This window comes from Micromonospora cremea (assembly GCF_900143515.1).
In the GTDB taxonomy this organism is placed as follows: domain Bacteria; phylum Actinomycetota; class Actinomycetes; order Mycobacteriales; family Micromonosporaceae; genus Micromonospora; species Micromonospora cremea.
In genome coordinates, this window is record NZ_FSQT01000002.1 from 1319911 (window position 1) to 1377111 (window position 57201).

51 protein-coding genes, 2 pseudogenes and 1 riboswitch (2 of these 54 cut by a window edge) are annotated in these 57201 nt (G+C 73.3%); of the genes and pseudogenes, 15 read left to right on the top strand and 38 right to left on the bottom strand.

Going from position 1 to position 57201, the window contains the following annotated elements:
- From BUS84_RS19410 to tsaB, 6 genes are all read right to left on the bottom strand, one after another.
- Positions 1 to 687, bottom strand: partial view of an ABC transporter ATP-binding protein gene (locus BUS84_RS19410; protein ID WP_074314495.1) — the start only. It extends 1119 nt beyond the left edge of the window; the window shows 687 of its 1806 coding nt (coding positions 1–687); the start codon lies at positions 685 to 687; its stop codon lies beyond the left edge, outside the window.
- A complete protein-coding gene (locus tag BUS84_RS19415; protein ID WP_074314497.1) occupies positions 687 to 2387 on the bottom strand; it encodes an ABC transporter ATP-binding protein in 1701 nt (566 codons plus the stop codon). The genes BUS84_RS19410 and BUS84_RS19415 overlap by 1 nt, the downstream gene beginning before the upstream one ends.
- Positions 2388 to 2480: 93 nt before the next feature.
- A complete protein-coding gene (locus BUS84_RS19420) occupies positions 2481 to 2735 on the bottom strand; it encodes a hypothetical protein (RefSeq protein WP_074314499.1) in 255 nt (84 codons plus the stop codon).
- A 14-nt stretch (positions 2736 to 2749) separates the two neighbouring features.
- A complete protein-coding gene (gene tsaD / locus BUS84_RS19425) occupies positions 2750 to 3796 on the bottom strand; it encodes a tRNA (adenosine(37)-N6)-threonylcarbamoyltransferase complex transferase subunit TsaD (RefSeq protein WP_074314501.1) in 1047 nt (348 codons plus the stop codon).
- Positions 3789 to 4262: a ribosomal protein S18-alanine N-acetyltransferase gene (gene rimI / locus BUS84_RS19430; protein ID WP_074314503.1), complete on the bottom strand. Its 474-nt coding sequence runs from the start codon at positions 4260 to 4262 to the stop codon at positions 3789 to 3791. The genes tsaD and rimI overlap by 8 nt, the downstream gene beginning before the upstream one ends.
- A gap of 61 nt (positions 4263 to 4323) precedes the next feature.
- Positions 4324 to 5001 carry a tRNA (adenosine(37)-N6)-threonylcarbamoyltransferase complex dimerization subunit type 1 TsaB gene (gene tsaB, locus BUS84_RS19435; protein WP_074314505.1) on the bottom strand — a complete coding sequence of 226 codons (678 nt, stop codon included), beginning with the start codon at positions 4999 to 5001 and terminating at the stop codon, positions 4324 to 4326.
- A 577-nt stretch (positions 5002 to 5578) separates the two neighbouring features.
- On the opposite strand from tsaB, the gene BUS84_RS19440 reads away from it, so the two are divergent.
- On the top strand, positions 5579 to 6253 hold the full coding sequence (locus BUS84_RS19440; protein ID WP_074314507.1) for a helix-turn-helix domain-containing protein: 675 nt from the start codon (positions 5579 to 5581) through the stop codon (positions 6251 to 6253).
- Between the two features lie 125 nt (positions 6254 to 6378).
- Here the strand turns inward: BUS84_RS19440 and ung are convergent, their stop codons facing one another.
- The 6 genes from ung to BUS84_RS19470 all read right to left on the bottom strand — a co-directional run bounded on the left by ung (position 6379) and on the right by BUS84_RS19470 (position 11832).
- Entirely contained in the window at positions 6379 to 7080 is a 702-nt protein-coding gene (ung, locus tag BUS84_RS19445; RefSeq protein WP_074314509.1) for a uracil-DNA glycosylase, read from the bottom strand.
- A 69-nt stretch (positions 7081 to 7149) separates the two neighbouring features.
- Positions 7150 to 7632: a tRNA (adenosine(37)-N6)-threonylcarbamoyltransferase complex ATPase subunit type 1 TsaE gene (gene tsaE, locus BUS84_RS19450; RefSeq protein WP_074314511.1), complete on the bottom strand. Its 483-nt coding sequence runs from the start codon at positions 7630 to 7632 to the stop codon at positions 7150 to 7152.
- Positions 7629 to 8735 (bottom strand): alpha/beta fold hydrolase, encoded by a 1107-nt coding sequence (locus tag BUS84_RS19455; protein ID WP_074314513.1) that lies wholly within the window; start codon positions 8733 to 8735, stop codon positions 7629 to 7631. The genes tsaE and BUS84_RS19455 overlap by 4 nt, the downstream gene beginning before the upstream one ends.
- Entirely contained in the window at positions 8732 to 9850 is a 1119-nt protein-coding gene (alr, locus tag BUS84_RS19460) for an alanine racemase (protein WP_074314515.1), read from the bottom strand. The genes BUS84_RS19455 and alr overlap by 4 nt, the downstream gene beginning before the upstream one ends.
- An 89-nt stretch (positions 9851 to 9939) precedes the next feature.
- Complete coding sequence (locus tag BUS84_RS19465) at positions 9940 to 11409, bottom strand: NAD(P)H-hydrate dehydratase (protein WP_074314517.1); 1470 nt, start codon at positions 11407 to 11409, stop codon at positions 9940 to 9942.
- A gap of 54 nt (positions 11410 to 11463) precedes the next feature.
- Positions 11464 to 11832 (bottom strand): holo-ACP synthase, encoded by a 369-nt coding sequence (locus BUS84_RS19470; RefSeq protein ID WP_074314519.1) that lies wholly within the window; start codon positions 11830 to 11832, stop codon positions 11464 to 11466.
- 173 nt (positions 11833 to 12005) lie between these two features.
- Between BUS84_RS19470 and BUS84_RS40045 the strand changes: the two genes are divergently transcribed.
- Together BUS84_RS40045 and BUS84_RS19480 are read left to right on the top strand one after the other, a co-directional pair.
- A complete protein-coding gene (locus BUS84_RS40045) occupies positions 12006 to 12302 on the top strand; it encodes a hypothetical protein (RefSeq protein WP_074314521.1) in 297 nt (98 codons plus the stop codon).
- Entirely contained in the window at positions 12299 to 14077 is a 1779-nt protein-coding gene (locus tag BUS84_RS19480; RefSeq protein WP_074314523.1) for an alpha/beta hydrolase, read from the top strand. Before BUS84_RS40045 ends, BUS84_RS19480 begins: the two co-directional genes overlap by 4 nt.
- On the opposite strand, the gene glmS is transcribed toward BUS84_RS19480, so the two are convergent.
- The gene (gene glmS, locus BUS84_RS19485) at positions 14064 to 15977 is read right to left on the bottom strand and encodes a glutamine--fructose-6-phosphate transaminase (isomerizing) (RefSeq protein ID WP_074314524.1); all 1914 of its coding nucleotides are present in this window, start codon (positions 15975 to 15977) and stop codon (positions 14064 to 14066) included. The genes BUS84_RS19480 and glmS overlap by 14 nt on opposite strands.
- A gap of 307 nt (positions 15978 to 16284) precedes the next feature.
- Between glmS and BUS84_RS19490 the strand changes: the two genes are divergently transcribed.
- Together BUS84_RS19490 and BUS84_RS19495 are read left to right on the top strand one after the other, a co-directional pair.
- Entirely contained in the window at positions 16285 to 16887 is a 603-nt protein-coding gene (locus tag BUS84_RS19490; protein ID WP_084757528.1) for an MmpS family transport accessory protein, read from the top strand.
- Between the two features lie 44 nt (positions 16888 to 16931).
- Complete coding sequence (locus BUS84_RS19495; protein ID WP_074318939.1) at positions 16932 to 18116, top strand: pyridoxal phosphate-dependent aminotransferase; 1185 nt, start codon at positions 16932 to 16934, stop codon at positions 18114 to 18116.
- Between the two features lie 128 nt (positions 18117 to 18244).
- Here BUS84_RS19495 and glmM read toward each other — a convergent pair whose 3' ends face one another.
- The 7 genes and pseudogenes from glmM to BUS84_RS19530 form a co-directional block, all read right to left on the bottom strand.
- Entirely contained in the window at positions 18245 to 19600 is a 1356-nt protein-coding gene (gene glmM / locus BUS84_RS19500; RefSeq protein ID WP_074314526.1) for a phosphoglucosamine mutase, read from the bottom strand.
- A 117-nt stretch (positions 19601 to 19717) separates the two neighbouring features.
- Positions 19718 to 20191 (bottom strand): 30S ribosomal protein S9, encoded by a 474-nt coding sequence (gene rpsI, locus BUS84_RS19505; RefSeq protein ID WP_074314527.1) that lies wholly within the window; start codon positions 20189 to 20191, stop codon positions 19718 to 19720.
- 20 nt (positions 20192 to 20211) lie between these two features.
- Entirely contained in the window at positions 20212 to 20655 is a 444-nt protein-coding gene (gene rplM, locus BUS84_RS19510) for a 50S ribosomal protein L13 (protein ID WP_074314528.1), read from the bottom strand.
- Between the two features lie 180 nt (positions 20656 to 20835).
- Positions 20836 to 22229: pseudogene (locus BUS84_RS19515) on the bottom strand (MFS transporter).
- Positions 22230 to 22395: 166 nt separating this feature from the next.
- Complete coding sequence (locus BUS84_RS19520; protein WP_074314529.1) at positions 22396 to 22689, bottom strand: hypothetical protein; 294 nt, start codon at positions 22687 to 22689, stop codon at positions 22396 to 22398.
- Positions 22673 to 22966 (bottom strand): DUF6364 family protein, encoded by a 294-nt coding sequence (locus tag BUS84_RS19525; protein WP_074314530.1) that lies wholly within the window; start codon positions 22964 to 22966, stop codon positions 22673 to 22675. The genes BUS84_RS19520 and BUS84_RS19525 overlap by 17 nt, the downstream gene beginning before the upstream one ends.
- On the bottom strand, positions 22966 to 23523 hold the full coding sequence (locus BUS84_RS19530; protein ID WP_244298647.1) for a methyltransferase domain-containing protein: 558 nt from the start codon (positions 23521 to 23523) through the stop codon (positions 22966 to 22968). Before BUS84_RS19530 ends, BUS84_RS19525 begins: the two co-directional genes overlap by 1 nt.
- Between BUS84_RS19530 and BUS84_RS40050 the strand changes: the two are divergent.
- Both BUS84_RS40050 and BUS84_RS19540 read left to right on the top strand, forming a co-directional pair.
- Positions 23498 to 23689, top strand: a pseudogene (locus tag BUS84_RS40050) (nitrite reductase (NAD(P)H) small subunit); the annotation flags it as partial. The gene BUS84_RS19530 and the pseudogene BUS84_RS40050 sit on opposite strands and share 26 nt — an antisense overlap.
- Positions 23689 to 24777, top strand: a complete 1089-nt coding sequence (locus tag BUS84_RS19540; protein ID WP_074314531.1) for a uroporphyrinogen-III synthase — start codon at positions 23689 to 23691, stop codon at positions 24775 to 24777. The pseudogene BUS84_RS40050 and the gene BUS84_RS19540, both read left to right, overlap by 1 nt.
- A gap of 42 nt (positions 24778 to 24819) precedes the next feature.
- Here the strand turns inward: BUS84_RS19540 and BUS84_RS19545 are convergent, their stop codons facing one another.
- From BUS84_RS19545 to BUS84_RS19560, 4 genes are all read right to left on the bottom strand, one after another.
- On the bottom strand, positions 24820 to 25443 hold the full coding sequence (locus BUS84_RS19545) for a GTP-binding protein (protein WP_074314532.1): 624 nt from the start codon (positions 25441 to 25443) through the stop codon (positions 24820 to 24822).
- Positions 25424 to 25789 (bottom strand): DUF742 domain-containing protein, encoded by a 366-nt coding sequence (locus BUS84_RS19550; protein ID WP_007465174.1) that lies wholly within the window; start codon positions 25787 to 25789, stop codon positions 25424 to 25426. Before BUS84_RS19550 ends, BUS84_RS19545 begins: the two co-directional genes overlap by 20 nt.
- Before the next feature lie 90 nt (positions 25790 to 25879).
- Positions 25880 to 26287, bottom strand: a complete 408-nt coding sequence (locus BUS84_RS19555; RefSeq protein WP_007465177.1) for a roadblock/LC7 domain-containing protein — start codon at positions 26285 to 26287, stop codon at positions 25880 to 25882.
- Complete coding sequence (locus BUS84_RS19560; RefSeq protein WP_074314533.1) at positions 26284 to 29424, bottom strand: sensor histidine kinase; 3141 nt, start codon at positions 29422 to 29424, stop codon at positions 26284 to 26286. The genes BUS84_RS19555 and BUS84_RS19560 overlap by 4 nt, the downstream gene beginning before the upstream one ends.
- A gap of 444 nt (positions 29425 to 29868) precedes the next feature.
- On the opposite strand from BUS84_RS19560, the gene BUS84_RS19565 reads away from it, so the two are divergent.
- The gene (locus tag BUS84_RS19565) at positions 29869 to 31050 is read left to right on the top strand and encodes an ABC transporter substrate-binding protein (RefSeq protein ID WP_074314535.1); all 1182 of its coding nucleotides are present in this window, start codon (positions 29869 to 29871) and stop codon (positions 31048 to 31050) included.
- Between the two features lie 189 nt (positions 31051 to 31239).
- On the opposite strand, the gene BUS84_RS19570 is transcribed toward BUS84_RS19565, so the two are convergent.
- A complete protein-coding gene (locus BUS84_RS19570; protein ID WP_074314536.1) occupies positions 31240 to 32100 on the bottom strand; it encodes an ABC transporter permease in 861 nt (286 codons plus the stop codon).
- A 102-nt stretch (positions 32101 to 32202) separates the two neighbouring features.
- Positions 32203 to 33234: an ABC transporter substrate-binding protein gene (locus BUS84_RS19575; RefSeq protein ID WP_074314539.1), complete on the bottom strand. Its 1032-nt coding sequence runs from the start codon at positions 33232 to 33234 to the stop codon at positions 32203 to 32205.
- Between the two features lie 271 nt (positions 33235 to 33505).
- On the opposite strand from BUS84_RS19575, the gene BUS84_RS19580 reads away from it, so the two are divergent.
- The 4 genes from BUS84_RS19580 (at position 33506) to BUS84_RS19595 (ending at position 38632) form a co-directional block, all read left to right on the top strand.
- Entirely contained in the window at positions 33506 to 34291 is a 786-nt protein-coding gene (locus BUS84_RS19580) for an ABC transporter ATP-binding protein (protein WP_074314541.1), read from the top strand.
- Positions 34292 to 34293: 2 nt separating this feature from the next.
- Positions 34294 to 35244, top strand: coding sequence for an LLM class F420-dependent oxidoreductase (locus BUS84_RS19585; RefSeq protein ID WP_074314543.1), 951 nt, complete (start codon positions 34294 to 34296; stop codon positions 35242 to 35244).
- On the top strand, positions 35241 to 35549 hold the full coding sequence (locus tag BUS84_RS19590) for a cupin domain-containing protein (protein ID WP_074314545.1): 309 nt from the start codon (positions 35241 to 35243) through the stop codon (positions 35547 to 35549). The genes BUS84_RS19585 and BUS84_RS19590 overlap by 4 nt, the downstream gene beginning before the upstream one ends.
- A gap of 77 nt (positions 35550 to 35626) precedes the next feature.
- Positions 35627 to 38632: a hypothetical protein gene (locus BUS84_RS19595; RefSeq protein ID WP_074318940.1), complete on the top strand. Its 3006-nt coding sequence runs from the start codon at positions 35627 to 35629 to the stop codon at positions 38630 to 38632.
- 56 nt (positions 38633 to 38688) lie between these two features.
- Here the strand turns inward: BUS84_RS19595 and thiC are convergent, their stop codons facing one another.
- From thiC to thiE, 7 genes are all read right to left on the bottom strand, one after another.
- Positions 38689 to 40281 (bottom strand): phosphomethylpyrimidine synthase ThiC, encoded by a 1593-nt coding sequence (thiC, locus tag BUS84_RS19600; RefSeq protein WP_074314547.1) that lies wholly within the window; start codon positions 40279 to 40281, stop codon positions 38689 to 38691.
- Positions 40282 to 40298: 17 nt separating this feature from the next.
- The gene (thiD, locus tag BUS84_RS19605) at positions 40299 to 41084 is read right to left on the bottom strand and encodes a bifunctional hydroxymethylpyrimidine kinase/phosphomethylpyrimidine kinase (RefSeq protein WP_074314549.1); all 786 of its coding nucleotides are present in this window, start codon (positions 41082 to 41084) and stop codon (positions 40299 to 40301) included.
- Entirely contained in the window at positions 41081 to 41821 is a 741-nt protein-coding gene (locus BUS84_RS19610) for a thiamine phosphate synthase (RefSeq protein ID WP_074314551.1), read from the bottom strand. The genes thiD and BUS84_RS19610 overlap by 4 nt, the downstream gene beginning before the upstream one ends.
- Complete coding sequence (locus BUS84_RS19615; protein ID WP_074314553.1) at positions 41818 to 42597, bottom strand: thiazole synthase; 780 nt, start codon at positions 42595 to 42597, stop codon at positions 41818 to 41820. Before BUS84_RS19615 ends, BUS84_RS19610 begins: the two co-directional genes overlap by 4 nt.
- Positions 42594 to 42794 carry a sulfur carrier protein ThiS gene (gene thiS, locus BUS84_RS19620; RefSeq protein ID WP_074314555.1) on the bottom strand — a complete coding sequence of 67 codons (201 nt, stop codon included), beginning with the start codon at positions 42792 to 42794 and terminating at the stop codon, positions 42594 to 42596. The genes BUS84_RS19615 and thiS overlap by 4 nt, the downstream gene beginning before the upstream one ends.
- 13 nt (positions 42795 to 42807) lie before the next feature.
- Positions 42808 to 43950: a glycine oxidase ThiO gene (thiO, locus tag BUS84_RS19625; protein ID WP_143728645.1), complete on the bottom strand. Its 1143-nt coding sequence runs from the start codon at positions 43948 to 43950 to the stop codon at positions 42808 to 42810.
- On the bottom strand, positions 43947 to 44573 hold the full coding sequence (thiE, locus tag BUS84_RS19630) for a thiamine phosphate synthase (RefSeq protein WP_074318941.1): 627 nt from the start codon (positions 44571 to 44573) through the stop codon (positions 43947 to 43949). Before thiE ends, thiO begins: the two co-directional genes overlap by 4 nt.
- A riboswitch (TPP riboswitch) is annotated at positions 44568 to 44677 on the bottom strand. Its footprint overlaps the gene before it by 6 nt.
- 303 nt (positions 44678 to 44980) lie before the next feature.
- Here thiE and BUS84_RS19635 point away from each other — a divergent pair.
- Positions 44981 to 50836: a ThuA domain-containing protein gene (locus BUS84_RS19635; protein ID WP_074314559.1), complete on the top strand. Its 5856-nt coding sequence runs from the start codon at positions 44981 to 44983 to the stop codon at positions 50834 to 50836.
- A gap of 71 nt (positions 50837 to 50907) precedes the next feature.
- Positions 50908 to 51444, top strand: coding sequence for a hypothetical protein (locus tag BUS84_RS19640; protein WP_074314561.1), 537 nt, complete (start codon positions 50908 to 50910; stop codon positions 51442 to 51444).
- A gap of 101 nt (positions 51445 to 51545) precedes the next feature.
- On the opposite strand, the gene BUS84_RS19645 is transcribed toward BUS84_RS19640, so the two are convergent.
- From BUS84_RS19645 to BUS84_RS19655, 3 genes are all read right to left on the bottom strand, one after another.
- Positions 51546 to 52508: an aldo/keto reductase gene (locus tag BUS84_RS19645; protein WP_208869698.1), complete on the bottom strand. Its 963-nt coding sequence runs from the start codon at positions 52506 to 52508 to the stop codon at positions 51546 to 51548.
- Between the two features lie 66 nt (positions 52509 to 52574).
- Entirely contained in the window at positions 52575 to 54254 is a 1680-nt protein-coding gene (locus BUS84_RS19650; RefSeq protein WP_074314564.1) for an ABC-F family ATP-binding cassette domain-containing protein, read from the bottom strand.
- A gap of 41 nt (positions 54255 to 54295) precedes the next feature.
- The gene (locus tag BUS84_RS19655) at positions 54296 to 54898 is read right to left on the bottom strand and encodes a class I SAM-dependent methyltransferase (protein ID WP_074314566.1); all 603 of its coding nucleotides are present in this window, start codon (positions 54896 to 54898) and stop codon (positions 54296 to 54298) included.
- 102 nt (positions 54899 to 55000) lie between these two features.
- Between BUS84_RS19655 and BUS84_RS19660 the strand changes: the two genes are divergently transcribed.
- Positions 55001 to 56077: a hypothetical protein gene (locus tag BUS84_RS19660; RefSeq protein ID WP_244298648.1), complete on the top strand. Its 1077-nt coding sequence runs from the start codon at positions 55001 to 55003 to the stop codon at positions 56075 to 56077.
- A 54-nt stretch (positions 56078 to 56131) separates the two neighbouring features.
- On the opposite strand, the gene truA is transcribed toward BUS84_RS19660, so the two are convergent.
- Positions 56132 to 56962, bottom strand: coding sequence for a tRNA pseudouridine(38-40) synthase TruA (gene truA / locus BUS84_RS19665; protein WP_074314569.1), 831 nt, complete (start codon positions 56960 to 56962; stop codon positions 56132 to 56134).
- Between the two features lie 66 nt (positions 56963 to 57028).
- Positions 57029 to 57201 carry the 3' portion of a 50S ribosomal protein L17 gene (gene rplQ / locus BUS84_RS19670; protein WP_074314572.1) on the bottom strand. It continues 385 nt past the right edge of the window, so the window shows 173 of its 558 coding nt (coding positions 386–558); the start codon falls outside the window, past its right edge; its stop codon occupies positions 57029 to 57031.

A 57201-nucleotide genomic window follows, 5' to 3' on the forward strand; every position in this document is an offset into this window, starting at 1 on the left:
GGCCCGGCGGCGCGCCTGCTGCCGCAACGCCTCGGTGGTCCGCGAGCCCTCGACGGTCTCGCTGATCCCGTCGGTGATGTCCGAGTAGGCGGCGTTCTCCCGCAGGTAGCCAGCGGGGGCGCGGCGCAGGTACCAGCGGGTGCCGGCCCAGAGCAGCGGCACCGCCAGCAGGCAGGGCAGCGCGAGCAGCGGGCCGATCAGCAGCAGCGCGCCGATGACGAACCCGGTGGTGACCACCGCGATCAGTGTCTCGGGCACCGCCAGGCGGACGGTCCGCGACAGCGCGGAGACGTCCCGGGAGGTGCGGGTGAGCAGGTCCCCGGTGCCGGCCCGCTCGACGGTGGCCAGCGGCAGGTCGAGGATCCGGTCCACGAACTCCTCACGCAGCTCGGCGAGGACCCGCTCACCGAGCCGCGCCGAGGCCAGGTGGGCGAAGCGGACCAGCACCGACTGGGCCAGCACGAAACCGCCGATGAGCAGCGCGATCTGGTCCACGGTGGACTGGCCGACACCTCGGGAGATGCCCTCCACGAGGTCGCCGAGCAGCCGCGGCGCGGCCAGCCCGGCGGCGGCGGCCAGCGCGTGCAGGCCGAGGGCGGCGGCCAGCGCGCGCGGGTGCCGGCGGACCAGCGTGCGCGCGTACCGGCGGACCTGCCGCGCGTCGGCGACCGGCAGTGCGGTGGCCATCAGTCCTCCTCCCGGCTGACCGTCGCCCGGTAGCGCGGCTCGCCGTCCAGCAGCTCGGCGTGCGTCCCCTTGGCCACCACCTTGCCGTCCTCCACGAAGATCACCCGGTCGGCTCGGCTGAGCACCAGCGGGCTTGTGGTGCAGACCAGGGTGGTCCGGCCGGCACGCGCGTCACCCAGCCGCTGTGCGATCCGGGCCTCGGTGTGCGCGTCGACCGCGCTGGTCGGCTCGACCAGCAGCAACGTCTCCGGGTCGGCGACCAGCGCGCGGGCCAACCGCAACCGCTGCCGCTGCCCTCCGGAGAACTCCCGGCCGCGCTCGGCCACCGGGCTGTCCAGCCCGTCGGGCAGCGCCTCGACGATGTCCGTCGCGCTCGCCGCGACCAGCGCCGCGGCGAGTGCCGCGTCGTCGCCCCGGTCGTGCGGGTCCAGCTCCGTGCGGAGCCGGCCGGTGAACAGATGCGCGTCGTTGTCGGCCACCAGGATCCGCGCGCGCACCGTCGCCAGCGCCAGCGACCGCAGCGGTACGCCGTGCAGCGTGGCGTCCGAATCGGTGTACCGGCCGAGCCGGTCCACGATCTCGGCCGCGTCCTCGGGGGCGGTGGCGGCCAGCGCGGTGAACCGGCCGGGGTGCAGCACGACTCCGGAGCCGGGGTCGGCCAGCTCCCCCGGCCCGTCCGGCAGCGCCACCGGCTGCGCCGGATCGACCAGCTCCGGGGTCAGTTGCAGCAGCCGGACCACCCGGCGGGCCGACACGTGCCCACGGGTCAGCTTGTCGACCGCCTCGGTGAGGTTGCGCAGCGGGTTGACCAGGAACGCGGTGTAGCCGTAGAAGGCGACCAGTTGCCCGGCGCTGATCTGGTCGCGCAGCGCGAACCGGGCGCCCAGCCAGGTCACCAGCACCAGGAAGGCGCCGGGCAGCAGCACCTGCGCCGCCTCCAGCAGCGACTCGACCCGGGCCACCCGCAGGCCACGCGTACGCAGCTCCTGCGACCGGGCCCGGTAGCGGGCGGAGAGCACCGGCTCACCCCCGACGCCGCGCAGCACCCGCAGCCCGGAGACGATGTCACCGGCCCGGGTGGTCAGCGCTCCCTCCGCGTCCCGGTACGCCTGCTGCTGGCGGTGCAGCGGCCGGATGAGCAGAGCCACCACCGCCATCAGCAGCGGCACGCCGAGCACCACGACCAGCCCGAGTGGCACCGAGGCGTTCAGCAGGATCACCGCGACGGTGGCGATCGCGACCAGCGCGCCGGTGCCCCGGGCGGTGATGTCGATGGCGTGGCCAATCTGGCCGATGTCGGAGGTGCCGATGCTCACCACCTCCCCGGCGGCGACCCGGCGGGGCAGCGCGGCGCCGAGCCGGTTCGCCGCCTCCACCGTCAACTGCACCGTCCGGTACGCCGCGGCCAGCCAGTTGTGCACGGCGCAGCGGTGCCGCAGGATCCCCGCGACCGCCTGGAGCACGCCCAGCCCGAGCAGCACCACACCCCAGGTGAGCAGGGCGTCCTCGTCGCGGCGTGCCAACCCGTCGACGGCCCGGCCGACGGCGGCCGGCATCAGCGCCTGCGCCACCATCCACACCACGCCGAGCGCGATGCCGGCGGTGAACAGCCGCTTGTGCCGGCCGGCCAACCAGATCAGATAGCGGGTCGCCGACCGGGTATCGGGTACGCCGGGCTCGCCGGCCGGTGAGAAGCGCATAGCGGCTCGACGCTAGGCGGCGACACCGGCGCGGGCGAATCAATTACCGCCTGAAGGTGCCGCAGCTCACCATGAGGAGCGGGGTCGGCGGGGTCAGCGGTCGACCTGGGTGAAGTCCCAGGAGTGCGGGGCACGGGCCACCAGCAGCGCGGGCGGCTCGGGTAGCGGGCGTGGGTTGCTGCGCCACTTGGAGATGACCACCACCCGGTGGTCGGTGGAGGAGAAGACCTCGCTGGACACGTGCAGCGGGTCGTGCTCCAACTCGGGCAGGGCGGTGTCGCACACCCAGGTGATCAGGTCGGCGACGCCGTACGCCTCCGCACGCGCCTCCCACATCCGCACGATCATGTCCGCCGTCCCCGTCACACGCTGACCGTGGTCAACGGCAGCGCCGAGTCGGCCGGCAGGTCTAGCCGGCTGGGCGCGACCCCGGCGGCGACCAGGTGCGACCCGAGCGCGGCAACCATCGCCCCGTTGTCGGTGCAGAGCTTCGGCCGGGGCACCCGGACCCGGATGCCGTACTTCTCGGCCCGCTGCTCGGCCAACGCCCGCAGCCGGGAGTTGGCCGCCACGCCCCCACCGATCACCAGGGTCTCGATTCCGCTCGCCCGGCAGGCGGCGAGCGCCTTGGTGGTCAGCACGTCACAGACCGCCTCCTGGAAGGACGCGGCGACGTCGGCCACCGGCACGGGCTCACCGGCGCGCTGCCGCGCCTCGACCCAGCGGGCCACCGCCGTCTTCAGCCCAGAGAACGAGAAGTCGTACCGGTGTGCGGCGAGGTCCTTGGCGGCGGTCAGGCCGCGCGGGAACGCGATCGCGGCCGCATCGCCGGCCCGGGCCTCGCGGTCGATGGGCGGGCCGCCCGGGAACGGCAGCCCGAGCAGCCGGGCGACCTTGTCGAACGCCTCGCCGGCCGCGTCGTCGATCGTGGCGCCGAGCGGGGTGACGCCCCGGGCCAGGTCGTCGACCAGCAGGAGGGACGAGTGCCCGCCGGACACCAGCAGCGCGATGGCCGGTTCGGGCAGCGGACCGTGCTCGAGGGTGTCCACCGCGACGTGCGCGGCCAGATGGTTGACGCCGTACACCGGCTTTTCGGCGGCGAGCGCGTACCCCTTGGCGGCGGCGACGCCGACCAGCAGCGCGCCGGCCAGCCCGGGGCCGGAGGTGACCGCGATCGCGTCGATGTCGGCCAGGGTGACGCCGGCCTCGGCCAGCGCCCGGTCCATGGTCGGCACGATGGCCTCGAGGTGGGCCCGGCTGGCCACCTCGGGCACCACGCCCCCGAACCGGGCGTGCTCCTCGACGCTGGAGGCGAGCGCGTCGGCCAGCAGGGTGTGCCCCCGCACGATGCCGACGCCGGTCTCGTCGCAGGAGGTCTCGATGCCCAGGATCAGCGGTTCGTCAGCCATGGTCGTGTGGTCCGTCCCCGGTCGGCTCGGCGACGCGCTGCATGACCAGCGCGTCGGTATTGCTCGGTTGGTAGTAGCCGCGCCGTACCCCGATCGGCTCGAACCCGTACGTCGCGTAGAGCCGCTGGGCGGGGGCGTTGTCCACGGCGACCTCCAGCAGGGTGCTGCGGGCGCCCACCCGGGCCGCCTCGGCGAGCAACTCCTCCAGCAGGGCACGACCGACGCCGCGCCGCTGCGCGTCACGGCGGACCGCGATGTTCTGCACCCACACCTCGTCCGGCGGAGCCCCGGCGAGCCCGGCGTAGCCCAGCACCGTGCCGTCGTCGTCGGTGGCGACCCGGTAGTGGTGCCCGTTGGCTAGCTCGTTCCAGAACATCGCCGGCGACCACTGCTCGGCGCCGAAGAGGTCCGCCTCGATCGGCAGCACCTGGTCGATGTGCCACCAGCGGAACCGGTCCAGCCGCACACTCACGGTGCCGCCTCGGTTCGCGACTGCGGGGCTCGCAAACCCGACTCACTCCTCGCGCTCACGGAAGGACCGGTTTGCGGGCGGTCGCCACCACGGCGTCCGGGCGGCGCAGGTAGAGCGGGGTGAGCCGTTCACCGGGCGCGCCGGCCCGGATCCGCTCGGCGGCGAGCAGCGCCAGCACGGTGGCGTCCGGGTAGCGCGTCTCGACACGGACCGGCAGGCCGAGAGTTTCCGCGTACCGGTGGGCGCCGTCGCCGACCGCGACCGTCGCTCCCAGTTCCCCGGCACGGGCGGCGGCCACCGCGGGCGTGGACACCTCGGGCCCGACGATCCGCTGGCCGGCGCCGTCGTAGACGGCCCAGTAGAGCTCCTTGCGGCGAGCGTCACTGGCGGCCAGCACCGGCTCGCCGGCTGCCGCCGGGTAGCCGATGCCGTCCAGCGAGCAGACGCCGTACGTCGGGATGTTGAGCACCTGGCCCATGGTGGCGGCGGTGACCAGGCCGACCCGCAACCCGGTGAACGGCCCCGGCCCGAGCCCGGCGACGATGGCGCCTAGGTCCCGCGGGCGCGCGTCGGCGTCGGCGAGGACCGCGTCGACCTGAGGCGCCAGCAGTTCGCCGTGCGCGCGGGCGTCGACCGTGCACCGGTGCGCCCGGGACGCCACACCGTCCGCCGAGACCTCCACCAGCGCGGCGGTCACCGCGGGGGTCGAGCTGTCCACCACGAGTACGAGCACGGTTAGCCAGCCTAGCCGCCCCGCCGCGACCCCCCGATTACACCCCGCCACTCGCCATGCCGCCGCCGCAACCGGTCTGCCGCCCGCAACCTGGCCGCCGCCCGCAACCTGGCCGCCGCCCCAACCGGACCGCCACCCGCAGCGGACAGCCGCTCGCAACCGCGTTGCCGCCGCAACCGGGCCGCACCCCCAGCCACGCCGCCAGCCCCAGCCAGCCCCGGCATCGCAGTCGCCCTGCCCGGCCCGTTCGCCCAGTCCGACCGCCTACGCCAGGCCCGGCGTCCTTTTGCGGTCACCGGGCGACAGTTCGGCGACGGGGCGCCCCGACCGGGCGAGGCGCCTCGACCGGGCGAGCAAGTCCCCTACCGGCGAACAAGTCCCCGGCCGGGCGAACAAGTCCCCAACGAGCGCTATACCTGTGAGTCATAACTATGACTCACAGATATAGCGCTCATCAGGACATGACCAGCCGCAGAAGGCACGCCGTCCGCGCAGCGGATCTCGATACGAAAGCCAGCCAGTCGCCAATCCGCCTCAGCGGTATCCGCCACCGCCCGACCTGGTCCATCATCCCGGGATGCCATCCACGGGCCTCGTCACTCTGCTCGGCACCGCCATCCGACAGCAACGGCACCTGCGCGAGCTGAGCCAATGTGAGCTGGCCGAGTTGGCCGGCGTCAGCCAGGCGGCGGTGGCCCGGATCGAATGCGGTAACCGCGCGCCCAGCATCGCCGTGCTCGAGGCGTTGCTCGCCGCGATGGACGTGCAGTTGGTCGTCGGGGTCGAGCCGCTGGACGCACACCTCGACGCCCGGATCGACGACCTGGCCGCCCGGCCGATCGCCGAGCGGATCGACGAGCTGGGCCTGCACCGGATGTTGGACCAGCTCACCGACTTCCCACAGGTGATCACCGGAAGCACGGCGGCACTGTTGCAGGGCGCGCCGGTGCCCGTTAAGGCGCTGGAGATCGCCGTGCGCTGGCAAGACTCGAAACGGTTCACCCACTGGCTGGAGGCCGCCTACGGCCAGCGGTGGAACGCCCGCTGGGGTGAGTTCGGCGGGGTGTGGTTGGAGCCCGAGGAACAGGGCGAGCACCGCTGGACGACCCGCTACGGCGAGATCAGGGCCACCATGTGCGACGAACTGCCCGAAACGATCGAGGTACGCCACGCCGGGCGGGGTTATCAGGTCGTGCCGCTGGTCCAGCTGGAGCTGACCGAGCCACGGGCCGGCGACCTGCTGCGCCGCTAGCGGGCCCGGCAGCTGGTTAGCGGGACTGACCCGGCGGCCCAAGCCGGGGCAGACCAGCGTGGCAACAGGACTGGCCCGGCCGGGCAGTAGCCAACACGGGCGGTCGCCCAGCCGGACCGGGCAGGTCAGCCGGCGGTGCGGTCCCAGTCGATGGTGGGCAGGCCGGCGTCGGCCAGCGCCTTGTTGGCCGCGCTGAACGGCCGGCTGCCGAGGAAGCCGCGCGGGTTCATCGGGCTGGGGTGACCGGCCTCCAGCACCACATGCTGCGGATTGGTGACCAGGGCGGCCTTCTTGCGGGCGTACCCGCCCCAGAGCAGGAAGACCACCCGGTCCGCTGACCCGTCCAGTGCCCGGATCGTGGCGTCGGTGAACTCTTCCCAGCCGGAGTTGGCGTGCGAGCCCGGAGTGGCCTGACGGACCGTCAGTACCGCGTTGAGCAGCAGCACGCCCTGCGCCGCCCAGCCGTCGAGGTTGCCGCTGCGCGGCTTGGGCACGCCCAGGTCGTCGCCCAGCTCCTTGAAGACGTTGCGCAGCGACGGCGGCACCGTTACCCCGCCCCGGACGCTGAAGCTCAGCCCGTGCGCCTGGCCGGCCCGGTGATAGGGGTCCTGGCCCAGGATCAGCACCCGGGTGCCCTCCGGCGGGCAGAGCCGGTATGCGGAGAACAGATCCGTCAGCGGCGGGAAGACGGTCTGCGTCGCGTACTCCCGGGCGACGAACTCGGCCAGCGCGGCGGTGCGGGCCGGATCCAGATGAGGTGTGAGCACGGCACGCCACCGCTCCGGCAGCAGAGCCAGCAGATCCAGGGCGGGGGCATCGTCGGGCATCAGGAACCTCTCACAGCGCGGGTCGGTCCCCCGCACTCTAGGCATCCGGTACGACAGCGACCCGGCGGCCTAAGCCAGGTCGGCGAGCCGCCGCGCCCAGTCGCCACCGACCGGGTCGAGTTCGACGATCCGGGTGTCGTCGTCGCGGCGGTCGATGCGGACCCGCAGGTGCGCGTCCACCAACTGCTCCACCAGGCCCTCGCCCCACTCCACCACGGTCACCGACTCGTCCACCGAGGCGTCCAGGTCCAGGTCGTCGATCTCCGCGCGCGGGTCCGTGGCGTCACCCAGCCGGTACGCGTCGGCGTGCACCAGGGCCACCTGGCCGCCCCGGGCCGGGTCGGGCCGGTGCACCCGGGCGATCACGAACGTCGGCGAGGTGATGTCCCCGAGCACGCCGAGCCCGACGCCGATGCCCTGGGTGAGGGCGGTCTTGCCGGCACCCAACGGCCCGGTCAACAGCACCAGGTCACCGGCGCGCAGCAGCCCGGCCAACCGGCGGCCGAACTCCCGGGTGTCCTCGACGGTGGGCAGCTTGACCACGAAACTCACCGTTCCTCCACGCTCTCCAGTGACTCGAGGAACCGCGCCAGCGCGGCGTTGACCTCGTCCGCGTGCTCCAGCATCACCACGTGCCCGCTGTCCTGGATCTTCACGAACCCGGCGTGCGGCAACCGCCGGACGATCTCCTCCGAGTGGGTCACCGGAGTGATCATGTCCTTGTCGCCGACCACCACCAGCACCGGCGTGTCGGCCAGCGCCGCGAGCGCCGGGAAGCGCGAGTGGGTGGCCAGGGTCCGCAGGTAGCGGGTCACCGTGTCGGCCGACGTCCGGGAGTTCATCGTCTCGACGTAGGACACCAGCGCCGGGCTGGGCTTGCGGGTGCCGAAGCCGTACTTGCGGGTGAGCAGCCAGGCCACGTTCGAGGTCGACTTGCGGGCTTTGTCGATCACCGGCCCGCCGTACCGGGTGGCGTTGCTGACCATGAACAGCACCGGGCCGCCGACCCGGCCGAGCAGCGCCGGCGCGACCAGCTTGGTCTCCGCGATCAGCCCGCCCGAGGTGGCCATCAGCACGGTGCCCACCACCCGGTCACCGAACAGCTCCGGGAACAACTCGGCGAACGCCATGATGGTCATGCCGCCCATCGAGTGGCCGACCAGCACCAGCGGCCCCTCGGGCGTGGTCCGGTCGATCACCCGGCGCAGCGTCTGGCCGAGCGCGGCGAGGTCGTACTCGCCGGTCTCCAGCCGGCCGGACCGGCCGTGACCGGGCTGGTCGTACGCCACGATCCGGTAGTCGCCGCGCGCGGCGAGCATCTGGCGCTGGAAGTGGAACGTGCCCATGTCGAGGCAGAAGCCGTGCACCAGCACCACCGTCGGGCGCCCGGGCACCGGCCTGGTCGGCTCGACCACCTCGACGTGGATGTCGGTGCCGTCCGGCAACTCCAGCCGGAACGCGTCGTCGTACCGCTGCTCGCCGAACGTCTCGTGCGCGTAGCGGTCGGTCGGGTCGGCCTTGAGCCGGCGGACCAGCGTGCGCTCGGTCGCGACGCCGGCCGCCAGGCCGGCCGCGGCCACCCCGACCGCGGCGCCGACCAGCCCCGCGACCCGACCGGCCGCGGTCCGCGGTCGCGGGATGCGGTACGGACTCATGGCCGCTCGCCGTCATAGACCCGGGGCACCCGGGTGCCGCCGAACCGGGTGACGATCTCGTAGTTGATCGTGCCGGCGGCCTCGGCCCAGTCGTCGGCGGTCGGCTCGCCGTCGGCGCCGCTACCGAACAGCGTCGCGACGTCGCCGTCGGCCACCGGGTCGTCGCCGCAGTCCAGCACGAACTGGTCCATGCAGACCCGCCCGGAGATGGTCCGCCGCGCGCCGGCGAGCTGCACCGGCCCGCTGTTGGACGCGTGCCGGGGCACCCCGTCGGCGTACCCGAGCGGCACCACGGCCAGGTTCGCTTCGCTCTCGGTGGTGTAGGTGTGCCCGTAGGAGACGCCGGTGCCGGACGGCACCCGCTTGGTGAGCATCACGCGGGCCCGCGCGGTCATCGCGGGTCGCAGCCCGTACGTCTCGCCGGCCACCGGGGAAAGCCCGTACACGGCCAGCCCGGGGCGGACCAGGTCGAAGTGGGTGTCGGGCCGGGTCAGGGTGGCCGCCGAGTTGGCCAGGTGCCGCCAGCGCGGGCGCAGCCCGGCCCGCTCCACCATCGTCAGCCCCTCGTGGAAGACAGACAGCTGCCGGTCCGTGGTCGGGTGGCCGGGCATGTCCGCGTACACGAAGTGGCTCCACACACCAACCACCTCGACCAGGCCGTCGGCCTGCGCCTTGGCGGCGGCGTCCAGCAGCGCCGGCCAGTCGGCGACGGTCGCCCCACCCCGGGACAACCCCGTGTCGATCTTCAGGTGCAGCCGGGCCGGGCGCTCGGCGCGCCGGCTCGCCTCGATCATCTCGTCGAGTTGCGGCAGGCTGGCCGCCGCCAGGTCCACCCCGGCGCTGACGCCCTCGTGCAGCGGCAGCCCGGGCGCGAGCAGCCAGGCCAGCACCGGCACGGCCACCCCGGCCCGACGCAGGGTGAGCGCCTCGTCGAGGGTGCAGACACCGAGCCAGTCCGCCCCGGCGTCGATTGCCGCCCGGGCGGCCGGGATCATGCCGTGGCCGTACCCGTCGGCCTTCACCACCGCCATCAGCTCGGCGTTGGTGCCGGACCGGAGTCGGCTCACGTTCTCACGGATCGCGTCAAGATCGACGCGTACCTCGGCCTGCCACATACACCCAGCCTACTTTCCGCCGTGATCACCCCGGGCGGCGACGCACGTCCCGGGTCGGGGATCCGGCCATCCCACCCGGAACGCCGCGATCAGCCCAGCCGGGCGACGACCGGACGCAGTGCGGTGGCCACGTCAGGCGCGGTCACCGGCCCGCCTCGGGCCGCCTCCCGGCCGGCCAGCCCGTGCAGGTACGCGGCCGAGGCCGCCGCCCGGTCCGCAGGCACACCGGCAGCCAGCAGGGAGCCGAGCAGCCCGGCCAGGACGTCACCGGTGCCGCCGGTGGCCAGCGCCGGGGTGCCGGTGGGGTTGACGTACGCCCGACCGTCCGGCGTGCCGATCACCGTGCGGTCCCCCTTGAGCAGTACCACCGCGTTCATCCAGGCGGCCAGCCGCAGCGTGGCGGCGACCCGGTCGGCGCCGGGCTCCTCCCCGCAGAGCCGGGCGAACTCCCGGTCGTGCGGGGTGACCACGATCGGGGCGTCCCGGCCGCGTAGCTGGTCGGCGAGCGAGCCGTCGACCAGCAGGGTGAGGGCGTCGGCGTCGAGCACCACCGGCACCGGCGCGGCCAGCACGGCGCGCAACTCCACGGCCGCGTCCTCGCCGGTGCCCAGCCCGGAGCCGCAGACCCAGGCCTGCACCCGGCCGGCGTCGGCGACCCGGCCGGTGGCGATCACCGAGGGGTGCTGGTGCAGCACCTCGGCGCGGGCGCCGCCGGCGTAGCGGACCATGCCGGTCGGCCCGGCCAGCGCCCCGCCAACGGAGAGCACCGCCGCACCCGGGTACGTCGCCGAGCCGGTCGCCACGCCGACCACGCCCCTGCTGTACTTCTCCGACGCCGGGCCCAGCCGCGGCCACCCGTCGACCAGGTCGGACCACTCGGTGACCCGCAGCGCCGGCGTGCCCCGCAGCCACGGCCGCAGCCCGATGTCGACCAGCTCCACCTGGCCGGCCAGCGGGGCCGCCGGTCCGACGACCAGGGCGGGCTTCAACGCGCCGAAGGTGACCGTCACGTCGGCGCGGACCGCGGTGGGCCGGCCGGACGCGGACAGCGGCACGTGCCCGGTGTCCACCGCCACCCCGCTCGGCACGTCCACCGCCAGCACGGTGGCCCGGCCGCCGTCCCGCCCGCGCAGCTCGCCGAGGCGCTGGACCACCTCGTCCGCGTTCGTCCGCAGCCCCCCGGTGCCACCGATGCCGACGATGCCGTCGAGAACCAGGTCGACTGGACCGCTGGGCCGCTCCACCAGCCGGCCGCCGGCGGCCCGCAGCGCGGCCAGCCCGGCGGCGTGCGCCCGCCCGGGGGTGAGCAGCAGGGCGGACACAATGACGCCGCGGCAAGCCAGCCGCTCCCCGGCGTACAGCGCGTCGCCACCGTTGTCGCCGGAGCCGACCAGCAGCAGCACCCGCCCGCCGTACACCCCGCCCCGCTCGGCGAGCAGCAGCGCGGCCCGCCGGGCCAGCCCAGCGGCGGCCCGCTGCATCAGCGTGCCCTCCGGCAGCGTGCCCATCAGCCCCGCCTCGGCCGCCCGTACGTCGGCCACCCGCCACACCGATCTCATGCCACCGTCCCATTTTGCTCGCGGGTGGGCCCGTCCCGGCCCGCCCGGCCAACGTCAACGTTCCGCGACCACCATCGCCGACGCGATCCCGCCGTCGTGCGACAGCGAGAGATGCCAGCGGTTGACCCCACGCTCCACGGCCGCCGCCGCCACCGTGCCGGAGACCATGAGCCGGGGGCGGCCGTCCGGGTCGGGCACGATCTCGCAGTCGTGCCAGCTCAGCCCGGCCGGCGCGCCGAGCGCCTTGGCGACGGCCTCCTTGGCGGCGAAGCGGGCGGCGAGCGATTCCGGCGAGCGCGGGTTGCCGGAGCGGGTGTGCCGCTCGGCCCCGGTGAAGAGCCGGTCCGCGAGCAGCGGCGTCCGCGCGAGGGACCGGGCGAACCGGTCGACCAGGACGACATCGATGCCGACAGCGACGATCACCAACCCACCCTACCGGCGGTCGAGGCGGCAGATTAGCCGTCGACCCAGCGGTGGGCAACGCCTGTGGACAGGTCGGGGTACGGCCGTCGGCGGCCGTCCACAGGGCACTCCCGGCTGTTCGTACCCCACCTACCGTCGATCCGTCGATGCCGATCGCACGCGGGGGTGTCGGGATGACAAAGGAGCCGTTGACGGTTCGACCGGAGCTGTTGCGTGGAGTGGCCCGGCTGCTGGACGACGACGCGTACCGGCTGGCGCATGGGCTGGTCGGGGTGCCGGGGCTGGTGGTGTCGGCACCCGACTGGTCGGCCGGCGCGGCGCTGGTGGGGATGGAGTCGGCGGTGCACGGCTGGCTGGGCCGACTCAGCGGCCTGGTGGCGGTGACGGGCGGGGCGGTCCGGACGGCGGTGGAGTCCTACCGGGCGGTGGACGACCGCGCCGCCGGTCGGCTCGCCGCACTACCCCGGTGACCGCGCCGGCACGCCCACGCACGGACGCCGAGCCGGTGGGCGCCGGGGGACGCGTCGCGGCGGAGCGGGGCGGCCCGCCGGCGCCCGTGGTCGGCTACGCCCAGCTCTGGGCGGCCGATCCGGGGGCGTGGCAGGCCGCCGGAGCCGCGTGGTGCGGGCTGACCGCGCTGGTCGAGACGCGGGCCGGCGAGCTGAGCACGGACGCGAGGGCGCTGCGCGTCGCCTGGTCGGGCCGGGCGGCGACGGCGGCCGACGGGCGGCTCGCGGGGCTGCGCGGCGAGCTGACGTCGGTCGCACCTGCGCTGATCGAGGCCGATCAGGTGCTCGCCGAGTTCGCCGGTCGGCTCGCGGTGGCGAAGGGCCGGCTGGCCGCAGCCGTGGCGCTGGCGGAGGGAGCGGGGCTGCAGATCGACCGGCACGGGCGGGTCGCCGCCGATCCGGCCCGGTCGCAACCACCCAGTGAGCGGGACGGGCCGGCGGCAGCCCGGGTGGCGGCGGCGCTACGGGCCGCGCTGGAGCTGGCCGGGGCGGCGGACCGGGCCGCGACGGCGCGACTGGACGAGCTGGCCACGGCGGCCGTCGACGGCTGGCAGGCACCGCCGCCGCCCGGCCGGCCCGGGCCGGGTGCCGCCCCGGTCGAGGTCCGGGCGTGGTGGGCGGGGCTGACCCCGGCGCAGCGCCGGTGGCTGGTGGGGCACGAGCCGACTTTGGTCGGGCGGCTCGACGGCGTGCCCGTCGCCGCCCGGTACCAGGCCAACCGGTTGCTGCTCGGGGCCCGGCGGGAGGAGCTCGTCGCCGAGCGGCGGCGGCTGCTGTCCCGCGTGCCACCCGGGCCGGTCGACGCACTGCGGCTGCGCCGGGTCGAGGCGCGCCTGGCCGGTCTGGAGGCGCTCGCCGACCGCCTGGGCGGGCCGCAGGTCCCGCGGGCCTACCTGCTCGGGCTGGACCCGACCGGCGAGGGACGGGTGGTGGTCTCGCTCGGCGACCCGGACCACGCCGACCGGGTGGTGACCTACGTGCCGGGGATGACCGCCGGCCTCGACGACGCTCCGGGCGAGCTGGCTCGGGTGGCGCGGCAGGGCCGGTGCGCCACGCTCGACCCGGGCGAGCAGACCGCCGCGGTGCTCTGGCTGGACTACGACGCCCCGGACTTCCTGCACGAGGCGGCCACCGCCGGCCAGGCCCGGGACGCCGGCCCGGCGTTGCACCGCTTCCAGGAGGGGCTGCGGGCCAGCCACGAGGGGCCGCCGGCCCGGCAGACCGTGCTCGGGCACAGCTACGGGTCCCTGGTCGTGGGCATGGCCGCCCGGGACCACGGGCTGGCCGCCGACGCACTGGTCTTCGTCGGCTCACCCGGGGTCGGCGTCGCGCAGGCCGCCGAGTTGGGCGTGCCGCCCGGGCAGGTCTGGGCGAGCAGCGCACCGGACGACGTGATCCGGCTGACCCGTCCCCCGGCCGACCTGGCCCGGCAGATGCTGCTCGGCACCTCACCGCTGGCCGCCGTGCTCGGTCTGGGCGGGCAGGGCGAGCACGAGCTGTGGTTCGGCCGGGATCCGGCCGGAGGGGGCTTTGGTGGGCGCACCTTCCCCAGCGGGCGGCACGGACACGTGGGCTACTGGGATCCGGCCAACCCGGCGCTGGACGGCATGGCCCGCATCGTTCTGGGCCGCTATTCGGCCGACGGGCCGTGTCCGGGCACGACGAGGGCCCCGGTCGCCGCGTGGTGCGACGTCCGGGGCCCGGGTCGGTGGTCGGGGTCGGTTACTCGACGGTGACGGACTTGGCCAGGTTGCGCGGCTGGTCGACGTCGTGCCCCCGGGCGGCGGCGATCTCGGCGGCGAGCACCTGGAGCGGCACCGTGGTGACCAGCGGGGCCAGCAGGGTCGGCGTACGCGGCACGTAGATCAGGTGGTCGGCGTACCGGACGACGGCCTCGTCGCCCTCCTCCGCGATCACGATGGTCCGCGCGCCGCGCGCCCGCACCTCCTGGATGTTGGAGACGACCTTGTCGTGCAGCATGCCCCGGCCCACCGGCGAGGGCACCACGCAGATCACCGGGGTGCCCTTGTCGATCAGCGAGATCGGGCCGTGCTTCAGCTCGCCGGCGGCGAAGCCCTCGGCGTGCATGTACGCCAACTCCTTGAGCTTGAGCGCGCCCTCCAGGGCCACCGGGTAGCCGACGTGCCGGCCGATGAACAGTATGGTCGGCTCGGACTTGAGCTCCCGGGCCAGCTCGCGGACCGGCTCGATGCGGGCCAGCAGCTCGCGCAGCTTGCCCGGCATCTCCTGGAGCTGGGCCACCACCGCGCCCACCTCGTCGGCGAACTTGATCCCGCGCACCTGGGCCAGGTGCAGGCCGATCAGGTAGCAGGCGACCACCTGGGTGAGGAACGCTTTGGTGGAGGCGACCGCGATCTCCGGCCCGCCATGGGTGTAGAGCACGGCATCCGACTCGCGCGGGATGGTCGAGCCGTTGGTGTTGCAGATGGCCAGCACGCGGGCCTTCTGCTCCTTGGCGTGCCGCAGCGCCATCAGGGTGTCCATGGTCTCGCCGGACTGCGAGATGACCACGATCAGCGTGGACCGGTCGAGCACCGGGTCGCGGTAGCGGAACTCGCTGGCCAGCTCGACCTCGCAGGGGATGCGGGTCCAGTGCTCGATGGCGTACTTGGCGACTAGGCCGGCATGGTACGAGGTGCCGCAGGCCACGATGAAAATCTTGTCGACGTCGCGCAGATCCTGGTCGCTGAGGCGGACCTCGTCGAGGGCGATCTCGCCGGTCTCGGTGAGCCGACCGAGCAGCGTGTCGGCGATGGCCTGCGGCTGCTCCTCGATCTCCTTGAGCATGAACCAGTCGTAGCCGCCCTTCTCCGCGGCCGAGGAGTCCCAGTCGATGTGGAAGTCCTTGCCGGCGGCGGGCTGGCCGTCGAAGTCGGTGATCTCGATGCTGTCGCCGGTGATCAGGACGATCTGGTCCTGGCCCAGCTCGACCGCCTCGCGGGTGTGCTCGATGAACGCGGCCACGTCGCTGGCCAGGTAGTTCTCGCCCTCGCCGCGGCCGACCACCAGCGGCGAGTTGCGCCGGGCGCCGACGACCGCGCCGGGCACCGAGGCGTCCACCGCGAGCAGGGTGAACGCACCCTCCAGCCGCTGGCAGACCACTCGCATGCCGGCGGCGAGCAGTTGCGGGCTGTCCGGCTGCCCGGCAGCCCGCAGGTCGGCGAGCGCGGCGGAGAGCAGGTGGGCGGCGCACTCGGTGTCGGTGTCGCTGGTGAACTGGACGCCGTCGGCCTCAAGCTCGGCGCGCAGCTTGGCGAAGTTCTCGATGATGCCGTTGTGGATCACCGCGACCCGGCCGTCGGGGGCGAGGTGCGGGTGGGCGTTGCGGTCGGTCGGGCCGCCGTGGGTGGCCCAGCGGGTGTGCCCGATGCCGGTGGTGCCGTCACCGATGCCGATCGGGCTGGCCGCGCACGAGGTCGGGTCGTCGGCAGACCGCTCGGAGAGCACCTTCTCCAGGTTGGCCAGCTTGCCGGCCTTCTTCTCGGTCAGCAGCTGGTCGTCGCAGACGATCGCGACGCCCGCCGAGTCGTAGCCGCGGTATTCCAGCCGCCGCAGCCCGTCGAGCACGATGCCGAGTGCGGGGCGCGCGCCCGCGTAACCCACGATTCCACACATGGCCCGCAGCCTAACCCAGTTTCGCTCACGATGGTTGCTCGAAAGCCGGCTAAACGAACACTGAGTTTGAGCGAACGTCCGACGCGCTGCGCCCACCCGGCCGGATCGCCGGCCAGGCGTACGACAACACGGGCGTTCACCGCTCCCCTGCCTACCCATGCATCAGGGCCGCAACCGGCCGGCAGGAGACCGACCGACCCACCAGACGAAAAAGCCCACAGCGCTCGTTCGGGCCACTGTCCGCCATCCGTAGACTCCCCATCGCCGGCCGAGCACCGCGCCGGTCACCCCCGAGAGCGGAGTAATCATGTCCGAAGGGCCGTCGCCCTCCGTTCCGTCCACGCCCGCACCGAACCCCGGCGCGGTTCCGCGCTCCGGCGATCCGGCCCCCCAGCCCGGGCACACCGGTTCGGGCGCGGGTGAGCGCCGGAGCCGGCGCGCGGTGACCGGCGCGGTACTCGCCGCCGCGCTCCTGCTCGGCGGCGGCATCGGCGGATACTCGTTCCTCCGCCCGGCCGACCAGCCGCGCGAGGATGACCCGGCCGCCAGCGGAGCCCGGAACGCCGACGCGAGCTCCACCGCCGCCACGCCGGCGCCGACCCTCTCGGTCGGTCCCGCGACGACCCCGTCCGCTGGTCCCGTGCAGACCGAGGTGGTCTACGAGGTCACCGGGCAGGGGCCGGCCGACATCCTCTACTACGACGCGAACGGCGAAGGCATCTGGTTGAGCGGGGCCACGCTGCCCTGGCGGACGAGCATCCACACCGACCGCCGGGACCACGTCATGGTGCAGGCCGGAAAGACCGCCGGCAGTGGGGAACGGATCGCCTGCTCGGTCACCGTCGGAGGAGGCAAGCCGGTGACGGAGGAGACCGGCAGCGCGGGGTGGCGGACGAGCTGCTTTGGCTGACCGGCCTGGTTGAACCCGCGGCACCGGCACGTAGGCTGTCGCAGGTGACGACGAGCACCGATGTCGACCCGCTGGTGGCCCGGATGCGGCCGTTCGGCACGACGATCTTCGCCGAGATGTCCGCCCTCGCCGTACGGACCGGTGCGGTCAACCTCGGCCAGGGATTCCCGGACACCGACGGCCCGCCCGAGATGCTGGCCGCTGCGGCCGAGGCGCTGCGCGGCGGGCAGAACCAGTACCCGCCCGGTCCGGGGATCCCCGCCCTGCGCGCGGCGGTCGCGGCCCACCAGCGGCGGTTCCACGACCTGGCGTACGACCCGGACGGCGAGATCGTGATCACCGCGGGCGCGACCGAGGCGGTCGCGGCCAGCATCCTCGCCCTCTGCGAGCCGGGCGATGAGGTGGTCTGCTTCGAGCCGTACTACGACTCGTACGCCGCCTCGATCGCGCTGGCTGGCGCGGTCCGGCGGCCGGTCACGCTGCGCCCCGCCGCCGACGGCCGGTACGCCTTCGACCCGGCCGAGCTGCGCGCGGCGTTCGGTCCACGCACCCGGCTGGTGCTGCTCAACTCGCCGCACAACCCCACCGGCAAGGTCTTCACCCCGGCCGAGCTGGCGTTGGTCGCCGAGCTGTGCCAGGAGTACGGCACGTTCGCGGTCACCGACGAGGTGTACGAGCACCTGGTCTTCACCGACGCGGCGAGCCCGCACGTGCCGCTGGCCAGCCTGCCCGGGATGCGGGAACGGACGCTGCGCATCTCCTCGGCCGGCAAGACGTTCTCCTGCACCGGCTGGAAGGTCGGCTGGGTGAGCGGTCCGGCGGCGCTGGTCTCGGCGGTGCTGCGGGTGAAGCAGTTCCTCACCTTCGTCAACGCCGCCCCGCTGCAACCGGCGGTCGCCGTGGCGCTGGCCCTGCCGGACGACTACTACACCGGCTTCCGGGACGGCCTCCAGCAGCGCCGCGACCAGCTCGTCGGCGGCCTCACCGACGCCGGGTTCGAGGTGCTGGTGCCGGAGGGGACGTACTTCGTCACCGCCGACGTCACCGCCCTCGGCGGTCGGGACGGGGTGGAGTTCTGCCGTTCGCTGCCGGAGCGCTGCGGCGTGGTGGCCGTGCCGACCCAGGTCTTCTACGACGATCAGGAGGCGGGCCGACGGCTGGTCCGCTTCGCCTTCTGCAAGCGCCCCGAGGTGCTGACCGAGGCGGTAACCCGCCTCCGCCGCCTCTGAACCACCCACCCCCACTCTCCGCCCCCGTCGATCTAGGGGAATCGTCGCGATCTGAGATCAACTCACGATGATTCGCCCTAGATCGACGCGGGAGCTAGCCGCGCGGGGACGCGCGGGGAGCGCGGGGGTTACGGCTTGGGGCTGGCGGTGCGGACCAGGTCGGCGATCCGCTCGGCGACCTCGCGGGCGATCGCCTCGGTGGCCGCCTCGACCATCACCCGGACCAGCGGCTCGGTGCCCGACGGGCGCAGCAGCACCCGGCCGGTCTCGCCCAACTCCGCCTCGGCCCGCTCGACCTCGGCGCGGACGGCCGGTGCGCCGGCGCCGACGGTGCGGTCGCCGACCGGCACGTTGATCAGCACCTGGGGCAGCTTGGTGACCACCGAGGCCAGCTCGGCCAGGGATCGGCCGGTGGCCGCCATCCGGGCCATCAGGTGCAGACCGGTGAGCACCCCGTCGCCGGTGGTGGCGTGCGCGGGCATGACGATGTGGCCGCTCTGCTCACCGCCGAGCGCCAGCCCGGAGGCGCGCAGCTCCTCCAGCACGTACCGATCGCCGACCTTCGTCTCGATGAGCCGGATGCCCTGGGCGGACATGGCCAGCCGCAGCCCGAGGTTGCTCATCACGGTGGCCACCAGGGTGTCCCGGGTGAGCGTGCCGGCGTCCCGCATCGCCAGCGCGAGGATGGCCATCACCTGGTCGCCGTCGACCTCGTCGCCGTCGGCGGTGACCGCCACGCAGCGGTCGGCGTCGCCGTCGTGGGCGATGCCCAGGTGCGCGCCGTGCTCGACCACGGCGGCACGCAGCGCCTCGATGTGGTTCGAGCCGCAGTCGTCGTTGATGTTCAACCCGTCCGGCTCGGCGTGGATGGCCACGACCTCCGCGCCGGCCTCCCGGTAGGCGACCGGGGCGACCTCGGCGGCGGCGCCGTTGGCGCAGTCGACCACGACCTTGATCCCCTCCAGCCGGTGCGGCACGGTGCCGACCAGGTGCTGGACGTAGTGGTCGGCGCCGTCGAGCAGGTCGTGCACCCGGCCGACGCCGGCGCCGGTCGGTCGCTCCCAGGCGGTGGTGGCGTTCGCCTCCACGGCCGCCTCGATCTGCATCTCGATCTCGTCGGGCAGCTTGTGCCCGCCGGCGGCGAAGAGCTTGATGCCGTTGTCCGGCATCGGGTTGTGTGACGCGGAGAGCATCACCCCGAGGTCGGCCTTGGCCTCCGCGGTGAGGTACGCCACCGCCGGGGTGGGCAGCACGCCGACCCGCACCACGTTGGCGCCGGCGCTGGTCAGCCCGGCCACCACGGCGGCCTCCAGCATCTCGCCGCTGGCCCGGGTGTCCCGGCCGACCACGGCGAGCGGCGGATGGCTGCGGTCCGTCTCGGCGAGAGTGTGCGCTGCGGCCACGGCGAGCGCGAGCGCCAACTCCGGGGTGAGATCCGCGTTCGCCCGCCCGCGTACGCCGTCCGTGCCGAACAACCGACCCATACCCGCCAACCTCCGATGAGCACCACTGATGAGGAGAAAGCGGAACGGCCGGCCCACCTCCCCGGTCGAGGGGAGGCGGACCGGCCGTCCGTCAGAAGTACAACGCGCTGGTGAAGATCAGCGCTTCGAGTACTGGGGAGCCTTACGGGCCTTCTTGAGGCCGTACTTCTTGCTCTCCTTGACCCGGGCGTCCCGGGTGAGGAAGCCGGCCTTCTTCAGGGCCGGGCGGTCGTCCGGGTCGTTGATGATCAGCGCGCGGGCGATGCCCAGCCGGAGCGCACCGGCCTGCCCGGTGGTGCCGCCGCCACGCAGGTTGGCGATGACGTCGAACTGCTCGGGCTTCTCGGCGGTGACCAGCGGGTCCTTGATCAGCTGCTGGTGCACCTTGCTCGGGAAGTACGCCTCGAGGTCCTGGCCGTTGCAGGTGATCTTGCCGGTGCCCGGGACGATACGAACCCGGACGATGGCCTCCTTGCGGCGGCCCACGGTCTGGATCGGCCGGTCACCACGAGGCGCGCGGGCGACGGGCGCCGGCGCCTCGGTGGCCTCGGGGGCTTCCGGGGCGACCTCGGTCTCGGTGATGTCGGTCATGCTGCTTCCTTCGCCCGCGCTCACTGCGCGATCTGCTTGATCTCGAACGGCACCGGCTGCTGCGCGAGGTGCGGGTGCTCGGCACCGGCGTAGACCTTCAGCTTCTTGATCAGCTGACGGCCGAGCTTGTTGTGCGGGAGCATCCCCTTCACAGCCAGCTCGATGGCCCGCTCGGGGCGCTTGGTCAGCAGCTCCTCGTAGCCGATCTGCTTCAGACCACCCGGGTAACCGGAGTGGCGGTAGGCGATCTTGGTCTGGCGCTTGTTGCCGGTCAACGCAACCTTGCCCGCGTTCACGATGACGACAAAGTCGCCCGTGTCGACGTGCGGCGCGAAAGTCGGCTTGTGCTTACCACGCAGCAACGTGGCGGCGTGGGTGGCCAGGCGGCCCAGCACGACATCAGAGGCGTCGATGACGTGCCACTGACGCTCGATCTCACCCGGCTTCGGGCTGTACGTACGCACAGGTCTACCTTGTCTCGTCGTCGGTCTGGGGTCGCGCGCCGAGGTGACCAGGCGCGCACGAACGACCAAGCGTACCTGATGGGGCACGCCTCTGGATGTCGTACAACAGCAGGCAACGATACCCGGCGCCCCATCAGCAGGTCAAAACGGGGGTACGGCCGCGTGTGCCGGCGCAGCCCATCATGGCACAGCCCACACGCCGGCCAGCCGGGCCGCCCCCCGCCGACGGTAGACGGCGAGGTCACCGCGAAACAGAGCGCGTACCACCCGATGAACGCGAGATAGGCGGCGTCGGCCGTGCCGGAGGTGAGGAACGACTGGCGGAACGCCACGTTGACCAGAACCCCGCCGAAGGCGCCCACCGCCCCCGCGACGCCGATCAGCGCGCCGGTCATCCGCCGGACCGAGCGCGCGGCGGCCGCCGGATCGCACCGACCGTCGGACACCGCTTGCGCCGCCCGGGCCCGGAAGATCGCCGGGATCATCTTGTAGGTGGAGCCGTTGCCGACGCCGGAGAAGACGAACAGGGCGAGGAACCCCGCCAGGTAGAGCGCGAACGAGTGCTCCCGGGCCGCGTACAGGACCGCCCCCGCGCCGGCCGCCATCGCCACGAAGTTCCAGAAGGTCACCCGGGCCCCGCCCAGCCGGTCGGCGAGGTGCCCGCCCAGCGGCCGGACCACCGAGCCGACCAGCGGGCCGAGAAAGGTCAGCCAGGCGGCGTCGACCGGGGTGGGGAAGCGTTCGGCGAACTGGAGCTGGAGCACCTGGCCGAAGGCGAAGCCGAACCCGATGAACGACCCGAAGGTGCCGATGTAGAGCACCGACATGATCCAGGTGTGCGGGTCGCGGGCCGCCGCACACAGCGCGCCGGGCTCGTTCCGGGCCCCGGGGACGCTGTCCAACCACCGGGCCGCCGCCAGCGCGGCCAGCACGATCAGCGGCAGGTAGACCGCCGGCACCAGTCGGGGGTACGCGGCCCCGGCGGTGGCCAGCACCGCCAGTCCGACCAGTTGCACCGCGGGTACGCCCAGGTTGCCGCCGCCCGCGTTGAGCCCGAGGGCCCGGCCCTTGGGCCGCTGCGGATAGAACAGGTTGATGTTCGCCATCGAGGAGGCGAAGTTGCCGCCACCGATCCCGGTGAGGCAGGCCAGCACCATCAGGGTCGGGTACGACACGCCCGGCTCCAGCAGCACCGTCATCGGGACGGTGGGCACCAGCAGCAGCAGCGCGCTGACGACGGTCCACCGCCGTCCGCCGAAGCGGGCCACCGCCAGCGTGTACGGCAGCCTCAACACCGCGCTCAGCGCGGCGGGCACGGCGGTGAGCAGGAACTTGCCGGCCGGGTCGATGCCGTACCCGGGGCCGAGGAAGAGCATGGTCACCGACCAGAGGCTCCACACCGAGAAGCCGACGTGCTCGGCGAAGATCGAGACCCAGAGGTTGCGCCGGGCGATCGGCGCTCCCGTCGTCCGCCAGAAGTGGGGGTCCTCGGGGCGCCAGTCGGCGAGTTCCCGCCGGCGCCCGGGGGCGTCCGGCGGGGCGGCGGTGACTGTGGTGCTGGTGAGCGTGCTCACTGCGGCTCCTCCTCGTCGGCGTGACCAGGGGGAACGCTAGGAACACCGGGTTACCGGGCAGTGCCCGGCGCGGGTCGGCGCGGAAACGAGGGCCGCACCGCGGACCGGCGGCGGTGGTGAGCCCGCGCGGCACGACCCCGGCTGGGCGGGGAGCCGCGATCGGCGGTCAGAGCTGCTGGAGGATGCGCAGCGCGCGGCCGACCCGGAGCATGGTGTCGGTGTCGGCGACATCCACGCAGTCGGTGAACCACTTCTTCATCGGCGAGGAGAGCCGGTCGGGCATCACCACGTACCGGCCCATCGACACGGCGAGCGGGGAGTCCCGCAGCAGCGACTCCTCGACGACCTCGACCACGATCACGATGGGCACGTCGGTGGAGTTGTAGACGTCCGAGCTGATCACGAGTCCGAGGCGTTCCCGGGCGCCCTCGATGCGCCAGACCTCACCCCTGCGCAGCACGCGGCCGTCCGCGGAAGAGCAGGTCGTCGACCATGCCCACCTCGCGGGCGTCGGCGAGGGCGGCGGATTCCAGGTCCAGGCCGGCGCGGCTGACGGCGGCGGCGTGCGCGGTGAAGACCTCGCGCAGCGCCTTCTCCCGGGCGGCCTGGTCCATCCACGCCGAGAGCGACAGCCCCTCGCGCTTGGCGAACCGTCGGGCCTCCTCGATCGTCTCGTCTGTGAACGACAGGGTCACCTTGGCAGTCATGCCGGTGAGACTACCCATCGGTATGACCATCAGTCATCCTCGCGGGCAGGCGGGTCACCACCGGCGTCGAAACGCACATTCCGGCGTTGTCGCACGTGTCGGCGTCCCGCGCCGGTTGCCCGACCGCCGAACACCGCGAAACGCCACTCCTTGAAGTAACAGTCGACGTCGACTAGGCCGGCCTCGGTGAGCCACCGGCACTGGTCGGCGACCGTCGCCGGTCGGTCGTGCCGCATCCGCTCCCGGGCTGCGGCGATCTCCTCGGGAGGCGAGCCCAGCTCGGTGATCCGCTCGGTCCACGCCTCGTCGTAGCGCCGGTCCACGGCCGGGGTCGGGCCGGCCACCTGCTCGGCGTTGACGAACACCCCACCGGGTGCGAGCGCGGCGGCGGCCCGCCGGTAGAGGTCACGCTTGCGGTTGTCGGTCAGGTGGTGGATCGCCAGCGCGCTGACCACCGCGTCGTACCGCCCAGTCGGCAGCGGGTCGGCCAGGTCGGCCCGGACCGTCCGGTGCGGCACGGACCGGGCGTGCAACTGGTCGGCGGCGCGGGCGAGCAACGCCGGCGCGTACGTGCTGTCCCTGGGCATCGTGGGCAGCCGCGGCGCGCTGCCGACGGTCGCCTCACCGCTGCACAAGCAGGTGTACGACCTGCGCACCGGCCGCTGCCTCGACCTGCCCGGAGTGGCCGTGGCCCGGCACGACGTGCGCTGCCGGGCCGGGCTGGTCGAGGTGCGGCTGCGACAGGAGGCCTGATGCGGGAGGAACTGGCCGGCTTCACCATCGGGGTGACCGCCGACCGGCGGCGCGACGAGTTGGCCGCGCTGCTCGAACGGCGGAGTGCCCGGGTGGTCCTCGCCCCGGCACTGCGGATCGTGCCGTTGTCCGACGACACCGAGCTGCGCGAGGCGACCCGCGCCTGCCTGGACCGGCCGCCGGACATCCTGATGGCCAACACCGGCATCGGCATGCGCGGGTGGCTGGAGGCCGCCGAGGGCTGGGGGCTGGCCGAGCCACTGCGCTCGGTGCTGGCCGCGTCGTACGTGGTGGCCCGAGGCCCGAAGGCGCGCGGCGCGATCCGGGCCGCCGGGCTGCACGACCAGTGGTCACCGGCCTCGGAGAGCTGCGACGAGGTGGTCGACCACCTGCGGCGGCGTGGGGTGGCCGGGCAGGTGATCGCCATGCAGCTGCACGGCGAGCGGCAGCCGGACTGCACGCTCGCGCTGGAGGCGGCCGGGGCCACGGTAATCGAGGTTCCGGTCTACCGCTGGGCCCCGCCGACCGACCCGACGCCGCTGCACCGGCTGATCGACCTGATCGCTGGCCGACTGGTGGACGCGGTGACGTTCACCTCGGCACCCGCGGCCGAGGCGCTGCTGCGGGCGGCCGGGGACCGTACCGACGCCGTGCTGTCCGCGTTTCGTGGCGACGTACTGGCCAGCTGCGTCGGCGCGGTGACCGCCGAGCCGCTGCTGCGGCTCGGGGTGCCGGTCAGCGCGCCGGGCCGGGCCCGGCTCGGCGCGCTGGTGCGGACGATCGTGGACGAGCTGCCCCGCCGGACGACGACGTTCAAGGCCGGCGATCACCTGCTCACCCTGCGCGGGCACGCCGCGGTGATCGACGGTGAGCTGCGCCCGCTCCCCCCCGCCCCGATGGCGGTGCTGCGTGCGCTGGCCCGGTCCCCCGGTCGGGTGCTGTCCCGCACGGCGCTGCTGCGGACCCTGCCCAGGGGCGCGGACGAGCACGCGGTGGAGATGGCCGTGGCCCGACTCCGGGCCGGCCTGCGCGCTCCCCGCGTGGTGCAGACCATGGTCAAGCGCGGCTACCGGCTCCGGGTCGACTGACGCCTCGCGGCCGGCCGGTGTGTGCCGGCCGGCCACGTCGGATCAGCCGACCGGCGTGGGGAAACCCCGGCCGTGCTCGGCCTGCAGCCGGAGCATGGCGTGCTCGACCACCGTCACCAGCACCTGCTTGACCGAGTCCCGGTGCCGGGCGTCGGTCATCACCAGCGGCACCTGCGGCGAGATGGCCAGCGCCTCGCGGACCTCCTCCAGCTCGTACTGGGGAGCGCCGTCGAAGCGGTTCAGCGCCACCACGTACGGCAGGTTGCGGTTCTCGAAGTAGTCCAAGGGGGCGAAGGCGTCCGTGATCCGGCGGGTGTCCACCAGCACGGCGGCACCGACCGCGCCCCGGATGATCTCGTCCCACATGAACCAGAACCGGGTCTGGCCGGGTGTGCCGAAGAGGTACAGGATCAGGTCCTCGGCCATGGTGATACGGCCGAAGTCCATGGCGACCGTGGTGGTCTCCTTGCCCGGCACCTTGGACGGATCGTCGATGCCGACACCGGCCGCGGTCATCACCGCCTCCGTGGTCAGCGGTGTGATCTCGGAGATCGACCCGACCAGCGTCGTCTTACCGACGCCGAAGCCGCCCGCGACGACGATCTTCGCGGAGACGATTCCCCGGCTCTGCCGCCCCCCGGCGGGGTCATAGCCTGCGAAGTCCACTTAGCACCCTTCCAAGCAGTTCCATCCGCTCCTCGAACCCCTCGGCGGGAGCAGCAGTGTGTAACGTCAGCAGGCTCTCGGCCACCATGTCGGCGACCAGTACCCGGGCGACGCCGAGCGGCATCCGGGTGTACGCGGCGATCTCCGCCAGCGACTGTGCCCGGCCTTCACAGACCGTGGCGATTCTGTGCTTGTCATGCCCGGCGAAGCGGGACTCGGCGACCTGGGTGGGAGAAGCCGTGAGGACCGCCTCGAGGGCGATGTCCTGCCGGGGCTCGGTACGACCACGGGTGACCGCATAGGGACGCACCAGAGCGCCGCGCGGGTCAGCGCGTCGTTGGTCCATCCCCGATCACCTCCTCGTCCCCTGCGGAGCCGGTCCACACCGCCTCCCCTCCCTGGTCCGGCGCGCGGTCGGCGCGCCGTCGTCTCGTCGCTACGAGCGCACCGCGTCGCGCGGCAGCGGCACCAGCGCGGCACCGACCCGCTCGACCAGTAGCGCCATCTCGTAGCCCACCTGACCCACGTCGCAGCTGCGCGCGGCCAGCACGGCCATCGACGAGCCGTCGCTGATCGACATGAGGAAGAGGTATCCGCTGTCCATCTCGATGACGGTCTGCAACACCCCGCCCGCGCTGAACATGCGGGCCGCGCCCTCGGTCAGGCTCACCACGCCAGAGGTGATCGCGGCGAGCTGGTCCGCCCGGTCTCCCGGGAGGTCCCGGGAGGAGGCGAGCAGCAGCCCGTCGGCGGACACCGCCACCACGTGGGCGATACCCGCCACGCTGTCGGCGAAGTTGGTGAGCAGCCAACCCATGTCCTGCATGGCAGCTGGCCTGTTCATCGGCTCTCCTTGGTCGAGGTGCTGTTCAGGTCCGTTCCGGCCGTCCGTCCGCGCTGCACGCCACGGTGGTAGGCCGACAACAGGCCGCGTACTTCATCGGGGGTCCGCCGGCTGCGGTCCCGACCGCCCTTCGGTTCGATGCCGCCCGGCACGAGCTGTGCCTGCGGCACCCGCTTTGGAAGCCCCGAACGGGTGGTACCGGCGGCCGCCGGCTCGGCGGCCCGGCTGGCGCGGGACCAGCCCTCGTCCGCCGCCGTCCGCCAGGCGTTCGGGTCCCCCGCCGGAGCGGCGGGCGCGGCCGGCGCGACGGACGCGGCTGGCGCGGCCGGCGCGGCCGGCGCGGGCCGGGCTGCCGGCGGCGGGTTGTACGACGGCGGCGGCGTCGCGGCGCCGAGCCCACCCGTGCTCGCGGTGCCCGGCGTTCCGGTGCCGTCGGTGGCGGAGCCGCCCGGGGTACGGGTTGGCAGTGGCGGTCGGGCGGGCGTCGCGACCGGCGCGGACGCGGCGGTCGGGTGGCCGCCGCCCGAACGCGGGCCGACGTCGGCCGGACGGGCGCCGGCGGACGGTGGCGGCGAGTCGAACTGCGGCCGAGTGAAGATCGCGGTGGCGTCGTCGCCGTGCGACCGGAACCAGACCGCCTCCATCTCCCGGAAGATCGGTGCCTCGGCGGGGAAGTCGGGCCGGTTGGTGACCGGCGCGGCCGGCGCCGGCGGTGTGGCCGGTGGTGCGACCGCACCGGGGCCGGCGACCGGCCCGACCGGCAGCACCGAAGCGTTCCGCGCGTCGGTGGCGTCCGCCCCCGAGCCGCGCCGGGGCAGCGGGTCGATGGTCGGGTAGGCCACGGTCGGGCTGCCCACCGGGGCGCCCCCGGCCTTGAACGGAGTCCGGCCCGGCGGGACCGGGGCGGCCGGGGCCGCCGCGGGCGGCACCGTCGCGTGCGCTCCGCTGAAGCCGCCGGCCTGCACGGCCGGGGCGGTGTCCCGGGCGTCCAGCGGTGACGGCCAGGTCGCCGGCGTTGGCGTGCTGGTCCGCCACTGGTCGGGCAGCGTCGCCGCCGAGGTGGTGGCGCCGGCGAACGGCTCGGCGTGACCGACCGGGGTGAGCGGCGTCTGCTCGACCGCCATCGGCTGGCGTGGCCGGGTCAGCGCCTGCTCGCGGCCCCGGTTGACGGGCAGCACCACGGTTGCGGCGGGCAGCGTCACCTGGGCAACAGTGCCGCCGTCCATGTTGCGGCGCAACTCCACCCGGATGCCGTAGCGGGAGGCGAGCCGGCTCACCACGGCCAGGCCCATCAGCCGGAACGCGGCGACGTCGACGCTCGGCGGCGCGGCCAGCCGCCGGTTGAGCGAGTCGAGCTGCTCGTCGCTGAGGCCAAGCCCGCGGTCCTCGATCTGGATCAGCACGTAGTCGCGGATCCGGCGGCCGTCGGCGACCACGGTGGTGTTCGGCGGCGAGAACCGGGTGGCGTTGTCGAGCAGTTCGGCGACGAGCCGTACGACGTCGTTGACCGCGTGCGCGGCCACCGAGATGTCGGTGTCCACCGTGCCGAACTCGATGCGGTTGTACAGCTCCACCTCGGACTGGGCCGCGCGCAGGACGTCCACCACCAGGGCGTCGTCGCGGCGCGGTACGGCGGAGTCGGCGCCGGCCAGGACCAGCAGGTTCTCGTCGTTGCGGCGCATCCGGGTGGCCAGGTGGTCCAGCTCGAAGAGCTGCGCCAACCGCTTCGGGTCCTCCTCGCCGCGCTCGATCGCGTCCAGCTCGCCGATCATCCGGTCGACCAGGGTCTGACTGCGGCGGGCCAGGTTGAGGAACATCGCCGAGACGCTGGTACGCAGCGCGGCCTGCTCGGCGGCGACCCGCACCGCCTCCCGGTGTACGACGTTGAAAGCCAACGCCACCTGACCGACCTCGTCGCGGTTGGTGAGCTGGATCGGGTCCCGGACCTGACGGACGATCTCGTCCACCCCGCCGTCGCCCACGCTGCCCATGTTCTGCAGCCGCTGCACCGCGTCGGGCAGGTCGTGGTTGGCCACCGAGAGCGCGCCCTCGCGCAGCCGACGCAGCGAGTGGTTCAGCGAGCGGGCCAGCACCACGGCCAGCGAAACGGCGATGATCAGCGTCAGCAGCACCAGCACCGACTCGACCACGGCCTGCCGGATGACGTTCGAGCGCGCCTCGTCGGCCTGCTCGAGCAGCCGGTTCTGCAGTTGGATCTCGGCCCAGCGCATCAGGTCGTGGACCGCGCCGATGGCGGCGGTGGCGTCCTGTGCGGTGACCAGCGGTCGCTGCCCCACCGAGCGGGTGATGTCGGTGGCCACCCGGTCGGACAGGCCGACGGCGTCACCGGAGACGGTGCTGTCGACCAGGGCGCGCTGCACCGGGTCGGCGGCGAGCGAGAAGGCGACCAGGGCCTCCTGCTGGCTGGTCAGCGTGGCGACGAAGGAGGAGAACTGTTCCTCGTCGAGCTGACCGGCGGTCAGCGCGGTGAAGGCGACCGCCTCCTCCTCCGCGACGGACGCCTTGGCCCGGGCGAACGCGGCGACCGCCCGGCGGCTGTCCGACAGGCTCTCCTCGCCGGGGAGCTGGGCCAGCCCGTCACCGTAGGCGACCAGGTCGGTGAGGATGACGCCGTAACGCAGCACCGCCTCGGCGACGGCCATCTGCCGGCGGTCCAGCACCTCCTGACGCGTGCCGTCCAATGTGGCCAGATGCTCGTCTATCGCGGCCAGCCGGTTGCGCAGGGCCGCCGGCACCTCGCCGATCCGGCCCCGCTCGGCGCGGTACTCGTCCACCCGCTGCTGCGTCTGGCGGACCCGCAGGTTGTACGCGTCGGCGGGCTGCTGCGGAGCGGCCAGGTAGGCCGCCGCGGCCATCCGCTCGACCTGGAGGTCCTGGGTCAGCGCGCTGACGTCGATGGAGAGCGCGGTGAGCGACCGCGCCCGGGTGGCGTCGACGGCGCCCTCGCCCACTGAGATCAACCGCACCGTCGCCAGCGCGATCACCGCCGCCACCGGGACGACCAGGATCAGCGCCAGCTTGGACCGGATCCGGGCGTCTCGCAGTCTCGGCAACCGTCGGCGCGCGGGCCGAGCGGTGTCGCCGAGCGCGGGCAGGGTCGTCGGTCCGGTGCTCACGACATCGCCTCCGTCGTTTCTTCCCCGCCTGACCCGCCGAACCGTGCCGCCAGCGGAGGGGACCACGCGCGGCACGGCCGCGATTTCATCAGAGAAGGTCCTGTTTGGGAAGCCGCAGTGGGGTAGGAAACGGTCGGACGGCGCGCAACCCGTGATCCGGTCAACTGATACCTTCATTTCCGCAAGCCCCTGAACAGGGCATGTAACTCCAGAGTGGTCGCGCGTGTATGCAAAGTGAGCTTTTGCAAACATTGCGTTACCCCAGCATGTGGGATGGCCGTCCCGAAAATGCGACCCGCGTCCGCGCTTGACCACAGCGCCGGCCATTGGCAAGGTTTTGCAGGCTTCGCGCACACCGTACGGCAGACCGATCCCGTCTCTCCATCGAGGACGGATTAGCGGCGGTGACCGGGCAGCGCCCGCGCCCGCACCTGGAGGACTGAGTTGAGCCCCATCCGCTCCGCGACCATCGCGGCGCTCGCATCGGCCGTAGTGGCCACCACGCTCACCGGCTGTCAGTTCGGCGAGGCGGAGCAGGACACGAGTCCGATCGTGATCGCCGCTGACCTCGAACTCTCCGGCGCCGCCGCCCCGGTCGGCCGGGCATACCAACGGGCCCTGGAACTCAAGATCGAGCAGTTGAACTCCTCCGGTGCGCTGAACGGCCGGAAGGTCGAACTGAAGTCGAAGGACAACCGTTCCGACGCCGCGGAGTCATTGCGCAACATCGCCGACTTCAGCAGTGATTCCCGGGTCAGCGCCATCATCATGGGCGGCTGCAACGAATGCGCGGTCGGCGCTGTCGGGACCATCAACGAGAAGCGGATTCCCACCATTGCGCTCGCCGCTTCCGGAGCGATCGCCAGCCCGGTCGCGGAACGGCGATACGTGTTCAAGCTGGGCCCGAACGCCGCGGACAGCGCCGCGGCACTCACCACCGAACTGCGCCGCAAGAACGTCCGCAAGGTGGGCCTGCTCTACAGCGACGACGACTACGGTCGGGAGGGCGCGGCCGCGCTCCGCCGGGAACTGGGCAAGACCACCATCAAGCCGGTCGGTGAGGAGTCGGTGAAGACCACCGACACCGAGGTCTCCCAGCAGGTCGGGCGACTGGCCAAACTGAAGCCCGACGCACTGGTCATCTGGACCCCGCCGGAGCAGGCGACACTCGCCGCCACCAGCGCCCAGCAGGCCACCTTCCGCGGGTCGCTCTTCTTCGACCCGGGGGCGGCCGGCGACCTCTTCCTCGGCGCGGCGGCCCGGGCCACCGAGCGGGCCACGCTGATCTTCACCCAGACCATGGTGATCGACGACGTGATCGCCACGACGCCGGCGAAGGCGGCCCGGCGGCAGTGGTTCCAGGACTACACCGCGCGCTTCGGCGGGTACAACGGGTCCTCGTCCTTCGCCGCTGACGCGGTCCAGCTCATCGCGGACGCCGAGCTGCGTGCCGGCGGCCCGGCCGGTCAGGTGGACCGGGACGGCATCCGGGACGTGCTGGAGACGTCCCAGATGGACGGCCTCTCCGGCCCGATCCGGATGACGCCGGACAACCACTCCGGGCTGATGCCGCAGGCGCTCACCACGCTGGTCGCCCGTAACGGGCGGTGGCGGCTGGCGGGCTGAGGTCGGCCCGTGTGGGCCACACCTCCTCCGGCGTTGTGCGCGTCGGTGGACGGTGTGGCCCCGCCGTACCCGGCTCCGGGCGGTCAGGCTTGATCCCTCCGCCGGGCACGGCGGGGCCACACCTCAGGCCGTTCGCCGGTCACGGTGATTGGGGACCGAGCCGACTCGCCCTGGCGATGATCTCAGTGGTCAGCGACTGCTGGTGGTCTCCCGGACCCAGGGCAGGGCGATCCGCTCGGCCAGCACCAGCGCCGAGTAGAGCAGGATGCTCACCAGCGCCACCAGCATGATCGCCGCCCAGGCGGTGGCGGTGTCGCCGATGCCGGCGTACTGGACGATGACGTAGCCCAGGCCGCTCTCGCCGGCCTGGAACTCACCGATCACCGCGCCGATCGCGGCCAGCGGCATGGCCACCTTGAGCCCGACGAAGATCTGCGGCAGCGCGGCCGGGAAGCGCACCTTGCGGAACGCCTGCCAGCGGGAGGCGTTCCAGGAGCGGACCAGCTCGGCCAGATCGGCCGGGGTGGTGGTCAGCCCGGTCGCCGTGGAGAGCACGATCGGGAAGAAGCAGAGCAGGAACACCATGGTCAGGATGGGCGTCTGACCCCAGCCGAACGCGACCACCAGCAGCGGACCCAGCGTGATCTTGGGCACCGCGTTGATGGCGACCAGCAGCGGGGTGAACATCCGCTCCACCGTGCGGGAGCTGGCCAGCGAGAGTCCGATAAGGACACCGGCGGCCGCCGACAGGGCGAAGCCGATCACGATCTCCAACAGGGTGTCCCAGGTGTGCTCCAGCATCCGGGCGGGCTTGTCGACGAATGCGGTGAGCACGTCGCCCGGCGGTGGCAGGGCGGCCGGGTGGACCAACTCCAGCCGGGCGGTCAGCCACCAGGCCGCCAGGGCGACCAGGAGGCCGACCGCGGGCAGCAGCACCGCCCCGGCCCCGGCACGCAGGCCGGCGCCCCGCCCCGCTCGCGCCGCCTCGGTGCCGGCACCCGGGGTCGCGGGCACCTCCGCCACCGGCTCCGCTGACCGGACGTCGGTCATCTTGTCCTCCTCGATATGCCACGGCCCAATGGGGGCCGACGAGCGACGGGGGTACGCCCCACCGGAGCCGGTGGGACGTACCCCCAGGTGACGACCGGACGATCAGGCCTTCGGCGCGAGGCTGAAGTCGATGATCTGCTCGGGGGTGACGTTCTGCTTCAGCGCGCCGGCGCCCTGCAGGATCGCGATGCTCTTGGCGACCCGGCCGCTGTCCAGCGTGCCGATGGCGGTGCCGGAGTTGCCGGAGCGCACGTACGCGGCCATCAGCTCCAGCTCGGCGGCGGCGGACGCCGTGTTGGTGGCGTCCACGTTCTTCTTCAGGATCTCGGCGGCCTCCTTGGAGTTCGCCAGGCTGTACTCCAGGCCCTTGAGCAGCGCCGCGGTGAACCGCTTCACCATTTCGGGCTTCTCCTTGGCGATCTTCGAGGAGGTGATCAGCACGTTGCCGTAGAGGTCCTGCATCACGTTGCTGTACGGCAGCATGACGGCCTTCTTCTTGGCCACGCCCTCGATGGTCGGCTGGCCGACGACGAACTGGCCGATGCCGTCCACCGATCCGGAGGCCAGGGTGCCGATCAGGTTCTGCGCGTCACCGTTGACCCAGGTCACCTTGCTGGCGTCCACGCCGGCGAGCCGGGCGTACGTCGGGAAGAGGTTGCGGACCACGGACCCGGGGGTGTCGGCGAGCTTCTTGCCCTCCAGGTCCTTCGGGGAGGCGATGTTCTTGCCCTCGACGGTGGCGATGGCGGCCATCGTGCGCTGCTGGATCGCGGCCACCGCGACGAAGTCCTTCGCCTGGCCGTTGCCGAGCTGGAGCAGACCGCCGGTGAGGTCGATCGGCCCGAAGTCGGCCTGGCCGCCGACGACGGTCTGGATCACACCGCCGGTGCCCTGCCCGGCCTTGATATCGACGTCGAAGCCAGCATCCTTGAAGAAGCCCTTCTCCTTCGCCACCCAGGCGTAGGAGTCACGGCCGAAGTTGCCGAAGGAGGTGAGGTAGGTCACCTTCTCCAGCGCCCCGCCGTTGCCACCCTTGGCGTCGTCGGACGAGTCCGACCCGCTGCTGCAGGCGGAGACAAGGGCGAGGGCAGTGGCCAGCGCGGCCGCAGCGACCGTACGGGTCAGCCTTCTCATCAGTGCACCATGTCCTTTCCGACCGGGGCCGGCAGGCCACCGGAGGGGGTTGTCGCGGCGGAACCGGCGGGAGGGGTGGAAGCCGGGCACCGCCATCGTGAGGGGACTCTTCGCGGGCACAGCGTACGAGAAACCCACCTTTGCGACGCCAGGCGTATCGGGTTGCGGAACGGAAACAACCCGACGACCACCCCGGACGGTGCGATTGGGTGTCGAGCGGGCTAGCCTTTGCCGGATTCCTGACCGTCCACTCAGCGGAGGTCCGCCGGAGATGATCCGACTGTCCGGGGTGTCCCGTACCTTCGAGGGCCGATCCGGCCGGGTGGAGGCGCTGCGGGGCATCGACCTCGACGTCGCCGAGGGCGAGTTCGTCGCCGTGCTCGGCCGCTCCGGCTGCGGCAAGTCCACTTTGCTGCGGCTGGTGGCCGGGCTGCTCCCGCTGACCGCCGGCGAGATCACCGTGGCCGGTACGCCGATCACCCGGCCCCGCCGGGACATCGCCATGCTGTTCCAGAAGCCGGCGCTGCTGCCCTGGCGCACCGTCCTGGACAACGTTCTCCTGCCCGTGGAGATCTTCGGCTGGAGCCGCGCCAAGCACCGCGAGCGGGCCCGGCAGCTGCTCGACGTGGCCGGGCTGGTCGGCTTCGAGAAGCGACTGCCGCACGAGCTCTCCGGTGGCATGCAGCAGCGCGTGTCGCTGTGCCGGTCGCTGATCGGCGACCCCCGGGTGATGCTGATGGACGAGCCGTTCTCCGCGCTGGACGCGCTCACCCGCGAGGAACTCTCCGGCGAACTCCAGCGGGTGCACATGGAGAACAAGCCGACCATCGTCTTCGTCACCCACTCGATCGACGAGGCGGTGCTGCTCGCCGACCGGGTGGTCGTGCTGAGTCCCCGCCCCGGCCGGATCCGCAAGATCGTCGAGGTGACCATCCCCCGGCCCCGCACCCTGGGCCGCAACGCCCACCTCGCCGACGTCGCCCGCGTCAGCGCCGACCTGCACGAGCTGTTGATGGAACGCGACCAGCCGGCCGCGGTCGGCTCGGAAGGACGATGAGCATGCGGGTGTCCGTCTTCACCGAGCCGCACCGGGGCGCCAGCTACGACGACCAGCTCCGGTTCGCGCGGATGGTCGAGGCGGGGGGCTTCGAGGGTTTCCTCCGCGCCGACCACTACCAGTCGATGGGCACCGATCCGGGCCTGCCCGGCCCGACGGACGCCTGGCTGACCCTCGCCGCGCTGGCCCGGGAGACCGAGCGGATCCGGCTCGGCACCCTGGTCACGTCGGCCACGTTCCGCCTTCCCGGCCCGCTGGCGGTGATGGTCGCGCAGGTCGACCAGATGAGCGGCGGCCGGGTCGAGCTGGGCATCGGCGCCGGCTGGTACGAGCGCGAGCACACCTCGTACGGCATCCCGTTCCCGGCGGTCGGCGAACGCTTCGACCGGCTGGCCGAGCAGCTCGAGGTGATCACCGGACTGTGGCGGACGCCGCCGGGTGCGACGTACAGCTACGCCGGCGACCACTACCGGCTGGTGGACGCGCCGGCCCTGCCCAAGCCGGTGCAGGTGCCCGGGCCGCCGATCATCGTGGGCGGGCGCGGGCCCAAGCGCACCCCCGAGCTGGCCGCCCGGTACGCCGACGAGTTCAACATGCCGTTCAAGTCCGTCGCGGAGACCGTCAAGGCGTACGACCGGGTGCGCGAGGCGTGCGACCGCAGCGGCCGGACGGAGTCCGGGCGGGCGCCGCTGGTGCTCTCCGCCGGGATCGTGGTGGCCATCGGGCGGACCGACGCGGAGGCGCAGCGACGGGCCGCGCCACTGCACGAGAAGAGCGCACTGCCTCCGGAGGACCCGGTGGTCGGCTCGCCCGCGCAGCTCGTGCAGCGGATCGGCGAGTTCGCCGCGGTCGGCGCCACCCGGGTGCACCTGCGCCTGATCGACTTCGCTGACCTCGACCACCTCGAGCTGATCGCCGCCGAGGTGCTTCCGCAACTGGACGGAGAACGATGACCGACGTGTTCGACGGGACCGAACTCGGGCCGGTGGGCCAGGAGATCGTGTACGAGAACGACCGGGTCCGGGTCTGGCACATCCGGCTCGAACCGGGCGAGCGGCAGCCGCTGCACCGGCACGACCACCCCTACCTGGTGGTGGCGATCGAGGGCGCGAAGAACGTCGTGCAGACGGTCGACGGCACCCGGATCGACGCCGACGAACCCACTGGCGGAGTGGTCTACCGGGACCCGGGAGCGGTGCACATGCTCACCAATGTCGGGGATACGACGTACCTGGCCCGGCTGGTCGAACTCAAGTAGACCCGCCGGGAGCGGGCCGGCGCGCCGCGCGGCGCGCCGGTGGCGATCGGGTGTACCAGGTGCGTAACGTGCCGGACATGGCCTTTCGGACCTGGGGCAGACTGCTGCTCACGGCGCTCGGGGTGAGCGTGCTGGCCGGAGCCGGCCAGCTCGGCGTCGCGTACGGATTCGGCATCGTCCGGCTCACCGGCGCCTTCACCGGCACGACCGTCAATCAGTGGCCGGCCCAACTCGTCTGGGTGGGCTGGTTCGCCGCGAACGCCGCCGTTGCCGGTGCCGTCCTGACCGGACGCCTGGCCCGCCGGGACGCTGTGCCGGCCAGCACCGGCCGGCAGTTGGCCATCGGCGCCGCGGCCGCGCTCGGCGCCACCGTGGTCGCCCCGCTCTGCATGCAGCCCGCCCGGGCAGCCGAACTGATCTCCATCGACCCGGTCTGGGCGGTCGGAATCTGCGCCGTGCTCGGCGCGGTGATCGGGGCAGGCGCGGCGATCGCCGTTCTGCTCCGGCCCGAGCTGGGCTGGAACATGGCGGCGGTGGCCGGTGCGGTCTGGGTGCTGGCGCTGATCTCCGTCCTGCCCTCGCTCGGCACGGCCGGCCCGCTGCCCACGGTCCGGCTCGGTGTCCTCGAGCCGAGCTGGCTGGACGATGGCGCGGCACAACGGCTGGCGCTGGTCCTGCTGCCCCTCACGGCGCTGCTGGCCGGTGCGGCGACCGCCGGGCTGGCCCGCCGGCGGGGCCAGGTCCCCCTGGTCAGCGGGGCCACCGGAGTGGCCGGCCCGGCGCTGGTGGCGTTCGCCTACCTGACCGCCGGCCCCGGCGACGCGGTGGACCGCTACCAGACCACCCCCTACTACGGCGCGCTGATCGCGATCCTCGCCGGCGCGCTCGGCGCGGCCGCCGCCGCCCTGCTGCGCTGGCCGGTGCGTGCCCGCACCGCCGGTCCACGGGCGATCGAGCCCGCCGACATCCTGCGCCCGTTGCCCGCCGGCCCGGCCCTGCCCGGCTCCGACTCGGCGAAGTCGGCGGACTCGGCTGACGACCGGGGCGCCGCCGAGCCCACCGGCGCGGACCTGGCCGGCACCGGCGCCGGGCAGAACTTGCGCACCGCCGACAGCACCGGCGCCGTCCGCACCGTGCCGGCCCACTGGGACTGGCCGGCGACTTCGGGGATCGGCCAGCACGGCCCGGGGCCGGCCCACCCGACCGGCGGCACCCCCGTGCCCCGACCGGCCGGCCGCCCCCGCCACCACAACGACGACCCAGACGACTCTGAGACGATCGCCGCCCCGAGCGAGCCGAACACCAGCGAGCCGAACACCAGCGGACCCAGCACCAGCGGACCGAGCACCAGCGGGCCCGTCCAGAACGGTCCGGTCGGGGTCGACCACCAGGAGACCGGGCCGACCGAGGCCACCCGGCCGGTGCGCGGCACCCGCAAGTCCGCCGCCGACGTGGCCGCCCAGGCCGAGCCGACCCCGGCGGCCACCACCGACGTCACCGGCCCGAGCGGCTCTGCGCGGGCGGGTCGGACCGGCGTCGACCATGCCGATCCGACGGGCGGCCCCGGCGACGACGGCTCGACCGGCACCGCGGCGACGGCCACGACCGGCACGGCCCAGCCGGCCGGCGAAGGCACGGCGAGCAGCAGCCCGACCAACGACGGCACGACCACCGCGACCAGCCCGAGCACGGGGACAGCCACGGCGAGCGCGAGCACGACCGGCCCGGGCACCAGCAAGAGCACGGGCACTGGCAGCGCGGGCACGACCCGCGCGGAAACGACCAGCGAGAGCGCGGGCACGGCCGGTACCGGCACGGCCGACGCGCCAGCGCCCAAGCCGCGCCGGACCCGCAAGCCGAAGTCCGCCCCGGCCGCCACGACCGAAGACCTGGCCGACGGTACGACGCCACCCGACGCGGAGGCCGCCGCCGACCCGGTCAGGTCCACGACCGCCGGCCGCGCCAGAAGGACCACCCGGGCCGCCAAGGCCACCGACGGTACCGGGCCCGGCACGGCCACCGACGGGTCCCGCCCCGGCAAGGAGGCCCCGGGCACCGAGCCCGGTCGGGGAGCCAGGACGCCTGCGGCGACCCCAGCCGCGACCACCGACCCGGCAGCGAGCCCCGCCGCGAGCACCGACCCGGCAGCGAATCCCGCCGCTACCACAGAACCGGCAGCGGCCGAGCCGGACGCCAACTCCGCAGCTGCCGTCGCGCCCCGGAGCGACCGGGCCACCGAGACCGAGCGGTCCGCGACCTCGGGTGGTCCCGCCGGGCCTCTGTTCAGGGTGGCGGCAGCCGCCGCCCCGGAGGCGGACCGCTGGGCACCGTCCGCGCCGGCCTGGTCGGTCACCCCGACGTGGACGGCACCCACACAGGCCGGTGACCCCGAGCCGACCGCATCGGACGCCCCGACCGGTTCCGAGGAGCCGACCGAGTGGACGCCCCGCCCCCGGCACCGGGCACCGCTGCCGGACCTGAGCCGGGCCAGCACCTGGGACGCCTTCACCACCGCACGCCGTGAACCGGCGGCAGACCCGCAGCGGAGCGCGACGGGCGCCACCTGGCCGGCGTCGACCGACTCACCCGCGGCGAGCGACCCGGCATCTCCCACCGGATCATCGAGCCCGACCGGCCCCGCCACACCGACCGGCCCGCACAGCGCATCGGACCGGGCGGCCACCCGATGGCGACGGGCGGCCGGCACGCCCGCAGCCGAGGCTGTTCCGGCCGCACCGGCGGGGGAAGCCGCCCCGACCTCGGCCTCTCCGCTGGTGCCGGAACAGACCGGCGTCGGCACCGAGGCTGGCGGTCCGGCGAGCGCCGACGCCGTACCGGCTGCCGGGGACGACGTCGAGCAGCCCTCCCGCCGGGGACGGCTCGGCGGCCTGTTCCGCCGCAACCGGCCCCGCGCCGACGAGGAGAGCCAGCCCGCGTCGGATGAAACCGAGCCGCTGCCCGCACAGGACGAAGAGTTCGTCGACTGGGTCGCCGGCCTGAGCAAGCCGGTGGCGGACAACGAGCCGGAGCAGGAGAACGGCCGCCGTTCGCTGCGCTCCACCGGACGACACCACCGCGACTGACACCACAGCCCTGCGCTGCCCGCCCGTGCACGGGTGGCCAGCGCAGGGCACGCGGATCAGGCCAGTGGGAGGTAGACCCGGCCGCCGCCGGAGACGAACTCCGCCGACTTGTCCTTCATGCCACGGGCCGCGTACTCCTTGAGCTCCTGCGTGATCTTCATGGAGCAGAACCTCGGGCCGCACATCGAGCAGAAGTGCGCCGTCTTCGCCGGCTCGGCGGGCAGCGTGGCGTCGTGGTACGAGCGGGCCGTCTCCGGGTCCAGCGACAGGTTGAACTGGTCCTCCCAGCGGAACTCGAACCGCGCCTTGGACAGCGCGTCGTCCCACGCCTGCGCGCCGGGGTGCCCCTTGGCCAGATCCGCCGCGTGAGCCGCGATCTTGTACGCGATCACGCCCGCCTTGACGTCGTCGCGGTCCGGCAGGCCGAGATGCTCCTTCGGAGTGACGTAGCACAGCATCGCGGTGCCGAACATGCCGATCATCGCGGCGCCGATCGCCGAGGTGATGTGGTCGTACGCCGGTGCGATGTCGGTGGTCAGCGGGCCGAGCGTGTAGAACGGCGCTTCGTGGCACCACTCCTGCTGGAGGTCCACGTTCTCCTTGATCTTGTGCATCGGCACGTGCCCCGGCCCCTCGATCATCACCTGCACGTCGTGCTCCCAGGCGACCTTCGTCAACTCGCCGAGGGTGCGCAGCTCGGCGAACTGCGCCTCGTCGTTGGCGTCCGCGATGGAACCGGGCCGCAGCCCGTCGCCGAGGGAGAAGGTCACGTCGTAGCGGGCGAGCAGCTCGCACAGCTCGGCGAAGTTGGTGTAGAGGAAGTTCTCCTCGTGGTGCGCCAGGCACCACGCCGCCATGATCGAGCCGCCTCGGGAGACGATCCCGGTCACCCGGTCCACCGCCAGCGGCACGTACGGCAGCAGCACCCCGGCGTGCACCGTCATGTAGTCCACGCCCTGCTCGGCCTGCTCAATCACGGTGTCCCGGAACACCTCCCAGCTCAGCTTCACCGGGTCGCCGCCGACCTTCTCCAGCGCCTGGTAGATCGGCACCGTGCCGATCGGCACCGGCGAGTTCCGCACGATCGCCTCGCGGGTCTCGTGGATCCGCTTGCCGGTGGACAGGTCCATCACCGTGTCCGCACCCCAGCGGGTGGCCCAGGTCAGCTTCTCCACCTCCTCGGCGACGGACGAGCTGACCGCCGAGGTGCCGATGTTGGCGTTCACCTTGACCAGGAACGCCTTGCCGATGATCGCCGGCTCGCACTCCGGGTGGTTGACGTTGAGCGGCAGCACCGCCCGGCCGGCGGCGATCTCCGCCCGGACGAGCTCCGGGTCAACGTTCTCCCGGATCGCCACGAACTCCATCTCCGGCGTCACCACCCCGGAACGCGCGTAGGCGAGCTGGGTCGGCCGGCGCCCAGCCACCCCAGCCAGCGGTATACCCGCGCCCCGCGCCGGGGCGACGTCACCCCGCTCGGCGATCCACGGACCGCGCAGCGGCGGCAGTCCCACTTCCGGGTCCGAGCCCGGACCGGACGTGTCGTAGAGCCGCACCGGCGGATGGTCACCGGTCAGCGCCACCTCGGCGAACGGCACCCGGACATCCGGCCGCGACCCCTCGACGTACACCTTGCCTCGTGCCTGCATGACAGCCTCCCTGGTGATCAAGCGGACCAGCCGAAGTGATCCAGCGGCCCCCGGCCTGCGCCCAGCTCCCAACCCCGCGCTCCGGTCAGTGCGCGGAGCACGTACTCCTTTGCGACCCCGACCGCCGCCGGCACCGGGTCGCCCAACGCGAGCCGCACGGCGATGGCCGCCGAGAACGAGCACCCGGTGCCGTGGGTGTGCCGGGTGTCCACGCGGGGCGCGCGCAACAGGGTGCTGCTGCCGCCGCCGTGCAGCACGTCGACCGCCTCGTCCCCGCCCAGGTCGCCGCCGGTGACCACCACGTACTCCGGCCCGCCCGCCGCGAGGGCCTCGGCGGCGGCGACCATCCCGGCCACGTCGTCCACCGGGCACCCGGTGATGGCGGCGGCCTCCGCGCAGTTCGGCGTCGCCACCCTGGCGTACGGGAGAAGCAACTCGACCGCACTCACCACGCCGAGCCGGTGGCCGCTGGTGGCGACCAGCACCGGATCGACGACGAGCTGGGGCAGCCGGCCGTCCCGGGCGGCCTCGGCCACGATGTCGGCGACGGCGGGATTGCCGAGCATCCCGGTCTTGACCGCGCAGACCGTGAAGTCGGCGAGCACGCTGTCCAGCTGCTCGGTGACCGTGCGCGGGGGCAGCGGCAGGACGGCGTCGACGCCCCGGGTGTTCTGCGCGGTGATCGCGGTGAGGACGCTGGTGCCGTACGCGCCGAGCGCCGCGAAGACCTTGAGGTCGGCCTGGATGCCGGCGCCGCCTCCGGAGTCGGAGCCGGCGATGGTGAGCAGTGTTCGCGGGGTCATCGTTTTTCCCTGGTTGCGGTCGGGGGCTGCGGCCGACCGTGCCCACTCCGGGCGGTCAGGCTTGATCCCTGCGTGGGCACGGTCGGCCGCAGCCCCCGTCGTGGGGACCTGACTGACTCCGCACCGGGTTTTGCGAGCGTGGGGGTTACCGCCTCTTTGAAGGCTCTGGTCAGACTCGCTGCTGTCTGGCTGGGATCTTTTGCTCGCATGAGTGCGCCTAGTACGGCTACTCCGGCAGCTCCTGCTTGGACGCAGGCGGTTACCTGTTCCGGCGTTTCGACTCCGCCCAGCGCCAGGACCGGCACGGGGCTGATCCTGATCAGCTTGCGCAGCCCGTCCGCGGTCAGGGGTGGACCGTAGCCCGGCTTCGTCTTCGTTGGGTGGACCGGGGAGACGGTGGCGTAGTGCTCGGTGGTCAGGCGGTTCAGCTCGGTTTCGTTGTGGCAGGAGCGGCCGACCAGGCTGTGGGTCGGCGGCGGGTACGGGCCGGCGGCGGGCAGGTGCACGGCGTCGCCGCCGAGCGGGTCGGGGCCGGCCACGACGAGGGTTCCGCCGACGTCGGCGAGGATCGCCCGCAGGTCGACGGCGAGAGCGGCGCGCTCGGCGCGGGGCAGGTCCTTCTCCCGCAGCACCACCCAGCGCACTCCCCCGGCCACGGCTCCCGCCATGACCCGGTCGAGCCCGCCCCGCGCGACGAGCCGGTCGGTCAACAGGACGACACCGGACGGCGGGGTCACAGGTCCGGTCTTCCCTCGTCGGGTGTGGAGGGCAGCGCGTGGAAGCGGCGGGCTATCCGGCCCGCGCCGGCGGCCAGCCGACCCGCCTCGACGGCGTACCGCATCGCGGTCGCCATCGCGACCGGGTCTGCGGCCCGGGTGACCGCGCTGGCCAGCAGCACCGCGTCGCAGCCCAGCTCCATCGCCAGCGCCGCGTCGGACGCGGTGCCGATGCCGGCGTCCAGGATCACCGGTACGTCCACGCCCTGCCGGATCAGCCGGATGTGGTGCGGGTTGCCGATGCCGAGTCCCGAGCCGATCGGCGCGCCGGCCGGCATCACCGCGGCGCAGCCCAGGTCGGCCAGCCGGCGGGCGAGCACCGGGTCGTCGCTGGTGTACGGCAGCACGGTGAAACCGTCGGCGACCAGTTCCTCGGCGGCGCGGAGCAGTTCCACCCCGTCGGGCAGCAGCGTCCGCTCGTCACCGATCACCTCCAGCTTGATCCAGTCGGTGTCGAACGCGTCCCTGGCCAGCCGGGCCACCTTCACCGCCTCGGTCGCGGTGTGGCAGCCCGCGGTGTTCGGCAGCAGCCGCACCCCGCACCGGTCCAGCAGCTCCAGCAGCCCACCGGCGGAGCCCGGCGCGGTGTCCACCCGGCGCAGCGCCAGAGTCACCAGCTCGGTGCCGGACGCCCGGATCGCCTGCTCCAGCACGTGCAGGTTCGCGGCGCCGCCGGTGCCGAGGATCAGCCGCGAGGTGAACGTCGCCCCACCCAGCTCGAACGGCATGCCCCTCACCCGCCCTGCGCCGCGGTGAGCACCTCGACCCGGTCACCGTCGCGCAGCACCGTGGCCGACCAGCCGGTCCGGGGCACCACCTCGCCGTTGACCGCGACCGCCACCCCACGCTGCTGCGGGACGATGTCGCTGACCAGGTCGGCCACCGACGCGCCACCGGGGACGCTGCGCCCGGTCCCGTTCACCGTCAACTCCACCGGTCCTCCTCCATCATCTGGTCGGGTCGGCCGCGCCGGGGCCGGGTTCGGCACCCGTGAACCGGCCGGGACGAAAGGGCGTGAGCAGCGGGTCGGCCACGCCGGTGGTGGCCAGGTCGGCGATCAGGTCGGCGGTGACCGGGGTGAGCACGATGCCGTGCCGGTGGTGCCCGGTGGCGGCCAGCACGTCCGGCCGGTCGGGCAGCGGCCCGAGGATCGGCGCGTTGTCCGGGGTGCCCGGGCGCAGCCCGGCGACCGTCTCGACCAGGTCGTACTCGGCCAGCTCGGGCAGCAGGTCGACGCCGGCACGGAGCAGGCGCAGCACCGCACCGGCGGTGACCGTGGTGTCCGACCGCTCCTCGACCGTCGCGCCGAGCACCACCTCGCCGTCGGCGCGGGGCACCAGGTAGACCTGCTCGCCGTCGGCGTACCCCCGGATGACGTGCCGGAAGCCCGGCGCGGCGACGCCGGGCGCGCGCAGCCGGAGGATCTGGCCCTTCACCGGCCGCACGGGCAGGCCGGTGAGGGTGGCGGCGCCGCAGCCCGCGGCGACCACCGTGACGCGGGCGTCCACTTCGGAGAGGTGACGGACCGCCCGCGGGACGAGCATCGCGCCGGCCCGCTGCGCGGCCGTGCGCAGCGCCGGCACCAGCAACCGTGGGTCGACCTGGTGGTCGGTGGGCGCGAGGGCTCCGCCGCGCACCCGCGGCGCGAGCGCGGGCTCGCGGTCGCGCAGCTCGGTGGGGCGCAGCGGGGTGACCGGCAGACCCAGCCCCTGCTGGTACGCCCAGAGCCGGCGCGCCTCGGCCAGGTCGTCGGCGGTCAGCCCGACCATCAGGGTGCCCTCGGTCCGGTGGCCCAGCTCGGCGCCGCTCGCCTCGGTCAGCTCGTCGGCGAACGCGGGCCAGCGGGCGGCGGACGCCAGCAGCAGTCCGGTCAGCTGCCGCTCACCGAAGTACGCCTCGGCCACCGGGGAGAGCATCCCGGCGGCCACCGCCGACGCCCCCGAGCCGGGAGCCGGATCGTGCACCACGACCCGAAGCCCGCGGGCGGCGCACCGCCAGGCGATCGCCAATCCGATCGGCCCCGCCCCCACCACCGCCACGTCCGGCCGGACCCGGTCGCTCGACGGCGGTGACGGGGACCGGCCGGTCAGCACGTCAGGGCCTCGATCAGCTCGGCGGTGGCCCGGGCCGGGTCGGCGGCGGCGGAGACGGCGCCGACCACCGCCACCCCGTACGCCCCGGCCTCCCGCAGCGCCGGCACCCGCGCGGCGGTCACCCCACCGATCGCGATGACCGGAACGTCGACCGCGCCGCTGACCGCGCGTACCCCCGCCGGGCCGATCGGATCCGGCAACCCGGACTTGGTGCTGGTGGCGTGGCACGGCCCGACGCCCAGGTAGCTGGCCCCCGCGGCGACCGCCTGGATCGCCGTCTCCGGGGCCCGGGCGGTGGCCCCGAGTACGCCGGTGGGGCCGAGCACCCGGCGGGCGGCGGCGACCGGCAGGTCGTCGGCACCGACGTGCCCACCGGCGGTGCCCACCGCCAGCGCCACGTGCAACCGGTCGTTGACCAGGCAGGTCGCCCCGTACGGCGCGCAGAGCGCGAGCACCCGGCGGGCCAGGTCGTACGCCTCGCGGTCGGTGGCGGAGTCCTCGACCCGGACCTGCACCACCAGGTCGGCGCGGGCCACGGTGAGGGCGGCCCGGACCACGGTGAGTGGATCCCGCCCGGGTCGGGTGTCGGTGATCAGATGCAGTCGCCCGAGGGACGGCACGGCAACGCTCCTCCCTGCGCCGGCATTACCCGGATCAGGTTCGACGGTCGGGGGCTGTCAGCCCCCCTCTCAGCCCGGTACACCGGGCTCCCGTGGGTTACTTGCGTGTCACCGTACGACAGATCCGGCCGCATGCCAAGGAGGGGTCGGCGGCGACCGGCGGGCGCGAACTCGGCGAAATCGGCTGGGCGCTTCATGCGGTCCTGTTCGGAATGTCGCCCACCGTTGCAGAACCGTTACCCGTCGGCATCTTGCCCGACATTGATCTAACCGAATTAATTTGTTCAGCGATTCGACAAAAATGCTGGCGTGGATGCCCTGGCACGGCACCCGCATCAGCTCCATCTGGGACGGTCTTCGGCGAGCCGGCCCCCGCGATTCCTGTCCACCGAGACATAGGAGGCGGCGTGCACCAATCTCGTCGTGCCCGCGTACCGATCACCGCAACCCTGATCTCCCTGGCCCTGGCCTCGACCACCCTCTTCGGTCTGCCTGCGCAGGCGGCACCCGCAGCCGCACCGGCCGCACCGGCAGCGCAGGCCGCACCGGCGGTCGTGCAGGCCGCCCCGACCACCCAGGCGCTCCCCCGGGCGGCCCAGGCCGCCGACGAGCCCTTCTCCGTCCTGGTGTTCTCCAAGACGGCCGGCTTCCGGCACGACTCCATTCCCACCGGTCTCGCCGCCATCCAACAACTCGGTGCGGCCAACGGATTCACCGTGGACAGTTCGGAAGACGGTGGCGCGTTCACCGACGCCAATCTGGCGAAGTACAAGGCGGTGATCTGGCTTTCCACCACCGGCGACGTCCTGGACGCCGAGCAGCAGGCGGCGTTCGAGCGTTACGTGCGCGCCGGAGGCGGTTACGTCGGCATCCACGCCGCCTCGGACACCGAGTACAGCTGGGCCTGGTACGGCGACCTGGTCGGCGCGTACTTCGCCAACCACCCGGCGAACCAGCAGGCCACGGTCAAGGTGGAGGACCACGCCCACCCGTCCACCGCCGAACTGCCGGACCGCTGGTCCCGCTTCGACGAGTGGTACAACTACCAGACCAACCCGCGGCCGGACGTGCACGTGCTGGCCACCCTGGACGAGAAGAGCTACACCCCGGGCGCGGGCGCGATGGGCGCCGACCACCCGATCGCCTGGTGCCAGGACTTCGACGGCGGCCGTTCCTGGTACACCGGGGGCGGGCACACCCGGGAGTCGTACGCCGAGCCGGAGTTCCTCAGCCACCTGCTCGGCGGCATCCGGACCGCCGCCGGCGTGGCGGACGCCGACTGCGGAGCCTCGAAGACCGCGAGCTTCGAGAAGGTCGCCCTGGACAGCAACACCAGCAACCCGATGGAGCTGGACATCGCCCCAGACGGGCGGGTCTTCTTCATCGAGCGCGACGGCCGGGTGCAGATCGTCAAGCCGGACACCGGCAGCACCGTCACCGCCGTCGACCTGGACGTCTTCACCGGCAACGAGGACGGCCTGATCGGCATCCGGCTCGACCCGGACTTCGCCACCAACAAGTGGGTCTACCTCTACTACGCCCCGAACGACGGCATCGCGCGCAACCTGCTGTCCCGGTTCACGGTGACCGGCGACACCATCGACCCTGCCAGCGAGAAGCAGGTGCTGCGGGTCGACACCCAGCGCAACACCTGCTGCCACGCCGGCGGCAGCATGGCCTTCGACGGCGACGGCAACCTCTACCTGGCCACCGGTGACAACACCAACCCGTTCGAGTCGAGCGCGTACACGCCCATCGACGAGCGGCCGGGGCGCCAGGACTTCGACGCGCAGCGCACCTCCGGCAACACCAACGACCTGCGCGGCAAGGTGATCCGGATCCACCCGGAGGACGACGGGACGTACACCGTCCCGGCGGGCAACCTCTTCGCTCCGGGCACCGAGAAGACCCGTCCCGAGATCTACGCGATGGGCTTCCGCAACCCGTTCCGGATCGGCACCGACCCGGGCACCAACACCCTCTACGTCGCGGACTACGGGCCGGACGCCAACGCGGACAACCCGAACCGGGGCCCCCGCGGCCTGGTCGAGTGGAACATCGTCACCCCCGGCAACTACGGCTGGCCGTACTGCACCGGGACGAACGAGGCGTACAACGACTACACGTTCCCGTCCGGCCCGAGCGGGGCGAAGTTCGACTGCGCGGCTCCGGTGAACAACTCGCCCAACAACACCGGCCTGACCAACCTCCCGCCGGTCGTCCCGGCGACCGTCGACTACGGCTACGCCGGTGACGCGCGGTACCCGGAGATCGGCGGCGGCGGCGCCCCGATGGGCGGCCCGGTCTACCGGTACGACGCCGACCTCGACTCCGACCGGAAGTGGCCGGCGTACTACGACGGCAAGGCTCTGCTCGGCGAGTGGAACCAGTCGAAGATGTACACCATGCAGGTGACCGCCGACGGCAAGTCGTTGGTGGACATCAACCAGTTGCTGACCGGGATGAGCATGATCCGCCCGATGGACTTCGAGTTCGGTCCGGACGGCGCGCTCTACCTGATCGAGTGGGGCAGCGGCTTCGGCGGCAACAACGACAACTCCGGCGTCTACCGGATCGACTACATCGCCGGTGAGCGCGCACCGATCGCGGTGGCGGCGGCCACCCCGACGTCGGGGCCCGCGCCGTTGACGGTCACCTTCTCCAGCGCCGGCTCGCGGGACCCGGACGGTGGCACGCTCACCTACGCCTGGGCCTTCGGCGACGGGCAGACCTCCACCGAGGCCAACCCGACGCACACCTATGCCACGGCGGGCAGCTTCACCGCCCAGCTCACCGTCACCAACCCGAAGGGTCGCACCGCGGTGGCCAACGTGCCGGTCACCGTGGGCAACACCGCGCCGACGGTGATCATCGAGTTCCCGCCGGACGGCGGCTTCTTCGACTGGGGTGACCAGGTCCGCTACAACGTCAAGGTGACCGACCCGGAGGACGGGCAGATCGACTGCGACCGGGTGCAGCTCCAGGTGCTGCTCGGTCACGACGAGCACGCCCACCCGCTGGAGCAGCACACCGGCTGCACCGGCACCGTCCAGACGTCGCTCGCCTCCGGGCACGGCGCCGAGGCGAACGTCTTCGCGGTCTTCGAGGCCACCTACACCGACGAGGGCGGCGCTGGCGGGGCCGGCCCGCTCACCGGTCGGGCGATCGAGCAGTTGCAGCCCAAGCGCAAGCAGGCCGAGTACTTCACGGCCACCGGGCGGGCGCCGGTGAGCACCGGCGGCGGAGACGCCGGCGTGCAGCGGGAGACCGGCGGCGACAGCGCCGGTGGCGGCCAGAACATCGGGTTCATCGAGGACGGCGACTGGTGGTCGCTCGCCCCGGCGAACCTGACCAACGTCACGGACATTCGGTTCCGGGCCGCCTCGGCCGGCGCCGGAGGCCGGGTCGAGGTCCGTGCCGGCGCCGTGGACGGACCGGTGGTCGCGACGGCCACCGTGCCGGGCACCGGCGGGTGGCAGACGTACACGGACGTGACCGCGCCGGTGACCGGCGCGGCGAGCGGCACGCTGTACTTCGTGGCCCGGGACCCGAACGGGGGCGCGGGGTCGCTGTTCAACGTCAACTGGATGGACTTCCTCGGCCGCGGCGTCACCGAGAACGCGCCGCCGGTGGTCAGCGCCACCGCCACCCCGGCCAACGGCACCGCGCCGGTCACCGTCGCCTTCGACGGCACGGCCACCGACGCCGAGGGGAACACCCCGCTGACGTACGCCTGGGACTTCGGTGACGGCGGCACGGCGACCACCCTGGACGCCAGCCACACCTACACCAACCCCGGCGCCTTCACCGCCACCCTGACGGTGACGGACAGCAAGGGCGCGAAGTCGTACGCCACGGTGCCGGTGCGGGTGGACGCTCCGAACACGTCCTGCCTGGGGGCGCGCTCGGACGACTTCAACGGCACCAGCCTCGACAAGGGCCGGTGGTCCAGCGTGGTCCGGGAGAACCAGCTCTACTCGGTCTCCGGCGGCGCGCTGCGGCTGCCCACCGCGGTGGGCGACCTCTACGGCGCCCGCAACGACGCCAGCAACCTGGTGCTCCAGCCGGCTCCGACCGGGGCCTGGCAGGCGACCACCCGGTTCACCCTGCCGGTGACGGCCAACTACCAGCAGGCCGGCCTGCTGGTGTACGGCGACGACGAGAACTACGCCAAGCTGGACCTGCTGTACAACGGCAGCCGGCGGGTGGAGTTCATCCGGGAGACGGCCGGCACGCCGCGCAACGAGGCCGGCGACAGCACCGCCGCTCCCGCCGGTGACACCGTGCACCTGCGGATCAGCAGCGACGGGACCAACCTGACCGCGGCCGTCTCGGCCGACGGGCAGACCTTCACCCCGGTCGGCCGGTCGGCCGCGCTCGCCGGCATCACCAACCCGCGGATCGGGCTCTTCGCGCTCAACGGCGGCACCGAGGCCCCGGTGGTGGACGCCAGCTTCGACTGGTTCCAGATCACGCCGGACGCCCCGGCCGGGCCGGTCGTGCCGTCGGACGAGTTCACCGGCGACACGCTGGACAAGTGCCGGTGGAACGCGATCCTGCGGGAGGACCCGAACGGTTACCGGGTCGCCGGTGGCGCGCTGCGGGTCGACGTGCCCAACGGAGACATCTACGGCGCCGACAACACCGGGCCGAAGAACTTCATCCTCCAGACCGCGCCGTCGGGCGACTGGACCCTGGAGACGAAGGTGGACGGCAGCCTGCTGAACGAGCAGTACCAGCAGGCCGGCCTGATCGTGCAGGCGGACGACGACAACTACCTGAAGTTCGACTACATCGCGGACAACCAGGCCGGCCAGCCGGTGACGCGGCGGATCGAGTTCCGCAGCGAGATCGGTGGGGCGGTCCAGAACCCGCAGCCGGAGGTGGCCAATCTGACCAGTGCGGTGTGGCATCTGCGGCTGGCCCGCAGCGGCGACACCTTCACCGCGTCGTACTCGGCCGACGGGACGACCTGGACGGCGTTGACGACGCTCACCAACAGCGCGGTCGGGGCCACCCCGAAGGTCGGGCTGTTCACCCTCGGCGCCAACCAGACCGCCTCGAAGACGGCCGCGTTCGACTACTTCCGGTTGAGCACGGAGGTGGCCGACGACACCGCGCCGGTCACCACGGCGGCGGTCTCCGGCACCCCGACCGACGGGTGGTACACCGGGCCGGTGACGGTCACCCTCACCGCTGCCGACGAGGTCGGCGGCAGCGGGTTGGCCGGCACCGCGTACCAGCTGGACGGGGCCACCACCTGGACGGACTACACCGCTCCGGTGGCGGTCAGCGGGGACGGCGAGCACGAGCTGCGGTTCCGCTCGACCGACGAGGCGGGCAACGTGGAGTCGACGAAGACCGTCACGGTCAAGATCGACACCACCGCGCCGGTCACCTCGGCGACGTTCGCTCCGGCGAACGACGCCGGCTGGCACGACGGGACGATCCCGGTCGTGCTGACCTCGACCGATGCCGGTTCCGGGGTCAGGACGGTGGAGTGGTCACTGGACGGCGGCGCGTGGACGCCGTACTCGACGCCGGTCGAGGTGACCGGCGACGGGCAGCACGAGCTGCTGTTCCGCTCCACCGACAAGGCGGGCAACGCCGAGACGCTCAAGTCGGCGGTGCTGCGGATCGACGGCACCAAGCCGACCCTGCTGGTCTCCGGGATCGCCGACGGCCAGCTCTACGGGGACAGCCAGGACGTCCGGGTGTCCTGGCAGGCCGTCGACCCCACCTCGGGCATCGCGACCGTGGTCGGTCGGTTGAACGGCCGGGCGTACGCCAGCGGCACCCTGCAGGCCATGTACGAGCTGCCGCTCGGCCTGCACGAGCTGACCGTGACCGCGACCGACAAGGCGGGCAACGAGACCACCTCGACGGTCCGGTTCTTCGTCACCACCTCGTTCCGGGACATGCAGAACCTGCTGGACCGGTTCAAGGCGACGGGGCGGCTCTCGGCCAAGGCGCACAAGCAGTTGGCGGCGAAGCTCGACGCGGCCCGTAAGGCCGAGGCGTCCGGCAACGACACGAAGGCGGTCAAGCAGCTGACCGAGTTCCGGACGCTCGCCACCGACGCCACCCTGGTGGGCGAGGCGGAGATCCGGGACGTCCTGATCCGGGACGCCGACGCCATGATCGTCCGGCTCGGCGGCACGGCCAGCAAGGCCGGGGTACGGGCGAACGACGGCGAGCCGGTCAAGGGCGCCGGACGGCTCGGTGGCGACGCCACCCGGCTCGCCCCCGGTCGCCAGCTCTGATCCGACGGGGTCCCTCCCCGACGCTCCGGCGTCGGGGAGGGGCCTCCCTCATCCGTAGTGAGGAGACGTCCGTGACGCGTACCCGCAAGGTGTTCGCCGCCCTGCTCGCCGGCCTGGCCCTGGCCCTGCTCTCGGCGGCCCCGGCCGCGGCGCACACCGGCAAGCTCAAGCTGACCGTGGCCGGCGACGGCGCCGACGGGGTCACCGTCCAGGCCATGTACGCCGACGGGCACCGGCTGGACAAGCTGGTGCGGTTGACCCTCACCGGCACCGGTCCCGAGGGGCGGCGGCTCGGCCCGGTGCAACTGGAGCCGACGCCCGAGGGGCAGGGCTTCTACAGCAGCGGGCCGGTGCTCTCCCCGGGCACCTGGAAGGTGACGGTGAGCGCCCCGGCGCCGAACAGGAGCGACGCGAGCGCCCAGGTGCAAGCGCGGCCCGCCCAGTCGCCGCCGGCCCCCGCGCCGGTCGCGATGACCGCGCCGGCCGACAGCCGCGCCGCCGGGGCCGGGGGGAGCACCTGGTGGTGGCCGGTCGGGCTGGCCGCCCTGGTGCTCACCGCGCTGGCGGTGGCGGTGCCCATGCTGCTCAGCCGACGGCGAGCCGACTGACCACCCGGGGCGCTCCGGCGTCCCGCAACGACACGGGCCGGACCGCCCTGAGCGGTCCGGCCCGTGTCATTCCTGGCCGGGCGGTCGGGCCGCCCTGGGAATCAGAGAATGGCGCGCAGCGCCGCCAGGTCCTCGTCGGACGGCTCCCAGGTGCCGGCGGCGGCGTTGGCGTGCACCTGCTCGGGCGTCGTGGCGCCGGCGATCACCGAGGTCACCGCCGGCTGGGCGGCCAGCCCGCCGATCGCCACCTGGAGCATGGTCAGCCCCCGCTCGGCCGCGTACGCCTCGATCGCCTCGATGGTGTCCCAGTCGGCCGCGGCGAGTCGCTCCGCGTACCGGCCACCGCCGGAGAGCCGGCTGCCGGCCGGCGGCTGCTCGGAGCGCTTGTACTTGCCGGTGAGCAGGCCGTTGGCGAGCGGGAAGAACGGCAGCATGCCGAGGCCGAACCGCTCGCACGCCGAGATGACCTCGGTCTCCACGGACCGCTCCAGCAGGCTGTAGTGGTTCTGGGCGCTGATGAAACGGGCCCGGCCGTTGGACGAGGCGACCCAGTCCGCGTCGGCGATCTGCCAGCCGGCGAAGTTGGAGTTGCCCAGGTAGCGCACCTTGCCGTCGCGGACCAGGTCGTCCAGCGCGGCGAGCGTCTCGTCGATCGGCGTACCCGGGTCCGGCTCGTGCATCTGGTACAGGTCGATGTGGTCGGTGCCGAGCCGGCGCAGCGACGCCTCCACGGCGCGGGCGATGTAGCGCCGCGCCCCTCGGGCACCGAAGTCCGGCCCGTTGAGGCCGTTCATGTCCATGCCGAACTTGGTGGCCACCACCACGTCGTCCCGGCGTCCCTTGAGCGCCTGCCCGAGCAGCTCCTCGGAGCTGCCCTGCGGCTCGCCGTAGATGTCGGCGGTGTCGAACAGGTTGATCCCGGCGTCCAGGGCGGCGTCCACGACCGCGCGGGTGCCGTCGAGGTCGAGCTTGCGGCCAAAGTTGTTGCAGCCGATGCCGACCACGGACACCACGAGCCCGGAGTCGCCCAGCCGGCGATAGGTCATCTCAGTCACGAGATCCACCCTATGCCCAGCGAAGGAAGGGCCCCTCGTCAACGCCTGGCGTTGACAAGGGGCCCCTCCTTTCGGTCAGCCGACGTCCCAGACCGGCTCCGGGGTCTCCACCACCTCGCTGTCGCCCCGGAACAGCACGAACCGGTCGAAGGAGCGGGTGAACCAGCGGTCGTGGGTGACGGCGACCACCGTCCCCTCGAACGCGTTCAGGCCCGCCTCAAGGGCTTCCGCGCTGGCCAGGTCGAGGTTGTCGGTGGGCTCGTCGAGCAGCAGCAGGGTCGCCCCGGACAGCTCCAGCAGCAGCACCAGGAACCGGGCCTGCTGCCCGCCGGAGAGGGTGCCGAAGCGCTGGTCGCCCTGCCCGGCCAGCTCATAGCGGCTGAGCACCCCCATCGCCGTGTGCCGGTCCATTCCGGTCCGGTGCTCGTCGCCCCGCCAGAGGATCTCGACCAGCGCCTTCGACATCAGCTCGGGCCGGTCGTGGGTCTGGGAGAAGTGCCCGGGGCGCACCCGGGCGCCGAGGCGGGCCGTGCCGTCGTGCGCCACCGGGGCGAGCGCGCCCGCCCCGTCGACCGGCCCGTTGGCCGGGTCGGGGTCGCTGCCACCCCGGGCCAGCAGCCGCAGGAAGTGCGACTTGCCGGTGCCGTTGGCGCCGAGCACCGCCACCCGGTCGCCGTACCAGATCTCCAGGTCGAAAGGGTAGGTCAGGCCGTCCAACTCCAGCTGCTCGCAGACGACCGCGCGCTTGCCGGTCCGCCCGCCGGTCAGCCGCATCCGGATGTCCTGGTCCTTCGGGGGTACGGGCGGAGGCCCGGCCTCCTCGAACTTGCGCAGCCGGGTCTGCGCGGCCTGGTACCGCGAGGCGAGCCCGTCGTTGTACGCCGCCTTCTGCTTGTACATCAGCATCAGCTCGCGCAGCTTCTGGTGCTCCTCGTCCCAGCGCCGGCGCAGCTCGTCGAGGCGGGCGTGCCGGGCCACCCGCGCCTCGTGCCAACTGGCGAAGCCGCCCGGGTGCACCCAGGCGCTGCCGCCCTCCACGGCGACCACCCGGTCGGCGGTCTGGGCCAGCAGCTCGCGGTCGTGTGAGACGTAGAGCACGGACTTGGTCGACTCGCGCAGTCGCGCCTCCAGCCAGCGTTTGCCGGGCACGTCGAGGAAGTTGTCCGGCTCGTCGAGCAGCAGCACCTCGTCCGGGCCGCGCAGCAGCAACTCCAGCGCGAAGCGCTTCTGCTGTCCACCGGAGAGGGTGCGGACGGGTCGGTCCCGGACGGCGTCCCAGGGCTGGTCGAGCACGATGGTCGCGACGGTGTCGAAGAGCACCTCGGCGTCGTACCCGCCGGCCTCGCCCCAGGCGCCCAGCGCGTCGGCGTACGCCAGCTGGGCCTTGCCGGCCGCGGTGCTGTACTTGCCGCGGACCTCGGCCGCCCGCATGGTCGCCTCGGTCTCGCCGAGCCGGCGGCCGGCCTCGAGCAGCGGCGGTGGGGCGAGCGACAGAGCCAGGTCGGCGAGTGTCGACTCGTCGCCGATCATGCCGATGAACTGGCGCATCACGCCCAGCCCGCCGGCCCGCGCGACGGCGCCGGTACGCACCGGCAGGTCACCGGCGACCATCCGCAGCAGTGTCGTCTTACCCGCGCCGTTCGGCCCGACCAGGGCGATCTTGCCGCCCTCCCCGACCCGGAACGACACGTCGGCGAAGAGTTCCCGACCGTCGGGCAGGATATGCCCGACCGCTGCCACGTCCACGTATCCCACTCCGGGATCCTGCCTCAGCGAGGGCCGGGCGGTACATCCAATTACCGGGTGACCCGCAGCACCCGGAAGCCCTTCTGGCTGGCGTGCCGCTCGACCTGCCAGCTCTGGTCGGTGAGCCAGCGGTGCAGCGAGTCGCCACCGAGGTGCCGGGCGACCACCAGCCAGCCGACGCCGTCCGGGGCGAGCCGGGGCAGCCAGCGCAGCAGCAGGTCGTGCAACCCGTCCTTGCCGATCCGGATCGGCGGGTTGGACCAGATCTGGGCGAAGCGGATCTCCGCCGGCACGTCGTCCGGTGCGCGGACCCGGACCCGGTCGCCGGCGCCGACCCGGGCCGCGTTGGCCGCGGTCAGCTCGCGGGCGCGGGCGTTGACGTCGACCGCCCAGACGGTGCTCGCCGGCGCGTGGTCGGCCAGCACGCAGGTGATCGGCCCGAATCCGCAGCCGAGGTCGAGCAGGTCGCCGGTGGTGGCGGTGGGCAGCTCGGCCTTGCGCAGGAGGACTGCGGTGCCCGGGTCGAGGCGGCTGGCGGAGAAGACCCCGCCGGCCGAGGCCAGCCGGTAGTCGCGGTCGGCGACGGAGAACTCGACCTCGCGCGGCGGGGCGTCGCTGGCGGGCTGAGCGGTGAAGTAGTGGTCGCCGGTCACGCCGGCAATTCTCGCACCGGTCGAGGCACGCCCCGACACGGCCCACGCCTACATTTCCCGTTATTACCCCCTAAAGGGACAATGCCTCCTACTCTGGGCGACATGGTGTATCGGTACGAGTCCGATGAGGACGCTTTCGTGGAGTACCCGGATGACGGGTCCGACCTGTCCGTGCCCGGCGCCGGTCCGCCTCCGCCTGCCGGTCCCTCTCCGTCGCGCTTCCCCACCCCGTCGCTGCGCCGGACGAACCAGATCGCGCTGCCGTCGTCCGCTCCGCCGCCGGCCCGTGCTGACATCCCGCCCGCCCCGCCACCCGCCGCGCCACGCGACCAGGTATACAGCTCGGCGGAGCCGATCGAGCAGCCCACCCGGCGCGGCGGCGGCCGGCTCTGGCAGGTGCTGATCGGCGGCGCGGCCGTTCTGGTCCTCCTCGCACTCTGCGGCCTGGGCGCCGCCGCGCTGCTGGTGGATCGCGACCCACAGCCGCAGGCCACCCCGACCTACCAGCCGAACGCCGCCGCGTCCGCCCCCGCGGAAGAACGGCAGGACCTCGACTCCCGGGACACCGACCAGGCCCCGCTCACCGCCAAGGAACTCTTCCCCGGCAAGGAGCTGAAGGTCACCGACGGCCAGCCGGGCTACCAGGTGCTCACGACACACTCGAGCGGCAGTTGCGCCGTCGCCGCCACCGGCGAGGTGGCCGACCTGCTGGTCCGGCTCGGCTGCAACCAGGTGGTCCGGGCCACGCTGCGGGCTCCCGGCGGCGACCACCTGGTCACCACCGGGTTGTTCAACCTCACCGACAAGGTGAGCGCGGAACGGGCCCGGGACCGGATCCGGCAACTGCTCGACGAGCGGCAGGGCCGGTTCCGCGGCCTCGTCGGCAAGGACGGCGACGGCACCGAGGTGGTGTCCACCGCCCCGGCCCGGGTCGGCTGGCAGGTCCGCGGCCACTACCTGGCGTACGCGCTGGTGGTCCGCACGGACGGGGAGGCGGTCAAGGCCGGCGACACCAGGATCCGGGAGATCCTGTTCGACATGATCGAGCTGCATCTCAGCCGGGGTGTGCTGCAACGACGGGCCGACGGCGGCACGGCGGGACAGCCGACGGCGGCGCCGACCGAGGGCAGCGGCACCCAGAGCGGCAGCACCGGCGACGACGACCTGCCGGGCGACTGATCCCACCCCGCCGTCGGCGGGTCACCCTCGACCGGACGGCCGCGCTCGGCGCGGTCAGCCCTCGACGGGGACCCGCAGGCGGCGGGTGAGGTCGGCGCGGCGGGCGTACTCGGTCGGATCGGACGGGTAGCCGACCTCGACCAGGGTCAGCCCGTGCGCCGGGGCCACGGTCACCTCGCTGGACCGCTCCCGGCGGGTCAGCAGGCTGCCCGGCCACTCCACCGGACGACGGCCGTCCCCGGCCACCAGCATCGCCCCCACCAGGCTGCGCACCATCGCCTGGCAGAACGCGTCCGCCTGCACGGTGGCGACCAGGATGCCGTCCGGGTCGCGGCGCCAGTCCAGCCGGGTCACCTCGCGCAGCGTCGTCGCGTTCTCCTTGCGCCGGCAGTACGCGGCGAAGTCGTGCTCCCCGACCAGGCCGGCCGCCGCGGCGTTCAACGCCGCCAGGTCCAGGGGCTTCGGCCAGGCCAGCACCTCGTGCCGGCGCAGCGGCTCCGCGCCGTACCTGGCGTCGGTGACCCGGTATTCGTAACGGCGGAAGGTGGCCGAGAACCGGGCGTCGAAGTCGGCCGGCACCTCAGTCATCTCCCGCACCCGGACGTCGGTGGGGAGCAGCCGGGCCAGCCGTCGCAGCAGCCGACCCTCGTGCTGCCGCCACACCTCGGTCGGCAGGTCGAGGTGGCAGACCTGCCCGGTGGCGTGGACCCCCGCGTCGGTCCGCCCGGCCACGGTCAATCCGGTGGCCGTACCGGCGCCGAGGACCAGGTCCAGAGTTTCGACGAGCACCCCGGCGACGGTGCGCCGGGTCGGTTGGGCGGCCCAGCCGGAGAAGCCGGTGCCGTCGTACGAGACATCCAGCCGCAGCCGGATCCGCTCGTCCACCTCGTACCTCCTGTTACGGGTCGGGCCCGGCACCCCGATGGGGTGCCGGGCCCGAGTTGCCCTTGATCAGGCCTTGTTCTCGGAGGCCTCGTCGCTGTCCTCGCGGGCAGCGTCGGTGTCACCGGACGCCGACACCGGCGGCTCGGAGTCCTGGTCGGCCGGGGCCGACTGCGGGGTCTCCTCGTCCGGGGCGAGCGCCTCGACCTTGTCCTGCTGCGCGGCCTTGCGGGCGGCGGTCT

Coding starts and splice junctions, on each gene's coding strand:
- BUS84_RS19555 (WP_007465177.1), bottom strand. CDS start 26,287: ATGAACAGGCCAGCTGCCATGCAGGACATGGGTTGGCTGCTCACCAAC.
- BUS84_RS19580 (WP_074314541.1), top strand. CDS start 33,506: ATGATCCGACTGTCCGGGGTGTCCCGTACCTTCGAGGGCCGATCCGGC.
- BUS84_RS40045 (WP_074314521.1), top strand. CDS start 12,006: ATGACAAAGGAGCCGTTGACGGTTCGACCGGAGCTGTTGCGTGGAGTG.
- BUS84_RS19570 (WP_074314536.1), bottom strand. CDS start 32,100: ATGACCGACGTCCGGTCAGCGGAGCCGGTGGCGGAGGTGCCCGCGACC.
- BUS84_RS19550 (WP_007465174.1), bottom strand. CDS start 25,789: ATGGACCAACGACGCGCTGACCCGCGCGGCGCTCTGGTGCGTCCCTAT.
- BUS84_RS19465 (WP_074314517.1), bottom strand. CDS start 11,409: ATGAGATCGGTGTGGCGGGTGGCCGACGTACGGGCGGCCGAGGCGGGG.
- tsaD (WP_074314501.1), bottom strand. CDS start 3,796: ATGGCTGACGAACCGCTGATCCTGGGCATCGAGACCTCCTGCGACGAG.
- rpsI (WP_074314527.1), bottom strand. CDS start 20,191: ATGACCGACATCACCGAGACCGAGGTCGCCCCGGAAGCCCCCGAGGCC.
- BUS84_RS19585 (WP_074314543.1), top strand. CDS start 34,294: ATGCGGGTGTCCGTCTTCACCGAGCCGCACCGGGGCGCCAGCTACGAC.
- BUS84_RS19595 (WP_074318940.1), top strand. CDS start 35,627: ATGGCCTTTCGGACCTGGGGCAGACTGCTGCTCACGGCGCTCGGGGTG.
- BUS84_RS19540 (WP_074314531.1), top strand. CDS start 23,689: ATGCGGGAGGAACTGGCCGGCTTCACCATCGGGGTGACCGCCGACCGG.
- BUS84_RS19530 (WP_244298647.1), bottom strand. CDS start 23,523: ATGCCCAGGGACAGCACGTACGCGCCGGCGTTGCTCGCCCGCGCCGCC.
- thiC (WP_074314547.1), bottom strand. CDS start 40,281: ATGCAGGCACGAGGCAAGGTGTACGTCGAGGGGTCGCGGCCGGATGTC.
- alr (WP_074314515.1), bottom strand. CDS start 9,850: ATGTGGCAGGCCGAGGTACGCGTCGATCTTGACGCGATCCGTGAGAAC.
- glmS (WP_074314524.1), bottom strand. CDS start 15,977: ATGTGTGGAATCGTGGGTTACGCGGGCGCGCGCCCCGCACTCGGCATC.
- BUS84_RS19420 (WP_074314499.1), bottom strand. CDS start 2,735: ATGATCGTGCGGATGTGGGAGGCGCGTGCGGAGGCGTACGGCGTCGCC.
- glmM (WP_074314526.1), bottom strand. CDS start 19,600: ATGGGTCGGTTGTTCGGCACGGACGGCGTACGCGGGCGGGCGAACGCG.
- BUS84_RS19440 (WP_074314507.1), top strand. CDS start 5,579: ATGCCATCCACGGGCCTCGTCACTCTGCTCGGCACCGCCATCCGACAG.
- BUS84_RS19490 (WP_084757528.1), top strand. CDS start 16,285: ATGTCCGAAGGGCCGTCGCCCTCCGTTCCGTCCACGCCCGCACCGAAC.
- BUS84_RS19575 (WP_074314539.1), bottom strand. CDS start 33,234: ATGAGAAGGCTGACCCGTACGGTCGCTGCGGCCGCGCTGGCCACTGCC.
- BUS84_RS19660 (WP_244298648.1), top strand. CDS start 55,001: ATGGTGTATCGGTACGAGTCCGATGAGGACGCTTTCGTGGAGTACCCG.
- BUS84_RS19590 (WP_074314545.1), top strand. CDS start 35,241: ATGACCGACGTGTTCGACGGGACCGAACTCGGGCCGGTGGGCCAGGAG.
- BUS84_RS19525 (WP_074314530.1), bottom strand. CDS start 22,966: ATGGTCATACCGATGGGTAGTCTCACCGGCATGACTGCCAAGGTGACC.
- BUS84_RS19415 (WP_074314497.1), bottom strand. CDS start 2,387: ATGCGCTTCTCACCGGCCGGCGAGCCCGGCGTACCCGATACCCGGTCG.
- thiD (WP_074314549.1), bottom strand. CDS start 41,084: ATGACCCCGCGAACACTGCTCACCATCGCCGGCTCCGACTCCGGAGGC.
- ung (WP_074314509.1), bottom strand. CDS start 7,080: ATGCCCGACGATGCCCCCGCCCTGGATCTGCTGGCTCTGCTGCCGGAG.
- BUS84_RS19455 (WP_074314513.1), bottom strand. CDS start 8,735: ATGAGTCCGTACCGCATCCCGCGACCGCGGACCGCGGCCGGTCGGGTC.